The organism is Rhodococcus sp. P4_B6, from assembly GCF_056402215.1.
Genome location: NZ_JBFUHV010000038.1, coordinates 1 through 57,671 on the forward strand (window position 1 = coordinate 1; position 57,671 = coordinate 57,671).

The 57,671-nt window shown below is 67.8% G+C and carries 48 protein-coding genes and 1 pseudogene (1 of these 49 running past the window's edge); 21 read left to right on the forward strand and 28 right to left on the reverse strand.

Annotated features, from left to right (window positions below; all coding sequences use genetic code 11):
- Positions 1-143 precede the first annotated feature (143 nt).
- The 8 genes and pseudogenes from AC1DWT_RS19710 to AC1DWT_RS19745 form a co-directional block, all read right to left on the reverse strand.
- Positions 144-344, reverse strand: a pseudogene (locus AC1DWT_RS19710) (MmgE/PrpD family protein); the annotation flags it as partial.
- A 49-nt stretch (positions 345-393) separates the two neighbouring features.
- The gene (locus AC1DWT_RS19715) at positions 394-1,857 is read right to left on the reverse strand and encodes an aldehyde dehydrogenase family protein (protein WP_206013784.1); all 1,464 of its coding nucleotides are present in this window, start codon (positions 1,855-1,857) and stop codon (positions 394-396) included.
- Positions 1,858-1,962: 105 nt separating this feature from the next.
- Positions 1,963-2,727, reverse strand: coding sequence for an SDR family NAD(P)-dependent oxidoreductase (locus AC1DWT_RS19720; protein WP_206013785.1), 765 nt, complete (start codon positions 2,725-2,727; stop codon positions 1,963-1,965).
- Between the two features lie 312 nt (positions 2,728-3,039).
- Entirely contained in the window at positions 3,040-4,959 is a 1,920-nt protein-coding gene (locus AC1DWT_RS19725; protein ID WP_206013786.1) for a hydantoinase B/oxoprolinase family protein, read from the reverse strand.
- Between the two features lie 10 nt (positions 4,960-4,969).
- Entirely contained in the window at positions 4,970-7,036 is a 2,067-nt protein-coding gene (locus AC1DWT_RS19730) for a hydantoinase/oxoprolinase family protein (protein WP_072944476.1), read from the reverse strand.
- Positions 7,037-7,180: 144 nt separating this feature from the next.
- The gene (locus tag AC1DWT_RS19735; RefSeq protein WP_206013787.1) at positions 7,181-8,290 is read right to left on the reverse strand and encodes a LuxR C-terminal-related transcriptional regulator; all 1,110 of its coding nucleotides are present in this window, start codon (positions 8,288-8,290) and stop codon (positions 7,181-7,183) included.
- A 76-nt stretch (positions 8,291-8,366) separates the two neighbouring features.
- Entirely contained in the window at positions 8,367-9,728 is a 1,362-nt protein-coding gene (locus AC1DWT_RS19740) for an MFS transporter (RefSeq protein ID WP_072944472.1), read from the reverse strand.
- Between the two features lie 176 nt (positions 9,729-9,904).
- Positions 9,905-10,198 carry a TetR family transcriptional regulator gene (locus AC1DWT_RS19745; protein WP_241031366.1) on the reverse strand — a complete coding sequence of 98 codons (294 nt, stop codon included), beginning with the start codon at positions 10,196-10,198 and terminating at the stop codon, positions 9,905-9,907.
- Positions 10,199-10,501: 303 nt separating this feature from the next.
- Here AC1DWT_RS19745 and AC1DWT_RS19750 point away from each other — a divergent pair, with 303 nt between their 5' ends.
- The gene (locus AC1DWT_RS19750; protein WP_072944470.1) at positions 10,502-11,119 is read left to right on the forward strand and encodes a TetR/AcrR family transcriptional regulator; all 618 of its coding nucleotides are present in this window, start codon (positions 10,502-10,504) and stop codon (positions 11,117-11,119) included.
- A 95-nt stretch (positions 11,120-11,214) separates the two neighbouring features.
- On the opposite strand, the gene AC1DWT_RS19755 is transcribed toward AC1DWT_RS19750, so the two are convergent.
- Genes AC1DWT_RS19755 through AC1DWT_RS19785 form a run of 7 tightly spaced genes read right to left on the reverse strand, consistent with a single transcriptional unit; the run spans position 11,215 to position 18,861 of the window.
- A complete protein-coding gene (locus AC1DWT_RS19755) occupies positions 11,215-12,369 on the reverse strand; it encodes an acetyl-CoA C-acetyltransferase (protein ID WP_206013788.1) in 1,155 nt (384 codons plus the stop codon).
- 28 nt (positions 12,370-12,397) lie between these two features.
- Positions 12,398-13,156, reverse strand: coding sequence for a 3-hydroxyacyl-CoA dehydrogenase (locus AC1DWT_RS19760; protein ID WP_206013789.1), 759 nt, complete (start codon positions 13,154-13,156; stop codon positions 12,398-12,400).
- Between the two features lie 46 nt (positions 13,157-13,202).
- Positions 13,203-14,363 (reverse strand): acyl-CoA dehydrogenase family protein, encoded by a 1,161-nt coding sequence (locus AC1DWT_RS19765; protein ID WP_206013790.1) that lies wholly within the window; start codon positions 14,361-14,363, stop codon positions 13,203-13,205.
- A gap of 9 nt (positions 14,364-14,372) precedes the next feature.
- Positions 14,373-15,161, reverse strand: a complete 789-nt coding sequence (locus AC1DWT_RS19770; protein WP_072944463.1) for an enoyl-CoA hydratase/isomerase family protein — start codon at positions 15,159-15,161, stop codon at positions 14,373-14,375.
- The gene (locus AC1DWT_RS19775) at positions 15,158-16,825 is read right to left on the reverse strand and encodes a long-chain-fatty-acid--CoA ligase (protein WP_206013791.1); all 1,668 of its coding nucleotides are present in this window, start codon (positions 16,823-16,825) and stop codon (positions 15,158-15,160) included. Before AC1DWT_RS19775 ends, AC1DWT_RS19770 begins: the two co-directional genes overlap by 4 nt.
- Before the next feature lie 9 nt (positions 16,826-16,834).
- Positions 16,835-18,010, reverse strand: a complete 1,176-nt coding sequence (locus tag AC1DWT_RS19780; protein ID WP_206013792.1) for a thiolase family protein — start codon at positions 18,008-18,010, stop codon at positions 16,835-16,837.
- Positions 18,007-18,861, reverse strand: coding sequence for a CoA transferase (locus AC1DWT_RS19785; protein ID WP_206013793.1), 855 nt, complete (start codon positions 18,859-18,861; stop codon positions 18,007-18,009). Before AC1DWT_RS19785 ends, AC1DWT_RS19780 begins: the two co-directional genes overlap by 4 nt.
- Before the next feature lie 234 nt (positions 18,862-19,095).
- On the opposite strand from AC1DWT_RS19785, the gene AC1DWT_RS19790 reads away from it, so the two are divergent.
- The 3 genes from AC1DWT_RS19790 to AC1DWT_RS19800 are packed head-to-tail and all read left to right on the forward strand — an operon-like array spanning position 19,096 to position 23,344.
- On the forward strand, positions 19,096-19,878 hold the full coding sequence (locus tag AC1DWT_RS19790; RefSeq protein WP_095861775.1) for an SDR family NAD(P)-dependent oxidoreductase: 783 nt from the start codon (positions 19,096-19,098) through the stop codon (positions 19,876-19,878).
- The gene (locus AC1DWT_RS19795) at positions 19,875-20,744 is read left to right on the forward strand and encodes an alpha/beta fold hydrolase (RefSeq protein WP_206013794.1); all 870 of its coding nucleotides are present in this window, start codon (positions 19,875-19,877) and stop codon (positions 20,742-20,744) included. Before AC1DWT_RS19790 ends, AC1DWT_RS19795 begins: the two co-directional genes overlap by 4 nt.
- The gene (locus AC1DWT_RS19800; protein ID WP_206013795.1) at positions 20,744-23,344 is read left to right on the forward strand and encodes an AMP-binding protein; all 2,601 of its coding nucleotides are present in this window, start codon (positions 20,744-20,746) and stop codon (positions 23,342-23,344) included. The genes AC1DWT_RS19795 and AC1DWT_RS19800 overlap by 1 nt, the downstream gene beginning before the upstream one ends.
- 127 nt (positions 23,345-23,471) lie before the next feature.
- Here AC1DWT_RS19800 and AC1DWT_RS19805 read toward each other — a convergent pair whose 3' ends face one another.
- Positions 23,472-23,717, reverse strand: coding sequence for a sigma factor-like helix-turn-helix DNA-binding protein (locus AC1DWT_RS19805; RefSeq protein WP_206013796.1), 246 nt, complete (start codon positions 23,715-23,717; stop codon positions 23,472-23,474).
- A gap of 131 nt (positions 23,718-23,848) precedes the next feature.
- Here AC1DWT_RS19805 and AC1DWT_RS19810 point away from each other — a divergent pair, with 131 nt between their 5' ends.
- Entirely contained in the window at positions 23,849-24,616 is a 768-nt protein-coding gene (locus AC1DWT_RS19810; RefSeq protein WP_206013797.1) for a hypothetical protein, read from the forward strand.
- A gap of 117 nt (positions 24,617-24,733) precedes the next feature.
- Here AC1DWT_RS19810 and AC1DWT_RS19815 read toward each other — a convergent pair whose 3' ends face one another.
- From AC1DWT_RS19815 to hppD, 3 genes are all read right to left on the reverse strand, one after another.
- Positions 24,734-27,109 (reverse strand): FdhF/YdeP family oxidoreductase, encoded by a 2,376-nt coding sequence (locus tag AC1DWT_RS19815; protein ID WP_206013798.1) that lies wholly within the window; start codon positions 27,107-27,109, stop codon positions 24,734-24,736.
- A 14-nt stretch (positions 27,110-27,123) separates the two neighbouring features.
- Entirely contained in the window at positions 27,124-28,671 is a 1,548-nt protein-coding gene (locus AC1DWT_RS19820; protein WP_206013799.1) for an FAD-dependent oxidoreductase, read from the reverse strand.
- Between the two features lie 68 nt (positions 28,672-28,739).
- Positions 28,740-29,945, reverse strand: coding sequence for a 4-hydroxyphenylpyruvate dioxygenase (hppD, locus tag AC1DWT_RS19825; protein WP_477921895.1), 1,206 nt, complete (start codon positions 29,943-29,945; stop codon positions 28,740-28,742).
- A gap of 181 nt (positions 29,946-30,126) precedes the next feature.
- On the opposite strand from hppD, the gene AC1DWT_RS19830 reads away from it, so the two are divergent.
- The 4 genes from AC1DWT_RS19830 to AC1DWT_RS19845 all read left to right on the forward strand — a co-directional run bounded on the left by AC1DWT_RS19830 (position 30,127) and on the right by AC1DWT_RS19845 (position 34,831).
- On the forward strand, positions 30,127-30,654 hold the full coding sequence (locus tag AC1DWT_RS19830) for an Lrp/AsnC family transcriptional regulator (protein WP_072944431.1): 528 nt from the start codon (positions 30,127-30,129) through the stop codon (positions 30,652-30,654).
- Positions 30,655-30,861: 207 nt separating this feature from the next.
- Positions 30,862-32,088 carry a Glu/Leu/Phe/Val dehydrogenase dimerization domain-containing protein gene (locus AC1DWT_RS19835; protein ID WP_072944429.1) on the forward strand — a complete coding sequence of 409 codons (1,227 nt, stop codon included), beginning with the start codon at positions 30,862-30,864 and terminating at the stop codon, positions 32,086-32,088.
- Positions 32,089-32,104: 16 nt separating this feature from the next.
- Positions 32,105-33,526, forward strand: coding sequence for an amino acid permease (locus AC1DWT_RS19840; protein ID WP_206013801.1), 1,422 nt, complete (start codon positions 32,105-32,107; stop codon positions 33,524-33,526).
- Between the two features lie 135 nt (positions 33,527-33,661).
- Positions 33,662-34,831: an NADH:flavin oxidoreductase gene (locus AC1DWT_RS19845; protein ID WP_206013802.1), complete on the forward strand. Its 1,170-nt coding sequence runs from the start codon at positions 33,662-33,664 to the stop codon at positions 34,829-34,831.
- A 21-nt stretch (positions 34,832-34,852) separates the two neighbouring features.
- Here the strand turns inward: AC1DWT_RS19845 and AC1DWT_RS19850 are convergent, their stop codons facing one another.
- The gene (locus tag AC1DWT_RS19850; protein ID WP_072944423.1) at positions 34,853-36,394 is read right to left on the reverse strand and encodes an SLC13 family permease; all 1,542 of its coding nucleotides are present in this window, start codon (positions 36,392-36,394) and stop codon (positions 34,853-34,855) included.
- A gap of 1 nt (position 36,395) precedes the next feature.
- Positions 36,396-37,796, reverse strand: a complete 1,401-nt coding sequence (locus tag AC1DWT_RS19855) for a class-II fumarase/aspartase family protein (protein ID WP_241031367.1) — start codon at positions 37,794-37,796, stop codon at positions 36,396-36,398.
- 181 nt (positions 37,797-37,977) lie between these two features.
- Here AC1DWT_RS19855 and AC1DWT_RS19860 point away from each other — a divergent pair, with 181 nt between their 5' ends.
- A complete protein-coding gene (locus AC1DWT_RS19860; protein WP_206013803.1) occupies positions 37,978-39,000 on the forward strand; it encodes a LacI family DNA-binding transcriptional regulator in 1,023 nt (340 codons plus the stop codon).
- A gap of 10 nt (positions 39,001-39,010) precedes the next feature.
- Here AC1DWT_RS19860 and AC1DWT_RS19865 read toward each other — a convergent pair whose 3' ends face one another.
- Both AC1DWT_RS19865 and AC1DWT_RS19870 read right to left on the reverse strand, forming a co-directional pair.
- The gene (locus AC1DWT_RS19865; protein ID WP_072944419.1) at positions 39,011-39,499 is read right to left on the reverse strand and encodes an SRPBCC family protein; all 489 of its coding nucleotides are present in this window, start codon (positions 39,497-39,499) and stop codon (positions 39,011-39,013) included.
- Complete coding sequence (locus tag AC1DWT_RS19870) at positions 39,496-39,828, reverse strand: ArsR/SmtB family transcription factor (protein WP_477921897.1); 333 nt, start codon at positions 39,826-39,828, stop codon at positions 39,496-39,498. Before AC1DWT_RS19870 ends, AC1DWT_RS19865 begins: the two co-directional genes overlap by 4 nt.
- Positions 39,829-39,928: 100 nt before the next feature.
- Between AC1DWT_RS19870 and AC1DWT_RS19875 the strand changes: the two genes are divergently transcribed.
- The 7 genes from AC1DWT_RS19875 (at position 39,929) to AC1DWT_RS19905 (ending at position 48,454) form a co-directional block, all read left to right on the forward strand.
- Complete coding sequence (locus AC1DWT_RS19875) at positions 39,929-40,615, forward strand: TetR/AcrR family transcriptional regulator (RefSeq protein WP_072944418.1); 687 nt, start codon at positions 39,929-39,931, stop codon at positions 40,613-40,615.
- Positions 40,616-40,829: 214 nt separating this feature from the next.
- Entirely contained in the window at positions 40,830-42,161 is a 1,332-nt protein-coding gene (locus tag AC1DWT_RS19880; RefSeq protein ID WP_072944416.1) for an MFS transporter, read from the forward strand.
- Between the two features lie 48 nt (positions 42,162-42,209).
- Positions 42,210-43,301: a Gfo/Idh/MocA family protein gene (locus tag AC1DWT_RS19885; protein WP_206013804.1), complete on the forward strand. Its 1,092-nt coding sequence runs from the start codon at positions 42,210-42,212 to the stop codon at positions 43,299-43,301.
- A 43-nt stretch (positions 43,302-43,344) separates the two neighbouring features.
- Entirely contained in the window at positions 43,345-43,812 is a 468-nt protein-coding gene (gene aroQ / locus AC1DWT_RS19890; RefSeq protein WP_206013805.1) for a type II 3-dehydroquinate dehydratase, read from the forward strand.
- Entirely contained in the window at positions 43,809-44,618 is an 810-nt protein-coding gene (locus AC1DWT_RS19895; RefSeq protein ID WP_206013806.1) for a sugar phosphate isomerase/epimerase family protein, read from the forward strand. The genes aroQ and AC1DWT_RS19895 overlap by 4 nt, the downstream gene beginning before the upstream one ends.
- A gap of 149 nt (positions 44,619-44,767) precedes the next feature.
- A complete protein-coding gene (locus AC1DWT_RS19900; RefSeq protein WP_206013807.1) occupies positions 44,768-46,042 on the forward strand; it encodes a glycosyltransferase 87 family protein in 1,275 nt (424 codons plus the stop codon).
- A gap of 102 nt (positions 46,043-46,144) precedes the next feature.
- Positions 46,145-48,454, forward strand: a complete 2,310-nt coding sequence (locus AC1DWT_RS19905; protein WP_477921899.1) for a serine/threonine-protein kinase — start codon at positions 46,145-46,147, stop codon at positions 48,452-48,454.
- A 98-nt stretch (positions 48,455-48,552) separates the two neighbouring features.
- On the opposite strand, the gene AC1DWT_RS19910 is transcribed toward AC1DWT_RS19905, so the two are convergent.
- Positions 48,553-49,179 carry a TetR/AcrR family transcriptional regulator gene (locus AC1DWT_RS19910; protein ID WP_072944405.1) on the reverse strand — a complete coding sequence of 209 codons (627 nt, stop codon included), beginning with the start codon at positions 49,177-49,179 and terminating at the stop codon, positions 48,553-48,555.
- Positions 49,180-49,317: 138 nt separating this feature from the next.
- Here AC1DWT_RS19910 and AC1DWT_RS19915 point away from each other — a divergent pair, with 138 nt between their 5' ends.
- Positions 49,318-50,550, forward strand: a complete 1,233-nt coding sequence (locus tag AC1DWT_RS19915) for an oxygenase MpaB family protein (RefSeq protein ID WP_206013809.1) — start codon at positions 49,318-49,320, stop codon at positions 50,548-50,550.
- Here AC1DWT_RS19915 and AC1DWT_RS19920 read toward each other — a convergent pair.
- Together AC1DWT_RS19920 and AC1DWT_RS19925 are read right to left on the reverse strand one after the other, a co-directional pair.
- Positions 50,535-51,041, reverse strand: a complete 507-nt coding sequence (locus tag AC1DWT_RS19920) for a mycothiol transferase (protein ID WP_206013810.1) — start codon at positions 51,039-51,041, stop codon at positions 50,535-50,537. The two genes, AC1DWT_RS19915 and AC1DWT_RS19920, sit on opposite strands and share 16 nt — an antisense overlap.
- Positions 51,042-51,075: 34 nt before the next feature.
- Complete coding sequence (locus AC1DWT_RS19925) at positions 51,076-53,217, reverse strand: MMPL family transporter (RefSeq protein ID WP_206013811.1); 2,142 nt, start codon at positions 53,215-53,217, stop codon at positions 51,076-51,078.
- 99 nt (positions 53,218-53,316) lie between these two features.
- On the opposite strand from AC1DWT_RS19925, the gene AC1DWT_RS19930 reads away from it, so the two are divergent.
- Positions 53,317-53,757, forward strand: a complete 441-nt coding sequence (locus AC1DWT_RS19930) for a MarR family winged helix-turn-helix transcriptional regulator (RefSeq protein WP_072944399.1) — start codon at positions 53,317-53,319, stop codon at positions 53,755-53,757.
- A gap of 16 nt (positions 53,758-53,773) precedes the next feature.
- Here AC1DWT_RS19930 and AC1DWT_RS19935 read toward each other — a convergent pair whose 3' ends face one another.
- Together AC1DWT_RS19935 and AC1DWT_RS19940 are read right to left on the reverse strand one after the other, a co-directional pair.
- A complete protein-coding gene (locus AC1DWT_RS19935; RefSeq protein WP_072944397.1) occupies positions 53,774-54,577 on the reverse strand; it encodes a hypothetical protein in 804 nt (267 codons plus the stop codon).
- A gap of 89 nt (positions 54,578-54,666) precedes the next feature.
- Positions 54,667-55,191: a lipoprotein LpqH gene (locus AC1DWT_RS19940; protein WP_206013812.1), complete on the reverse strand. Its 525-nt coding sequence runs from the start codon at positions 55,189-55,191 to the stop codon at positions 54,667-54,669.
- A gap of 208 nt (positions 55,192-55,399) precedes the next feature.
- Between AC1DWT_RS19940 and AC1DWT_RS19945 the strand changes: the two genes are divergently transcribed.
- A complete protein-coding gene (locus tag AC1DWT_RS19945) occupies positions 55,400-56,725 on the forward strand; it encodes a hypothetical protein (RefSeq protein ID WP_072944394.1) in 1,326 nt (441 codons plus the stop codon).
- On the forward strand, positions 56,722-57,671 hold the 5' portion of the coding sequence (locus AC1DWT_RS19950; protein WP_206013813.1) for a hypothetical protein. The gene runs 85 nt beyond the window's last position; only the first 950 of its 1,035 coding nucleotides appear in the window; it begins with the start codon at positions 56,722-56,724; the stop codon falls past the right edge of the window. Before AC1DWT_RS19945 ends, AC1DWT_RS19950 begins: the two co-directional genes overlap by 4 nt.

Sequence of the window (57,671 nt, forward strand, 5' to 3'; positions counted from 1 at the left end):
CTGACCGATCTGCGGCACGTGGCGCAGTTGCTCAACGGTGCCGCCGTCGAGCAGTCGCTCGGCCTGACGGCGGTCACCCGCTGGCTCACCGAACGCATGAAGGATCCGACCTCGGGCGGGGTGGACCGCAGCCGACGGCTCGACAGCGACGCCGAACCGCCCGCACCACCGAGGAATTGGCCGTACTCGACACCGCGTTGCGCACCCGCGTCGCCGAGCGATGCCACCGCGCAGCCGAGGGTGTCCAGCAGAATCCGCTTGGACTCGGCAACCACGTCACCCGGGAGTGATCGCCCTTCGGCGCCCGCGGCGAAATCCGCGAGTTCTTCGACAATTGTCGGCATCAGATTCTTCCTCTTCTTGCTGTGATGGTGGGTGTGACGTTGGCTTCGGTTATACAGGCCACTGAATGTGCTTGACCTCGAAGAACTCCCGAAATCCCTCCTCTCCGCCCTCGCGGCCGATTCCGCTGTGCCCGGGTCCACCCCACGGGGCGTCTCCGCGCATGCCGCCACCGCCGTTGACGGTGACGGTGCCCGACCGCAGGCGGCGAGCGAACGCGAGAGCGTCGGGGGTGGGGCCCCACACGTTGGCGTTGAGCGCGTACTTGACATCGTTGGCCATGCGGAAGGCGTCGTCCAGGTCGGTGTAGGGCATCACCACCCCGACGGGAGCGAAGAGTTCCTCCTGCGCGATCTCCGCGTCGTTCGAGATACCGGTGACCAGAGTCGGTTCGAGAAAGAATCCGTCATCGAGGCCGGGCGGCCGGCCCCCACCGACAGGAATCTCGGCGCCCGCCTCCCGGGCGCGCGCCAGGAAGCCCTCCACATTTCCACGATGTTCGCCGGTGATCAGCGGTCCCAGGACAGTGTCGGGGTGATGGGGGTCGCCGACCGTGAGGCCACCGAGGAACTTGCCCGACCTCTCGACGTACTCGTCGAAATCGGCCTGAGGCACCAGGGTTCGTGTCGTCGCCCCGCACGCCTGGCCGCTGTTGCGGGTGAAGCGCAGCGCGGACGCGGGCACCGCCTTCTCGATGTCGGTGCCGGGCAGCACGATGTTGGGTGACTTGCCGCCGAGCTCGAGGACGACCTTCTTCAGCGTCGGGGCCGCCAAGGTGAGGATCTTGCTGCCGACCGCGGCGGAACCGGTGAACGTCACCAGGTCGACCTCCGGGGCACTGACCACCTGCGCAGTCACACTCGGCGAACCGAAGACCAGGTTGACCGCGCCCGGCGGAAATCCCGCCTCCTCGATCAACCGCATGATCGCGGCCGTCAGCAACACGGCCCGCGGCGAGGTCACCAGGACGGTCGAGCAGCCCGACGCCAGTGCGGGGCCGAGCTTGTACGCGCACATCATGACCGGGACGTTGTAGGCGACGACCGCGGCCACCACACCGGCCGGGTCCCGCACCAGCATGCTGCTCGAGACCACCGGGTCGTGATGCAGCGGAAGGGGCTGCTCGTACCCGTCCCGCGGCCCCCGCGCCGCCGCGTCGGCGAACCACCGGAAGAATCGGACGGGCAGATCGACGTGCAGGGCCGCGGCGCTGCTGATCGGTGTGCCGATCTCGGTGGCGGCGAGGTCGACGATCTTCTCCCGGTCCCGCTCGAGCAGATCCGCCAGCCGGTGCAGCAGGGCACCGCGCTCACCAGGCCCGAGACGGCTCCACTCGCCGTCGTCGAACGCCCGCCGGGCAGCGGACACCGCTGCGGCGACCTGCGCGGGGCTCGCCGCCGGTGTGACGGCCAGTTCCCGACCGGTCGTCGGGTTGATCGACCGGATCGCCTCCCCTTCGCCCGCGATCCGGCGGCCGTCGATGTGGCACTCGGCCTCGACAATCGGTGCGGTCATGACAATGAACCTCTGTCTCTCGATCGTGAACGGCGCCCCTCCCGCCTCGCGGCCGCGCAAAGACACCATACTCAATATATTATGTTTTTACGAGCCTTTCGGCCGCTATCCCGCCATGTAGCCGCCGTCGACGACGAACGAGCCGCCGGTTGCATAGCCGGCTCGATCGGACAGGAGCCAGCACGCCATCTCGGCGATATCGTCGGGTTGCGCGAGTGCGCCGAAGGGAATCCGGGACATGATGGTGGATCCGCTGCGGCGCTTGGCGTCCTTCATCAAATCGGTGTCGGTGTAACCCGGGCACACCGCGTTGATCCGGATGGTCGGCGCGTATTCGATTGCCGCAGTTTTGGTCAGGCCGATGACGCCGTGTTTCGCCGCCGCATACCCGGCTGTGGTTTTGAATCCGGTGAGACCCGCGAGCGATGCGGTATTCACGATGACGCCCCCACCCTGCGTCACCATCTGCTTCAACTGGGCGCGCATACAGAGCCACACGCCCTTGAGGTTTACCGCGATGGCCCGGTCGAATGCCTCCTCGTCCCAATCCGCGACGGATCGACCACCCTGACCGATCTGCCCGCCGCTCACGCCCGCATTGTTGAACGCGCCGTCAAGGCGGCCGTAGTGTTCCACCGCCGCGGCGACCATCGCATCCACCGACGATCCGACCGTGAGGTCGGCGGGAAGCGCGACCGCGTCACCGCCCGCCGCACGCACGAGGTCCGCCGTCGCCGCGACGCCTTCCTCGGACACATCGGTCGCCGCGACCCGGGCGCCTTCCTTCGCGGCCAGCAGGGATGTCGCGCGCCCGATGCCTCCCGCCGCGCCGGTAACGAGTACTACTTTCCCGTCGAGCAATCCTGACATTTCCGATCATCCTTCCGAGCAGACGTTGTGGTACCGATCTATCCGACGCGTGATGCCGGCCAGTCGCGGGCCGGCGAACGCCATGCGGGCCAGTTGTCCTCGGGCTCGGGACGCGTCACCGACACATGGTGAAAGCACTCTTGGCACTTCACGACCATGCGGGGCCCGAGGTGGTTGGCGACGGGATAGCGAGCGAGACTCGTTGCGCCGCATGACGGACATGCGCCGTCGACGGTCGTGCGTTCGACGTAGACCCGGTCGGTCTCGGGACGGGGGAACAGGAGCCGGTCGACTGCCATGGGGATGCCTTTCTCAGAGATTCCAGTTGCGGGGGGTGGCCACCGGCACGCTCCAGCGCCCCTGGTCGCGGTCGGCGGCCAGCTGCGCTCGTCGTGCCGATGTGGCGGCCTCGTCGACGTCACCGTTCACGATCACGACCCCGTGGGCGTCCGCCGCGAACTCAGGGCTGACAAGTCCGCTGCGGACGTCCTGCAGCACCTTCCCGGAGATACGGGCGAGGGGGTCACCCCAGCCGCCGCCACCGCCGATGACGAAGCGCAGCGCATCGCCGGCTTTCAGGACGAGTCCGGAGAACTTGCCGGTCCGGTAGCGCGCACCGCGCCCGAACTCACCGTTGTTCGGGTCCGGCCTGCCCTGGTCGTCGAACATGCCGAACAGCGGCTCGGCTCCACGCAGGTCGAGTGGGTCGCCATGTTCGGCAAGGTCGAAGTTCTCGATGTACCAGCCGTAGGCCGGCGAGCCGGCGCCACCTCCGTTCGAGCCGGGAGCGCCGCAGCGGACCCGGTCGGCGGTGATGGTGACCATCGTGTCGGACTCGGCGAAGATCGAGTAGACCGAGCCGAGACCGCCGCGGAATTCTCCGGCTCCGGCGGTGTCGATCACCATCTCGTGCTGGACGATGACCAGGGGGCTCTCGATCTCGACGTGTTCCTGCACCGACGTCCGGCAGTTTCCGATCGGAATCACGCAGAAGGAGACACCGTCGTCCTTCCACGTGCCGCCCCAGCCGCCACCGGCGAGCGCGAATGCACCCCACGGCGTGCCTTCGTGGCCCGGGCGGGTGTCGATGCCGCCGAGGCTGACGACGACGGCAGTGCCTGTGTCACAGGCGAATGCCTCGTCCATCGCCTGGCTCAGTGCCTGGGTGACGACGTTGATCCCCCGCGCGCCGATGTCGGCGTGGTTGGAGCAACTCGACGGCGGCAGAACCTGCACCACGCTGCCGGACGGCAGCAGAGTCTCGATCGGCCGCAGCGTGCCACTGTTGACCGGTGTCGACGGGTCGACCATCAGCTTGACCGCCTCGATGCAGCGCGAGGCCTCGCACCAGGCGGTGCCACAGTTGCCGAGGGGCTGCCGACCCGAACCGGAGAAGTCGATCTCCATGGAATCTCCGCGGACCTTCACCGTCACGTTGACCGGGATCGGTTCGTCGGTGACGCCGTCCTCGTCGAGGAAGTCCTCTGCGGTGTAGTCGCCGTCCGGAATACTCGCGATGCCGCGCCGCATGCTGGCCTCGGTGGCCTCGATAGCGAAGCGGCCGGCCGCGCGCACCTTCTCCAGGCCGCCGCGGGCGATCAGATCCTGTAACTGGCGCTCGCCGACGACCAGGCAGCCGTGCAGGGCCCGCAGGTCGCCGAGCACGAGCTGCGGCACCCGGTTGTTCTCCAGGATGAAGTTGAACAGCGGACGAACCGGAACGTCGTTCGCGTACAGCAACGTCGGCGGCAGCTTCAGCTGCTCCTCGAAGTGCGTCTGGGTGCCGTTGGAGAAGCCACCCGGGATCGCCCCGCCGAGGTCGACGAGGTGGGATGTCGAGTGCAGCAGGAACTCCACACGGCCGTCAACGAATACGGGCCGGAGCAGGTTGACGTCGGACTGGTGGATGGTGCCGCGCCACGGGTCGTTGACGAAGATGACGTCACCGGGCTGCATGCGGTCGATGTCCCAGTCGTCCATCACGAAGTTCGCGATGTGCGGGGCGGTGAACGCGTGCTGCATGCAGCCCTCCCACAACGCGACCGTTTCCCAGCCGTCGTCGGTGCGCATGTGAATCGCGCTGGTGCAGTCCAGGATGTCGCGGCAGACCGGGGAGAAGGCGCTGCGCATCAGCGAGTCCAGCATCTCCCGGGCGACCTCAGTGAGGCCGTAGCGGAGGATGTCGAGTTCGACGTCGACCGCGGGGCCGGGGTCAGGGGTGGTGATCGTCATGGTCTGCTCCTCAGCTCTGGGGCTCGATGATGAGATTCAGGTCGCCGTCCACGTAGGCCGTCCGGCCCGGAAGGACGAGGGTTGTCGCGAACTTCTCGGCGACGAGGGCGGGGCCCTGCACCCGCTCGAAGGGTTGGAGGCGCTCCCGAACGTAGATGGACACCTCGACCTGCTCGGTCGTGCCCGGCAAGGTGAGCTCCGTCGTGCGGAGGAACGCCTCCCCGTCGTCGGGGGTGAGGTCGGTCTTGTGCTGCTCGCGCGGGATGATCGCCGTCACCTCCACCGTCGAGATCACGACGGGGATCTCGGTGGCCGCGAAACCGTATGACTCCCGGTAGAAGTCGTGGAACTGCGGCACCAGATCGGCCACACTGCCGGCAGTGAGAGCGCCGGAGTGGATGGGCATGCGGTTGTCCCACGTCTGGCCGCGATACATCGCGAAAACGGCCCGCTCGAAGCGGATTCGATCCACGTCGGCGCCCTGGCTGTCGAGTTCGCGGCGGATGCGGTCCTGCAGCCCAACGAACGCGGCCTCGATCGCTTCGGCGCTCGCGGGTGCGAGCGGGCTCATGATCGACTGTGCCCGGGTGACCATCAGGTCGCTGCGGAGCAGCCCCATGGCCGAGAACTGGCCGGGGTTGCGAGGCACGATCACCTTGTCCAGACCCAGGATCTGCCCGACGCGGTCGGCGAGCATGGGGCCGGCCGACCCCGAGGGCTGCAGGGCGAACTCACGGACGTCGAGACCCCGGTAGACCGAGATCGTGCGGACCTTCGCGGCGATGTCCTCACACGCGACCTCGTAGGCGGCCGACGCGAGCTCGAGGGCCGACATGCCGAACTGCTCCCCGGTCTTCCGGAGCGCATCGAGCGATGCGTCGACGTCGAGCCGAATGGAACCGTTGGCGAACAGGTCCGGCTGGAGGACCCCGAGAGCCGCGCACGCATCGGTGAGCGTGGGCTCGACGCCCCCGCGCCGGTAACACACCGGACCGGGATTCGATCCGGCCGAAGCCGGACCGACCGCCACATTGCCGAGCGTGCTGGGCCGGATCAGGCTACCCGCACCCGAGCCGACGCTCTCCACGTCGACCAACGGCATGGTCAGGGTGAGACCGGTTTCCAACGTCCACAGATCGGTGAGCGGCGTCTTGCCGTGCACGATCGCCGCCACGTCCGTGCTCGTGCCACCGACGTCGATGGTGAGCAGGTTCGGCGAACTGCTCTCGTTGGCGAGCTTGACGCTGCCGCTCACACCACCGACCGGACCGGAGACCAGCTGGAACACCGGGGCCCGGCCGGCGTCGGCAAACGTCGCGACACCGCCGTTCATCATCATGATCCACAGCGTCCCAGCGTAATTGCGCTCGGACAGCTGGCTCATCAGTCGGTCGAGGTAGCCGACGACGGCCGGGCCCACGTACGCGTCGAGGGCGACGGTCGTGGTGCGCTCGTGCTCCTTGGTCACCGGGTAGAGCGCGGAGGTCTGAATATAGGCGTCCGGCAACTCTTCTGCGACGATCTCCGCCGCCCGCTGCTCGTGGTCGGGGTTGATGTAGGAGTTCATCAGGCACACCGCCACCGACTTCGCACCCTGGCTCGCGAGGGAACGTGCAGCGTCGCGAACGGCGTTCTCGTCCAACGGCAACAACTCAGACCCGTCGTACCGCAGTCGCTCGGGAACGCCGAATCGCGATTCACGCTGCACGATGGGCCGCTCCTGGTGCGGTCGCAGCCAAGTGGGATCGTAGAAACGGTCACCGAATTCGCGGTGCATACGACCGATGTCGAGCAGATCCCGGTGACCGCGCGTCGCGATCAGACCGGTGCGCTCGCCGGTGCGGCTGAGCAGGGCGTTGATGCCCACCGTGTGCCCGTGCACGATCTCGGCGACGTCCGGAACCTCGACACCGATCGCCTCGATGCTCAGCAGTACCCCCTCCTCCTGCTGAAGGGTCGACAGCACCTTGCCGTCTCGGGTCTCACCCGTCCTGCGGTTGAGCGCAATGATGTCGGTGAAGGTGCCACCGACATCGATGCCGACAATCCAGTCGGCTGCCCGCTCACTCTGCGTCATATCTCGGCCTCCGTGCTGTGTGCTTCAGTGACATGCGCAGTGCATCTGCGCCACGTTTGTGTTACACGTCACTCTTCCGCACGGAGGATGCGGGAACATCTGACGGAGGTCGTAGATCCGTACGACCTTCGGCCGACGTCAGCCTTACGTCGTAGTTCGCGTGACGTCGGAATTGCGCAACCAGATCGACACGGCCTCGGCCCGGTTGGCTGCGCCGAGTTTGCGAAGGATGCGGGTGATGTGGGTCTTGACGGTTCCCTCGGAGATGACCAGCCTGCGGGCGATCTTGCCGTTGGAGTCGCCCTCCGCCATGAGTCGCACGATCTGCACCTCGCGGCGGGTGAGGACGGAGTCGTCGTCGCGACCGAGCGCGACGGACTTCGCTACTGCTACCCCGGGGCCGGATGCCTTGGTCCAGCGTCCGAGTCCGTCCAGCTGGGTACGCACCGCCGAAAGCCCCTCGAGCACACTGACTCTCGCCAGGTTCTGGCTCATCCCTTCGGCGAACGTCGACAACAGTGCTTGATCGACACTGGTGAATTTGCGTTGCTGGTGATAGCAGTCGCCGTGCACCAGGCCGACGACGTCGCCGTCGACCATCAGCGGCGCAATGCCGTACGACGAGGATCTGGTGATCTCGGCCAGCGGGCGGTTGACGCGAAGGTTGTCCTGCACCTCGTGGACGAGCGTCGCTCGAGCACCGACCACGGTGTCGTTCTCGACGAGCATGCGGTCGAGAACGGGCGGATTCTCCCTGCCCACCGCCACGATCTCCTCCGCCCAGCGAGGGTCGCGGACGACGTGCATCGAATGCAACCGCCACGACCCGTCCACCGTCGACAGCAGCGCACGATCGAAGCCGAGGCTGCACACCGCCTCGGGAGCGCGGGCCAGCAGCGCGTCGACGGTCTGCGCGTCGCCGACCCGTGCCAACGCCGACTGAACCGTAGCCAGACTCTCCGCGTGGTCGGCCAGCCCCAGCTGCGCCACCGCAGCCTCCGCCTCGCGGATGCGACCGAGAATCGCCATCAAGGCCGTCAGAACATCGCACGACTGGTCGTGACGGCCGATCGCACACGTCATCTCCGCAGTCACCAAGTCCCACAGCCAGCCCAGCGCCTGACTGTGGGACTGTGCGCCGACCGGCTGCGGACCGCTCAGGTCGCGGTCGAGCAGCACACTCACGTCGTGGGTGATGTCGGCGATCGCATCGTGCAGCGCGACGGCATCCTGCCGGATAGACGAGTTGCGCATACTGCACTCCCATGAAGTCGCTGACCTACGCACCATGCTAGGCATCCTGCTGAGCCACGTCACGACCCGCGGCGGGCTAGCGGCGCTGCGGCTCCAGCGCCTCCGGGACCTCCGACGGCGCGGTCGCGTCGCGTGTCACCCGACGGGATTGGTCGAACAGCCCGCCGACGACCACCAGAACCGCGCACCCGATGATCAGTAGCGATACGCCCCACGTCGAGTGGCTGGGCGACATGGTCACCATCGTCAGCGCGAGGATCGGGGCCAGGCCCCCTGCTGCGGCGCCGCTGACCTCCCGGCCGGTGCCGATACCCGAGGCGCGGACCTCGGTGGGGAATTGCCGTGCCATGTACGGGCTCGCCGCCACCATGATCATCGGCGCCAGGACACCCGTGGTCACGACCATGACACCCCAGATGAGCGGGGAGCGGCCGGTGTCGAACAGCCAGAACGCCGGGAAGGCCATCAGGGCGACCCCGATCGCTGCGCCGATCATGACCTTGCGGGTGTCCACACGGTCGGACAGGCGCCCAATCAGCGGACACGCGATGATCGCCGCGATGCTCGCGAACGTCACCCCGAGGGCGCCGACATTCTTCGCCACACCCTGAAACTCCGTGAGGTAGGACAGTGAGAACGTCTTGAAGGTGTAGGAGAGGGCGGAGTACCCGCCGTACACGGCCGCGACCACGACCAGGCCCCGCCAGTTGCCGCGCACCAGGTCGCGCAGAACCTGGAAGCCCTTACGTTGCCGCGCCTCGGTCGCCACCTTCTCGAATTCCTCCGACTCGGGCATCGCGCGGCGAATCCAGTAACCCACGATCACGATCGCGAAGCTCGCGATGAACGGCACCCGCCATCCCCACGTGTAGAGGGCTTCGTCGTCGAGGCTGGTGACCGCGGCAACTGCGAGCGACGCCGCAAGCAGGCCGATCTGGGCGCCCATCACCGGATAGGCGCCGTACCGGCCCCTGGTCTTCTCGTCGGCATGCTCGTACGCCACCGTGATTGCGCTGCCCAGTTCGGCACTCGCACCGAAGCCCTGCAGGATCCGCAGAATGATCAGCAGCGCCGGCGCCGCCACGCCGATCGCGGCATACGACGGTACGAGTCCGATGAGCCCGGACGCGATTCCCATGATCAGCAGGCTGATCGACAGCACAGCCTTGCGCCCGATGCGGTCACCCAGGATTCCGAAGAGGATGCCCCCGAAGGGCCGGGCCAGGAATCCGACCGCGAACGTGGAAAACGCCGCGAGGGTGCTGGCCGACGAATTCGCCGACGGGAAGAACACCTTGCCGAAGACGAGCGCCGCCATCGACGCGTAGAGGTAGAAGTCGAACCACTCCAGCGAGGTTCCGATGATGACAGCAGCTCCGACCTTCTTCACGCTCTTGGGGGATTCCCGCCGAACGGATATCTCGCGTTTCTTCGCCACGCGTCAAGTCCTCTCTCGGGGCCAACTTGTCGCGTTAATCTATTATGCATAATCTTTAAAATCAAGTGACTGGGATCACGGGTGGTGAACGAAAGGGACGTGCGCCACCCCTCGATCGATACCCGGGGCGAGGGTCGCGGACCGCTGCCGCGTAACGCGCGAACAGTGGTGATTCGCTACGCCGATTCGACGCTCTCGCGCTCGGCAGCCGCCGGCACGGACTCGACGACCAGATCGTCGATCGCAGTGGCTTCGCGTGACAGGTCCGACCGGGCGAACGTCGCGAGGATCAAGCTCGACCATTCGACGCTCGGCCGGGTCGCGTGGTCGTAGACCGCCAGCAGCAATTCGTCCTTGTCGCGGAACAGCCGGTACGGAATCGTCGCATCGACCTTCAGTTCCACGCCGAGGCGACGCATCGTCAGCCCCGCGGCGCCGTCACGCTGAGCGAGTTCGAACGCAGCCTTCACACGACGAATTGGACAACGCCGCATTCGCCGCGGCCGAGGCCGTTGCCGCAGCGTTGGCCTGAACGGTCACTGCGTCTCACCGGCCGGGCCCATTCCGCCGTCAGCCGCCCGGACCGCCCGTTCGGCAGTGATGGGGGTACGCGTTCGACAAATTGCGTAGCTCGTCTTGCCGCAGTTCGACGCCGTGCGTGAACGCGCTGATCGATTCCAATCGAACACGAAGACCCGGGGTACCCGCCTCCCTCTCGGCCGTACTGGTTGTTGTTCATCTGTATAGTGGCGGTGAGAAGAGAAGAGGTGGGTATGGAGCCCTTGGTTGATCCACGTGCCAGCGATGCGGACCTGACGGCGAAGGCCCGCATTCGTAATGCGGCGCTCGATCTGTATTCCCGTGACGGGGAGGATCGGGTGTCGATGCGGGCGGTTGCCGCGGCCGCGGGGGTCACGGTGGGGCTGGTGCAGCACCATTTCAAGACCAAGGCGGGTATCCGAGATGCCGTCGAGCAGTTGGTCATCGACTATTTCGCGACCGCGATCGCGGGAGCCGCGAGCACGGGATCGCCGGCGGAGGTGGCGTCGGCACGCGACGAGGCGGTCGGCCGGATGCTGGAGGCGAATCCGACTGTCGTGAACTATATTCGGCGCGCACTACTCGATCCGGCCGGCCCGAGGGGTCGTCTCCTCGAGCGTCTGACCGACCTCACGTACGCGGAGATCACGAAGTTACGGGACTCCGGTGTCGCCTCGACGAAGAAACGCGACAGCGTGCAGGTGATCGAAGTTCTGGTGCGCCAGCTCGGGCAGCTGTTTCTCGCGCCGATGATCAACACGATGTGGGAGCAGTTGGCCGGCCCGGACGCGCCGGTGGAGGATCGGCCGGTTCTGGTGGTGGGGATGGAGGATCCCGATCCGGCTTCGTGACCTCGGCCGGGCCCGCCGGTCACGCGATTACGGCAGACATCAGTGCGGGTGCACCCTCGGGGTGCACCCGCACTGTCGTTCCGGCCGGGGGGACCTCAGCCGAGCCGTTCGATGATGGTGACGTTCGCCTGGCCGCCGCCCTCACACATGGCCTGGAGTCCGTACCGCCCGCCGGTGCATTCGAGTTCGTGCAGCAGGGTGGTCATCAGCCGGGTGCCGGTCGCTCCGATCGGGTGGCCGAGGGCGATCGCGCCGCCGTGGGGATTGAGCCGTTCGGGATCTGCTCCGATGTCGTGGAGCCAGGCCATCGCGACGGGCGCGAAGGCCTCGTTGACCTCGTAGGCGTCGATCTGGTCGATGGACAGGCCGCATCGGACCAGGGCCCGGCGGGTCGCCGGGATGGGGGCGGTGAGCATCATGATCGGATCCGCTCCCAGCACGCTCATGTGGTGCACGCGGGCGCGCGGTGTCAGGCCGAATCTGTTCACCGCCGACTCGGAGGCGATGAGCATGCCCGAGGCACCGTCGCTGATCTGGCTGGATACCGCGGCGGTCAGCCGGCCCTGCGGGGTCAGGGTGGGCAGTGCTGCCATCTTCGCCGCCGTAGTGTCCGGGCGTGGGCACTCGTCCACGGCCACGCCGTCGAAGGGTTCGATTTCGGCGTCGAAGTATCCCTGCTCGAGGGCGTGCACGGCCCGGCGGTGGCTTTCGAGGGCGTAGGCCTCCATCGCGGAGCGGTCGAAGTTCCATCGCCGGGCGATCAGTTCGGCGCCCCGGAACTGGGAGATCTCTTCGCCGCCGTACCGGGCGGTCCACGTCTTCGAACCCGAGTACGGATCGGTGGCACCGTACGGTTCGCCGGCCGTGACGGACGACATCAGCGGGATCTGACTCATGTTCTGGACGCCGCCGGCCACGACGATGTCCGCGGTCCCGCTCATCACGGCCTGCGCCGCGAAGTGCACCGCCTGCTGGGAGGACCCGCATTGCCGGTCCACGGTGACCCCGGGCACCGACTCCGGCAGTCCGGCCCCGAGCGCCGCGATCCTGGCGATGTCGCCGGACTGTGCCCCGATGGTGTCCAGGCACCCCAGGATCACATCGTCCACCATGGCTGGGTCGAAATCGTTGCGCCCGATCAGTGTTCGGATGACATGCGCCGCGAGGTCGACCGGGTGCGCGCCGGCGAGGCCACCCCCGCGTCGGCCGACCGGGGTCCGAACCGCGTCCACGATGTATGCCTGTGACACGTGCTGCTCCTTCGTTGCCCGGGCGTCGTTACCGCGGTGCCATGCGGATGGCGCCGTCGAGGCGGATGGTTTCGCCGTTGAGCATCGGGTTGGTGACGATCGCCTCGACGAGCTGGGCGTATTCGCTGGGATCCCCGAGTCGGCTGGGGTGCGGGACCTGGGCGCCGAGGGACTGCTGCGCCTTCTCCGGGAGGGTGGCGAGCAGCGGGGTCTTGAACAGGCCGGGGGCGATGGTGTTCACCCGGATCTGCAGTGACGCCAGATCGCGGGCGATGGGCAGGGTGGCCCCGACGACGCCGCCCTTCGATGCGGAGTAGGCGGCCTGCCCGATCTGCCCGTCGAACGCGGCGACCGAGGCGGTGTTCACGATGACTCCGCGTTCACCTGCGACAGGCTCGTTCTGCGCCATCGCGTGGGCGGCGAGGCGGATGACGTTGAAGGTTCCGGTGAGGTTGACCTTGATGACGCGCTCGAACGCGTCCAGTGGGAACGGCCCGTCCTTGCCGACGGTCTTGATGGCGTTGCCGATTCCGGCGCAGTTCACCACGATCCGCAGTCCGCGATCGATATTGGCCAGCGCGACGGCGTCGGTGACCGCGGCGTCGTCGGTGACGTCGGCGGGCACGAATTGCACGGACTCCCCCAGCGCGGTGAGATCCGCGGGGTCGGCGGACGGCAGGTCGAGCGCGATCACGCGGGCGCCGGACTTCGCCAGCGCGGTGACGGTGGCCAGACCGAGGCCGGATGCGCCGCCGGTGACGAGGGCGGTGGTGCCGGAAATGTTCATGGGTGTACTCCTGTGAAGTGATGCGGGGACGAACGAGATGGGTGAGTCAGAGGGTGCGGGCGATGAGGTCTTTCATGACCTCGTTGGTGCCGCCGTAGATCTTCTGCACGCGTGCCGCGGTGTACATCTGGGCGATCGGGTATTCCATCGTGTAGCCGTAGCCGCCGAAGATCTGCAGGCAGCGGTCGACGATCTCGCACTGCTTCTCCGATCCCCACAGCTTGGCCATCGATGCGGTCGCGGCGTCGAGGGTGCCGTCGATGGCCCGTTGGATGCAGTGGTCGATCAGTGTCTTGCCGGCCAGGACCTCCGTCTTGCATTCGGCCAGCACGAATTTGGTGTTCTGGTAGTCGAGGACCGACTTGCCGAACACGGAGCGGTCCTTGGCGTAGCGGATGGCCTCGGTGACGGCGGCTTCGGCCATGGCGACGCCGGTGATGCCGATGCTCAGCCGTTCCCGTGGGAGTTGCTGCATCAACTGGTAGAAGCCCTGGCCCTCGACGCCGCCGAGGAGGTTGCCGACGGGGACACGCATGTCGGTGAAGAACAGTTCGCGGGTGTCCTGTCCGTGCTGACCGATCTTCTGCAGGACGCGACCGCGTTCGAAGCCGGGCAGGCTTTCGGTTTCGGCGACGAGCAGCGAGATGCCCTTCGCTCCGAGGGAGGCGTCGGTCTTGGCGACGATGATCAGCAGATCGCAATGCGAGCCATTGGAGATGAACGTCTTCGACCCGTTGATCACGTAGTCCTCGCCGTTGCGGATGGCGGTGGTCCGCACCGACTGTAGATCCGATCCGGTGCCGGGTTCGGTCATCGCGATGGCGAGGACCAGCTCACCGGTGACCAGTTTCGGCAGCCACCGCGCCCGCTGCTCGTCGGTGCCGAACGCGGAGATGTAGTGGGCGGCGATCGTGGAGTGCACCCCGAACCCGAACGCGGAATCGTGGGCGAACGTCAACTCCTGCTGGACGACGGCCTCATGGCCGAAGTTGCCGCCGCCACCACCGAATTCCTCCGGAAGGTCGAGGCACAGCAGTCCCGCGGCACCGGCCTTGTTCCAGAAGTCACGGTCGACCTGGTGTTGCGCGGCCCACCGTTCCTGGTGGGGTGTGCATTCCTTGTGGAAGAACTCGGCGGCGTGCTTCCGCAGCACCTGCTGGTCGTCGTTCTCCCACGGGGAGCGGTAGTCGGGAAATAGTTCAGACATGACGGGCTTCTACTTTCCGGTGAAGGCGGGGGCGCGTTTGGCGAGGAACGCGGACTGCCCCTCGTGACAATCCGCAGACCGTACGGCGATGTGGAAGTTGCGTTTTTCGTGTTCGAGGCCCTGGCTCAGTGACGTCTCGAGTGCGCGCAGAGCGGCGTCCTTGGCCAGCGCCACCGCCAGCGGGGAATTCTTCGCGATCCGCTGTGCGAGAGCAACGGCGTGCGCCCGTGCCTCACCGTCCGGGACCGTCTCGGCGATCAGGCCCGCGGCGCAGGCTTGGTCTGCGGTGCGGAAGTCACCGGACAGCAACATCGCCATGGCCTTTGACTTTCCGACCGCACCGACCAGACGCTGGGTGCCCCCGGCGCCGGGGATCACTCCCAGCTTGACCTCGGGCACTGCGAATTTCGCGGATTCACCCGCGATGGCGATGTCGCAGGCGAGGGCCAGTTCGCACCCGCCGCCCAGCGCCAACCCCTCGATGGCGGCGATGACGGGTTTGGGGAAGGTCGCCAGGTCGGACCAGAACGTGCCCCCGAACTCCTCCCGCGCGCCGAGCAGCGCGGCGTCACGAAGAGTGTCGAAGCCGGTGATGTCGGCTCCGGCGCAGAACGTTCCGCCTGCCCCGGTGATGATCACCGCGCGAATGTCGTCGTCGTGCCGGAGGGCGCGCAATTCTGCGGCCATCGCGGCGAGCAGATCGTTGCTCATGCTGTTCTTCGAGCCGGGGCGGTTGATCTCGAGGATGGCGATGCCGCCCTGCCGGGTGGTGACGAGAATTGCCGGTGTTTCAGTCACAGGGTGTCCTTGTAGATGTCGGCGTGCGCGGCGCGCATCACCTTCTTGTCGAGCTTGCCAACGCTGGTTCGGGGCAGTCGGTCGCAGAAGACGACCGTGTCCGGCAGCTGCCACTTGGCGAACGACCCCGTGAGGAGGGCGTGGATCTCCTCGATCGGCAGGTCGTCGCCGTCTGTGGTGACGACCAGCGCCACGGGGCGTTCCTGCCAGCGCGGGTGGTGGACGCCGACCACGGCGGCTTCGGCGACTTTCGGGTGGGCGGTGATCGCGTTCTCCATGTCGATGGACGAGATCCATTCGCCGCCGCTCTTGATGACGTCTTTGATGCGGTCGGTCAGTTTCAGGTAGCCGTGCGCATCGATCTTGCCGACGTCTCCGCTGCGCCAGTACCCGTCCTGGAAGCGGTCGCCGTCGTCGTCGAGTTTGTGGTAGCGCTCGATGATCCAGGGTCCGCGGAGCAGGATCTCACCCTGCGCCTGTCCGTCGTGCGGCAGGTCGTTGCCGTCGGCGTCGACGATCCGGATGTCCACACCGTTGACCGGAAGACCCTGCGAGCGTTTGAGATCCCACTTCTGCTCGTCGGTCAGCGTGGTGCGCAGCGACGGCTTGATCGCACCGTTTGCGGTGACGAACGGCGTGGTCTCGGTGGCGCCGTAGCCGTGCAGGATGTCGGCGCCGGTCAGGTCGTGGAAACCGCGCATCATCGACAGTGGCGGCTCGGTGGCACCGGAGAGCAGTTTCGTCCGCCGGAAATCGGGTTTGACGTCCAGGGTCCTGATGTAGTCGAGCATCGGCTCGAAGATCGCCGGCGCGCCGTTGGCGACGGTGACCTCTTCGGCGATCATCTCGTCGACCAGCACCGAGGTGTCCTCGGCCATGTACCGGCCGGGAAGCACGATCTTCGCGGCGCTGTAGGTTCCGGTCTGCGGCAGCCCCCAGGACTGTCCGTGGAACATCGGGGTGATGAGCATGACGGCGTCGTCCGCGCTCATACTCAGCGCTGCCGCCTGACTCATGGTGTGCAGGTAGATGCCGCGGTGCGAGTAGTAGATCCCCTTGGGCCGCCCGGTGGTTCCGGTGGTGTAACACGCACTGTAGGTGGCGTGTTCGTCGATCATGGGCCAGTCGTACACCTCGCTCGCGTCGGCCATGAGGTCCTCGAAGTGGTGGACGTTCTCGAGCGTGGTGCTGATCTGCGACATCGGCTTGTCCGACATCAGCACCCAGCCCTTGACGTTCGGTGCGTGTGGGGCGAGGGCTTCGGCAACAGGGAGCAGTGACTCGTCGACGAAGATGAACCGTGCGTCACTGTGACCCACCACGTAGGCGAGGTCTTCGGGTGACAGCCGCAGGTTCATCTGCAGCATTGCCGCGGCGATACCCGGGATCGCCCAGTACAGCTCGTAGTGCCGCTTACTGTTCCAGTCCAGGATGCCGACCATGTCGGCCGGCCCGATCCCGAGCCACGTCAGGACGTTCGCCGCCCGCTGGACCCGCCGGTAGGCGTCGGCGTAGGTGTAGCGGTCCCAGCCGCCGTCCGCGGTGCGGAACACGATCTGCTGTTCGGGGTACGTGCGGGCCGAGTGCCGGATCAGGGTGGTGGTGTTCAACTGGTAGTGGTCGCCGTGCGTGGACGGTAGACCTTGGATGATCGCGCTCGTCATCACTGCTCCTCAGATCCGTTCGATGATGGTGGTGTTGGCGGTGCCGTTCGCCTCGCAGATGCTCTGCAGCCCAACCGATGCGCCGGAGCGCTCGAGCTCGCACAGCAGGTCGGTGAGCATCCGGGCGCCGGTTGATCCGAGGGGATGGCCGATGGCGACCGATCCGCCGTTGACGTTGAGCTTGTCGTCGGGGACCCCGAATTCCTGTGCGAACATCATCGGGACTCCGGCGAAGGCCTCGTTGACCTCGAAAAGGTCGATGTCGTCGACCCCGAGACCGGAGAACTCCAGAGCCTTGCGGGTGGCGTCGAGGACCGCGGTGAACTGGATGACCGGATCGGCGCCTGCCACCGACAGCGCGCGGAACCGTGCCCTGGGCGTCAGTCCGTGGCGTTCGGCGAACGCGCGGTCGGCGATCAGCAGGGCGGCGGCACCATCACTGAGCTGCGACGAGTTCGCGGCGGTGGTGCGCCCGTCGGCGGCGAACACCGTCTTCAACGATGCCATCTTGTCGCGGTCGAGGTGCTCGCGGATGCCCTCGTCACTCTCGACGAGCGTGCTGGCCGCATCGTCGGGATTTACCCGCATCGGTACCAACTGCTCGCGGAACTTCCCCGCCCGGGTCGCGGCGAGAGCGCGCCCATGGCTGCGGGCGCTGAAGGCGTCCAGGGCAGCCCGGCTCAGGTCGAATTTTTCGTTCATCAGCTCCGACGACGGGCCCTGCGCCACGAGGGCGCCGCCGTAACGGGCGAGTTCGCGCGGGCTGTAATGCGGTCCGAGCGGTGCCCCGGGCACCATCGCGGCCGGCATCGGCACCTGCGACATCGACTCGACACCGCAGGCGATCGCGAGATCGTAGGAGCCCGCGAGCACGCCCTGCGCGGCGAAGCTGACCGCCTGCTGACCCGAGCCGCACTGCCGGTCGACGGTCACCGCGGGCACCGACTCCGGAAATCCGGCGGCGAGCACGGCGTGCCGGCCGATGTTGCCCGCCTGTTGTTCCTGCTGCAGAACACAACCGGTGATCACGTCGTCGATCTGGGCGGGATCGATGCCGGTGCGCTCGACCAGCGCCCGCAGCGTCTGTCCGAGCAGGTCGACCGGGTGCCAGGCGCTCAACGCGCCGCCTCGCCGCCCGACCGGGGTGCGGACGGCGCCGACGATCACGGCTTCACGAACGGTCATGCTGGTACTCCTTGTCCAGGTTTCTGAATTCCGATGAGCGGTATGTCGACCCGCTCGGCGAGTTCTTCCCAGTCCTTGCTGGTCCGGGTGGCGAAGATGCGCTCGAGTTCGTCGCGTTCCCCCGCGACGCCCAGGGCGCCGAGGGTGCGGGACCAGAAATGCGGTTCGAGCGCCGCGAGGGCGATGTGCCCGTCGGAGGTGGCGTAGATGCCGTATCCGGGAACGGCGCCACCGAGCGGTGTCGACGAATGCCCCATCAGGCCGTGGCGCACCGCGGCGCCGGCATCGGCTGCCGCATCCGCGAGGATCACACGGTAGCTCTCGCCCCGACGGGGTTTCGACGATGCACCGAGAGCGAGGAGCGCTGCCGACACGGCACGTTCGGCGCCGAGCAGGTCGGCGACGGGAACGGTGGGCATGAGCGGCGGCTGCAGTGTGCCGTTCACCGCCTGGTAGGTCAGGTCGTGACCGGGCAGGTCCTCGAGTGCGCCGTCGTGGCCGACGATCTCCACGTGCGCGAGCCGTGGGTGCACCGACTGCAGTTCGGTGAGCCCGAGTCGGCGCAGCGCGGAGGGCCGCATGGCGGTCACCAGTAGGTCGGAGCCGGCCAACTCGGTATCCAGCCGTTCGCGCCCCGCCGGATCCTTCAGATCCACTGTGAGAACCTGCTGGCCCTGTGTGAGTTCGCGATACCACTGCGGGGACGCGCTGCGGAGCGGATCACCCTCGGGCGGTTCGATCTTGGTGACCGCCGCTCCCATCACCTGCAGGCGGGCGACGGCGAGTGGTCCCGGCAGATTCACGGCAAGTGTGAGGACCCGTACGCCCTCGAGCGATTTGGATTCGAGCATCAACATTCCCTTCGTTGCTATACAACTGTATCGGAAAATATCTGTTTGTAAATAGAACTGGTCAGCGGTATCGCATCGCGCCCTCGTCGCGGGAGCTCGGGGTGCGCCGTGCCTCAGGCTTTACATCTGAATGTTTTTCTATACAGTCGTATAGGATAATGAAGTGTCGTGATCATCGCCGTTCAGCGAACTTCGTTGCGCCAGACCACAATCATCACAACTTAGGAATCAGTCATGAGCTATGCCCGCACAGCAGGTCCTCGGCCCGTCCTGGCCGACAAGTTCGGCCTTCGGGACAAGGTTGTCGTGATCACCGGGGCGTCGTCGGGGCTCGGGGTCGCGTTCGCCGCGGCATGTGCCGAGGCCGGTGCGGACGTGGTGGTCGCCGCACGGCGCGCACCCCTTCTGGAGGACACCCTCGCCACGGTGACCGGCACCGGTCGCAGCGGCCTCGCCGTGGCCGCGGACGTCACGGACGCCGACGACTGTCACAAGGTGGTCGGTGCGGCCGTGGAGCGGTTCGGGCGCGTCGACGTGCTGGTCAACAATGCCGGCATCGAAGACCACGCCCCCGCGTCGCGGCTGTCGTTGGCCGAGTTCGAACGGGTCGTCGCGGTGAACCTCACGGCATGCTTCTCGATGGCTCAGGCCGTCGCCCCGGCGATGGCGCCTGGCTCGTCGATCGTGAACGTGGCCAGCGTCATGGCGCACACCACACTCGACGCCCCCACGACGGCGTACTCGGCGTCGAAGGCAGGGCTTCTCGGTCTCACCCGGTCACTCGCGCGACAGTGGTCGGGGCGCAAGGGAATTCGAGTCAACGCACTGCTCCCGGGGTTCTTCCCCTCGGAGATGACCGACGGCATGCCCACCGAACTCATCGGTCCCCGACTCGTCATGGGCCGCCTCGGTGACCCCGCCGAACTCGCCGCGGCGATGGTCTTCCTCGCCTCCGACGCCAGCAGCTACATGACCGGAAGCCAGCTCGTGGTGGACGGCGGGTTACTGCTCTCATGAGTTCCCCGATCAACGAGCGGCCGATCGTCGTCGCCGGCGTATCCACCCGAGTGCTCGAAGTCGACGGAGACGGGCCGCCGATCCTGCTGCTGCACGGCTTCACCGACTCGGCGGACTCGTGGCGCCCGCTCCTGCAGGAGTTCGCGAGCCGGGGCCGCCGCGCAGTGGCGGTCGATCTGCCCGGCAGCGGTCGCGCCGATCGGCTGGCCCGCCCGGCGTTGCCCCACCACGACGCGTTCGTCGACGGGTTCGTACGTGCCTACGCCGAACGCGGCGATGTGGTTGTGGTGGGAAACTCGCTCGGCGGCCTGCTCGCGCTGCGCGCGGCCGCCCGCAGCGAGGTGCCCCTCGGCGCCGTGGTCGGCATCGGGCCGGCAGGCCTGGCCTACGGCTGGCGACTGCGGTATCTCACGACGGTCCTGCGTTGCCTGGATCCGATGCTGCAGTTCGTCGACCGAGCACCCGTGCCCGCGGCGCTGATCCGCCGCGGGGCAGCGCGGTTCTATGCGCGCGGCCTCGCCGCAGGCCGCGCCGAGTCCGGGCTCGCGCTGCGGTACGCGGAGCACGTCCACGGCATGCGTGATGTGGGCAGATTGCGCAGCGATCTGCTCGCGCTGAGTCGGGAGAGCGATCACGACCCCCTGCGAACCGACCGGATCCGCCTACCGGTCCTACTGATCTGGGGCCGCGAAGACAAGCTGGCCGATCCGAACAGCGCGCCGGCCTTCCTGGCCACGGTGCCCACGGCAACACTCGAGACTCTCGACAACTGCGGCCACTGCCCGCAACTCGAGGAACCGGGCCGCATCGCCGACCTGATCCTGTCCACCCCCTGCAACCAACCGACACCGAAAGCAGACAGCTAATGGGCTCGACCCCGACCGCGAGCAACATCGATCGCGTCATCGCCACCATCGTCAACGGCATCGAGGTCGCCAGGTACGGCGGCCTCAAGACCGAGGAGGAGCCCGCACCGCACGACGTCGTGGCACACGAACCGGTGTACCGCCTGCGGCACTACTACCCGGACTCGCCGGCCGGGCTTCCGCCGGTCGTCCTCGTGCCACCGCTGTCGCAGGTTGCCGTCGTGTGGGACATTTCGCCGCAGACCAGTGCGGTCGCGATGCTGCGCGAGCAGGGCCTCGACCCGTGGGTGGTCGACTTCGGAGATCCGGCGGTCGAGCCGGGCGGCAACGAGCGCACGTTCGGTGACCACGTACTCGCCGTCGCCGACGCGGTGCAACGGGTCCGGCAGGCCACCGGTCGGGACGTGCATCTCGTCGGGTACTGCCAGGGCGGCATCTTCTGCTACACGGCGACCGCGTATCTCGGCAATGCCGGTGTGGCGAGCGTGATCGCGCTGGGCAGCCCGCTCACGACCCTCGACATCGACCGCGTCGTTCCACAGGACCTGTTCTGGGGCATCGTCGGGCTCGAGAGCAAGATCATCGGCAAGACCGGCCTTCCCCGATGGTTCGTCACACAGCTGTTCAACTGGTCGAGCCCACACCGCAACATCCGCAACGACATCGAGTTCCTGCTCGCCCTGCACGACCGCGAGTCGCTGCTGCCACGCGAACCGCAACGCAAATTCCTCAAAACCGGTGCGTGGATCAGCTGGTCCGGTCCCGCACTCGTCGAACTGCTCGAATTGCTCGCGGACAACCGCCTGGTCGAGGGCGGCGTCGTGATCGGTGACCGCACCGTCGGATTCGCAGACATCACCTGCCCGATCCTCACCTTCGTCGGGGAGGCCGACTTCCTGGCACCGCCGACGACGGTGCGCGCGGTCCGGCGGGCGGCACCCAACGCCGACATCCACGAATGCACCCTGCCGGTCGGACACTTCGGGCTGCCGGTCAGCTCGCATGCCAAGCAGAAAACCTGGCCCGGCATCGGTGCGTGGGTGCGCTGGACGAACGGCGAGGGTGACCTGCCGGACTTCATACAGGAACTCGAGTCGTCCTCCGACGTCGAGGCACCGGCCCCACGCGGAAGCATCGCCGGACTGACCTACGGCGCCGGTCTCGTCGCCGGAACCGGGTTCAACCTCCCCGCCGCCCTGTCGCGCGCCGGGAAGCACCTGGCCACCACGGTCGTCGAGCTGTCGAGGGAAGCGGCCGCTGCGGCGCCCCGCCTGGTGCGGCTCGAATCGATGGGTCCGCGCACCACGATCTCCTACGGTGCGCTGCTCGACGACCTGGCCCGCTCGCGCCCGGACAAGGTGGCCTTCCTGTTCGCCGATCGCGTGCACACCCACGCGGAAACCAAACAACGCATCGACAGCGTCGTCTGCGGGCTGGTGTCGGCGGGTGTCCGCAAGGGCGAGCGCGTCGGAGTGCTCATGCACACCCGCCCGAGCTCCCTCGTCGCGATCGCGGCCCTCAACCGCATCGGTGCGGTCACCGTGCTGCACCGCCCGGGGCACGACCTTGCCGAAGAGATACGGCTCGGGCACGTGACGAAGATCCTCGCCGACCCCGAGCACGCGGCGACCGCGGCAACGACCGCGCTGCCGGTGTTCGTTCTCGGCGCAGTCCACGAAGACCGCGACATTCCGTCCGGCGCAGTCGACCTCGAGCAGGTCGATCCCGACCGCGTGCGCCTGCCTGCCTGGTACCGGGCGAACCCGGGGTGCGCCGGCGACGTCGCGTTCGTCCTCTTCGGCGGCGCTGAGGAGCAGACCCGCGCCGATCTGATCACCAACGGCCGGTGGGCGACCTCCGCGTTGGCGGCCTCGACCGCGTGCGCGTTGACCCCGGGCGACACGATCTACTCCAGCAGCCCACTGCACCACCCGACCGGTCTGCTGCTGGCGACGGCCGCCGCAACCGCATCCGGTGCCCGCGTGGCACTGATCGACGAGTTCGACCCCGACACGTTCTGGTCCCAGGTACGCCGCAACCGGGCCACAGTGGTGACCTACACCCGCGACATGCTCGAACCGCTGGCCGACGCGCCGGAGCGAATCCGGAAGAACCATCCCATTCGGCTCTTCGTCGGCTCGGCGATGCCGGCCGACCTGTGGCGGCGGGTCAGCGACCGGTTCGGATCGGTCGGTGTCCTGGAGATGTACGCCTCGACGCGTTCGGACGCAATCCTCGGCAATGTCAGCGGTCGCAAGATCGGTTCGGTGGGCAAGCCGCTGCCGGGAACGCCACGGGTGTGCGTCGTCGAGATGGAGGACGGCCGGATCCGCACCGGCGAGGACGGCTACGCGGTGCCTGCTCGGCCGGGACAGGTCGGCCAACTGCTCGTCGACGCCTCGGGGAAGATCTTCGCCGGCAACGACATCGCGCTGCGCGGTGTGTTCGACCGGGATGACGAGTGGATGGCTACCGGCGACCTGTTTCGCGTCGACCGGGACGGTGACTTCTGGTTCGTGACCTCGATTCCCGGCGCCACCGAACAACCCGAAGCGTGCCTCCTCGAACTCCGGGCGGTCGAAACGGCGTCGGCACAGTGACCGCGCGATGGGGAACTGGCAGCGAAACACGTCCCAGGCTCGGCAAGTCCGGTAACCCGCCGACTCGACGCCGTGGCGGCAGCCGGACCTCTTCCCGCGGCAGCACCGCGGGATCTCGCAGCGTCGATCAGTACCGCCCGTTCGCCGGATTGTCGCCGTCGACCACCACCCTCGCCGCGAGTTGCCGCCGGAGGAGGTTGAGCGCCGCGTGCTGGAGGAGGAGTACGGCCTCGACGTTCGTCCCGAGGACGCGCGCCACCTCGACGGCCGGGAGGCGGTCCGCGAGCCGGAGTCGCAGCACGGTCCGGTGGTGGTCGGGGAGGGAATCCATCAGGATCGCGGCCCCGGCTGCCTCCTCGTCGTCGATGGTCACGACAGGCCTTTCTCTCGGATCGCACCACTGTCGCCGACCCGATGTCCCAGGTGGAAGGGACCGGCGTCCCGATCGTCCGGGATCCTGAGACACGGCTCCGACGGCCGGCCCGACGCTTTACGCTGAATGTCATGGCCGCTCTTCGTGCGGAGTGGATCAGAATCTGGCGCAACCCGGCAGACACGCTCGCGACCGTTGCGTTCAATGCCGTCCTGATGATCGGGGCCTGGTTCCTGCTGCCCCGGAGTTGGTTGTTCGAGTGGACCGGGCCGTCGGGTTTCGCGCTCGCCCTGGCGGGCTGGATGTACGCCGACGTCACCGCCACCAACGTGCTGGCGCCGGACAGTGAGCGGGTTCTCGCCGCACTCGACGACCGAGACGCGCTGGGTGCGATGCTCGGCGCCAAGGCGGTGGCGCTGTGGATGCTGATCGCCCCGATCTGCGCGACCATCGCGATCGTCGTGGGCTTCGCCGAGCAGGACTGGCTGTTCACTGCGGTGGTGGTGGTCGCGGTGGCGCTGTGCCCGTTCGGTGCGCTCGCCGGGTCGAGTCTGGTCGGGGTGTACTTCCCGTATCACCAGCGGCCGCTGCGCTGGCGATGGGAACAACGTGCCCGGTGGCGCACCGTCGTCGTCCGGTGGCTGATCCTGCTGGTGGTGCCGTACGGGGTGTTCCCTGCGTTCTCGGCGGCGATCGCCGTCGTCCCGGTCGTGCTGTGGCGCCTCGTGCGTCCGGCCGACGTGCACTCGCGGATGGGTACCGCGGACTTCGCGCTGTGCGTCGTCCTCGCCGTCGTCATCTCGGCGCTGATGTGGGCGGTGGCGCGTCGAATCGCCCTGTCACGCATACAACGCCACGCGCCGTTGGCCGTCTACCTGCGTGACCGAGACAGGGGCTGAGCCGGATCTGTCGCGGGTCCCTGCCTACGTGAGTGCCGATGCGTGCCGGGACACACTTTGCCACTCACCTGCGCAGGTGAGTGGGAAAGCGTGCCGGGGCACACTTTGCCACTCACGTCAGGAGAGGTGCTCGGGCTGGGGCTGCGACTTGTGGACCTGGTCCGATCCGACCGCGTCCTGGCTCGCCTCCGGTGGGCATTCGGCGCTGTACTTGCCGGCGTGTTCCAGGGAGACGACGACGGACTTCGACGTGGGACAGTTGCTGCCGGTCGCCGTGGAATCGAGCGGCACCAGCGGATTGGTCTCCGGATAGTAGGCGGCGGCCGACCCCCGGGGCGTGTCGTACTCGACGATCCGGAAGTCGTGGGCGCAGCGGACGCGGTCGTCACCGTCCCAATGCGTGAAGAGGTCCACCATGTCGCCGTCGTCGAACCCGAGGGCCGCGATGTCGTCGCGGTGCAGGAAGATCACGCGGCGCCCGCCCTCGATGCCGCGGTACCGATCGCTGAGCCCGTAGATCGTGGTGTTGAACTGGTCGTGGCTGCGGATCGTCTGCAGGATCACGTGCCGCGGGGGCACCTGCAGCACGTCGATCGGGGACACCGCGAATTCGGCGCGCCCCGAGTGGGTGGGGAACGTCCGGGAGTCGCGCGGCGGGTGCGGCAGAACGAAGCCGCCCGGCTTGCGGACGTTCACCTCGTACCCTTCGCATCCGGGCACCACCCGCGAGATGTGCAGGCGGATGTTCGCGTAGTCGTCCCGCATCTTCTTCCACTCGAGACCGTAGCGGTCGCCGATCGTGGCCTCGGCGATGCGGGTGACGATCCCCACCTCCGAATCGAGGTGCGGGCTGGCCGGTTTCAACGGACCCCGGGAGGCATGAACCGAGCACACCGAGTCCTCGACGGAAATGAACTGCGGCCCACCGGCCTGGACGTCCTGCTCGGTGCGCCCCCGCGTCGGCAGGATCAGGGCCGTGTCGCCGCACACGAGATGCGACCGGTTGATCTTCGTCGAGACGTGGACCGTCATCCGGGTCTTGCGCAGCGCGGCCGCGGTGACGTCGGTGTCCGGGGCGGCCTGGACGAAGTTGCCGCCGAGCCCGAGGAAAAAGTGGGCCTTGCCGTCGCGCATGGCCCGGATCGAATCGACGGTGTCGTAGCCGTTCTCGCGGGGCGGGTCGAAGTCGAACTCCTTCGCGAGCGCGTCCAGGAAATGCCGCGGCGGGCGCTCCCAGATCCCCATCGTGCGGTCGCCCTGCACGTTCGAGTGCCCGCGCACCGGCAGCAGCCCAGCGCCGGGCTTCCCGATGTTCCCCTGCGCGAGCGCGATATTGGTGACTTCCTTGATGATCGCCACCGAGTTGTGGTGCTGAGTGAGCCCCATCGCCCAGCAGAACACGGTGGCATCGGAATCCCGCAGCATCCGGGCCGCGTCGGTGATCTGTTCCCGCGACAGCCCGGTGTTCCGGGTGACGACGTCCCAGTCGAGGTCGGCGACGTGCTGCTTCCACAACTCGAATCCGATCGTGTACCGGTCGATGAATTCGTGGTCGAGGGCATCCCATTCGACGAGCAGTGAGCCGAACGCCTGGAGCAGGGCCAGGTCGCCGTTCAGCGCGATGGGCAGGTGCAGGTCGGACAGGTCGGTACCGTGCCCCACCATCCCTCGCGGGGTCTGCGGATTCTTGAAGTTGACCAGACCGGCCTCGCGGAGCGGGTTGATCGACAGGATCTTCGCGCCGTTCTGCTTGGCCTTCTCCAGTGCCGACAGCATCCGCGGATGGTTGGTTCCCGGGTTCTGCCCCTGCAAGACAATGAGTTTCGCCTGATACACGTCGTCCATCGTGACGCTGGCCTTGCCGATGCCGATCGACTCCTGCAGCGCGATGCTGGTCGATTCGTGGCACATGTTGGAACAGTCGGGCAGATTGTTCGTCCCGAACGCGCGGACGAACAGCTGGTACGCGAACGCGGCCTCGTTCGACGCCCGGCCGGACGTGTAGAAGATCGCCTCGTCCGGACTGTCCAAGGCGTTCAGCTGCTCGCCGATCAGCGTGAAGGCCTCGTCCCATTCGATGGGCTCGTAGTGCGTTCCGCCGGGCCGCTTCACCATCGGATGCGTGATCCGGCCCTGCTGCCCCAGCCAGTGCTCGCTGTGGCAGTCGAGTTCGGCGATACTGTGGCGGGCGAAGAATTCGGGGGTCGCCCGGACCCGCGTCGCCTCCTCCGCCACCGCCTTGGCGCCGTTCTCACAGAACTCCGCGGCGTGGCGGTGACCCGGGTCGGGGTCGGGCCAGGCGCAACTCATGCAGTCGAAGCCCTCGGCCTGGTTCAGCCGCAACAACGTCTCGGCGGTGCGGACCACACCCATCTGCTCGAGCGCGCGTTTCATCGACACCGCGACAGCGGTCGGCCCGGCCGCGTGGTCCTTCGGGTGCCCGACCTCGAGGTCGGCCTCGTCGTAGTCGAGTTCCTCGTCCTTGTGACGCATCGTTCAGCCTTTCGTCACGATCTCCCCACCAGGCAGCCGAGGTAGTCGATGACGTCGTCGGTCGCGGTGGCCGGGGCGGTGAGCGCGACGTAACCGTCGGGGCGCACCACCACCAGCGTGCCACCGTGTGCCCCGTAGGCGCTACGCGCGAAACCGCGGTCGTCGACGACGTCCACGCCGGGACCGCGGGAATCACCCACCACCACGTATTTCACGTCGTCGGGCGCGTCTTCGGCCAGGGTTTGCAGGGCGTGCCGGGGCCCGCCGTCGAACCCGAGAACCGTGAAGTGCGTCCCGCGGAAGACGTCGAACAGTCGCAGTGGGGAACCGTCCGGGCTCAGGCACGGCGCGTCGGGTGCGCGGTCACCCGCGCGGACGCCCGTCGTCACGTCCCCGTCCCGGGACAGCGAACTCCACGGGTAGCCCAGACCGAGTTGCTGGCCGTCCTCGGTCGCCGCGCCGGCGAACCCCGATGAGTCCTCGCGTCCGAGGTTGTCGGTCACCTTCTGCAGCCCCGCGCTGCTCACCCCGAGCGTCCAGCGGGCGAGCGGCAACCGCTCCTCCTGATACGTGTCGAGGAGCGACGGATCCGCGGACCCGGCCAGGACGAGCGCGAGTTTCCAGCCGAGGTTGTAGGCGTCCTGGATCCCGGTGTTCATCCCGAGCCCACCTGCGGGCGGATGAACGTGCGCGGCGTCGCCGGCGAGGAACACCCGGCCGTCTCGGAAGCGGTCCACCATGCGCACGCTCACATGCCACGTGGACAGCCACGTCGGTGCGGACAGTCGCACGCCGGGATCGCAGGCGATGTCGTCGAGCACTCGCTGGAAGTACTCCAGCGACGGTTCGGGCAGGTTCCCCTCCTCGTCGAAGTCCGCGAACGGCACTCCCTGGAACTGCCAGGAGTTGATCCCACGGAACGGGCACAGCGCGACGAATCCCTTCTCGGGGTGCGACCACTGGTGCCAGCGGTCGGGGGTCAGGCCGTCGACGGACACGTCGCCGAGGAGCATGCCCTCGATGCCGCCCGTCCCCTCGAACGACACCCCGAGCGCCTTGCGCACCGTGCTGCGTCCGCCGTCGCAGCCGACGAGGTAACGCGCCATGACGGTCCCGCCCCCGGCGAGCCGGACGGTCACCTTGTCGGTGGTCTGCTCGAAACCCACCACCTCGACGCCGCGCTCCACGTCGATACCGAACTCGGAGAGACGCTCTCGCAGAATCTGCTCGGTCCGCCACTGCGGGATCATCAACCCGCTCTCGTAGGGCCGGTCGGGTGTGGGGCTCAGGTCTGCGTGGGGGTCGCTGTCGCCCACCACCCGGCCGCGCACCGCGACCCGGTTGGGAAGGTGCCGGAACCCGGCCTCGACGACCTCGTCGACGATACCGAGATCGTCCATCACTTCCTGGCTGCGCGCGGTCAATCCCTTTCCGCGCGAACCCGCGAACGGCTCGGGAGACTTGTCGAGGATCCGCACTTCGACGCCACGCCGCGCCAGTTCCAGAGCAAGCGTGAGACCGGTCGGCCCGGCCCCGGCCACCACTGCCTCGGTAGGGCTCATGGCGTCATCGTATTCGCGGCGGCACCGATCCCGCGGGAAAGTCGCCGCACCCGCTCATCGGCTCTCGCTCAGAAGTTTCCGCGGGCGGCCTGTTCGCGTTCGATGGCCTCGAAGAGGGCCTTGAAGTTGCCGATACCGAAGCCGAGGGAGCCGTGGCGTTCGATGAGTTCGAAGAACACGGTGGGCCGGTCGACGAGGGGTTTGGTGAAGATCTGCAGCAGGTAGCCGTCCTCGTCGCGGTCGACGAGGATGCCGCGTTTCTGCAACTCCTCGATCGGGGCGCGGACGTTGCCGATCCGGGCCCGCAGTTCGGGRTCCTGGTAGTAGGAGTCCGGGGTGGCCAGGAACTCSACCCCCTCGGCGGTGAGCCGGTCCACCGCGGTGAGAATGTCATTGGTGGCCAGCGCCAGGTGCTGGGCGCCGGGGCCGCCGTAGAAGTCGAGGTACTCGTCGATCTGCGASCGTTTCTTSGCGAYGGCGGGCTCGTTGAGSGGGAACTTCACGCGGTGGTTGCCGTTGGAGACGACCTTCGACATCAGCGCGGAGTAGTCGGTGGCGATGTCCTCGCCGACGAATTCGGCCATGTTCGTGAAGCCCATGACCCGGTTGTAGAAGTCGACCCAGTGGTCCATCCTGCCGAGTTCGACGTTGCCGACGACGTGGTCGAGGGCCTGGAACAGSCGTTTGGGGGCGCCGTCCCGTCGGGTGTGCGACGASGTCCGGGCGAGGTAGCCGGGCAGGTAGGGGCCGGTGTAGTGGCTGCGGTCGACGAGGGTGTGGCGGGTGTCGCCGTAGGTGGCGATCGCGGCGATCCGGACGGTGCCGTGYTCGTCGGTSACRTYGTGGGGTTCGTCGAGGACGGTGGCGCCCTGGGCGCGGGCGTGGGCGATGCATTTGTCGACGTCGGGGACGGCGAGGGCGATGTCGACGACGCCGTCGCCGTGGGTCCGGTGGTGCTCGATCAGCGGGCTGYCSGGGTYSACGGCGCCGTTGATGACGAAGCGGACGGCGCCGGATTCGAGGACGAAGCTGTGGTGGTCGCGGTTGCCGGTGGTCGGTCCGGAGTAGGCGACGAGGGTCATCCCGAACGCGGACTGGAAGTAGTGGGCGGTCTGGGTGGCGTTGCCGACCACCCAKACGACGGCGTCCCAGCCGCTGACCGGGAACGGGTCGCGGGTGCCGTCGTATTCGACGAGCCCGACCAGCTGCTCGAGCTGGCTGAGGTCGAGACCTGCCAGGCGTTCCTTGTCGGTGAGAGTCTGCTCGATCGTCATCGCTGTCTTCCTGTTTCGGGGACGGAGGGCTTGGCCTGTTGTGTGGGTCACTACGAAAACCCAGACCGGCCACATAGGCAACCGAGCCAGCAGAAGCTAGCCGCGGTGCCACCTTCGGGCGCCTCGCGGAGGGTTTTCTTATACAGTCGGACTAGTTGAATTCGTTCGGAGAGGTCTGGCCATGAAGGACGCAGTGCAGTTGGACGAGCTCGACTTCGCCCTCCTCGACGCCATGCACGACGACCCGAAGGCCGGCGTGCTGGAACTGTCGCGCCGGATCAAGGTGGCGCGGGCCACCGTTCAGGCGCGGGTGCGCAAACTCGAGGAGTCCGGCGTGATCGCCGGGTACGAGCCGCGCCTCGACATCGCCGCCGCGGGGTTCGACGTGCAGGCGTTCGTCACGCTGGAGACGGCGCAGGGCGCACTCGACTCCGTGACGTCGGAACTGGAGTCGATCCCCGGGGTGCTCGAGGCCTTCGCGACCACCGGTTCCGGCGACATCCTGTGCCGCATCGCCGCCGGCTCCCACCTCGGGCTGCAGCAGACGCTGATCGATCTGAACAAGTCGAGCGTCGTCGCCCGGTCCACCAGCGTGATGGTGCTGTCGGTGATCGTCCCGTACCGGTCGATGCCTCTGCTGCGAACCCTCGACCGACCGCGTCCGGCGAAGGCCCCGGCCTACCGCACCGCGCCCGCAGACGCGGATTAGCAACGCGTTCCCCGCTTCTGCTGCACAAATTGAATAGAAAATCGACGAACCTCTTTCTCGGTGATGTTCATCGTGGCTATCTGCTGCGCAGCCGGTTGCGGCGCACGAGTGGTGCCCACCACAGTGATCGCCGTAACAGCGCGGGCACGGCCGGGAACACCGGCCGGATCGCCCCGAGCCCCGGCCGTCCAGAAACCGAGAGAAGCCATGAAGAATCTGCTCACCCGATTCGAAGAGAAGGCCCCCGAGATCGTCTTCGAGTGGCACGACACGGAGACCTCCGCCCGCGGATGGACGGTGATCAACTCGCTGCGCGGCGGTGCTGCCGGCGGCGGAACCCGGATGCGCCGCGGTCTCGATCGGCGCGAGGTGGAATCGCTCGCCAAGACCATGGAGGTCAAGTTCACCGTCTCGGGTCCGGCCATCGGCGGCGCGAAGTCGGGCATCGACTTCGACCCGACCGACCCGCGCAAGGACGAGGTGCTGCGCCGCTGGTTCAAGGCCGTGACCCCGCTGCTGAAGTCGTACTACGGCACCGGCGGCGACCTGAACGTCGACGAGATGGCCGAGGTCGTGCCGATCACCGAGAGCTACGGGCTGTGGCATCCGCAGGAGGGCGTCGTCAACGGGCACTTCGCGGCGACCGATCGTGAGCGGGTGCAGCGGGTCGGGCAGCTGCGCCTGGGCGTCGCGAAGGTCGTCGAGGATGCGCGGTTCACGCCCGACCCGCAGGCGAAGTACACGGTGTCGGATCTGATCACCGGGTGGGGCGTCGCCGAATCGGTGCGGCACTACTACCGGGTCTACGGCGGCGAACTGGCCGGCAAGCGCGTGATCATGCAGGGCTGGGGCAACGTCGGCGCCGCCGCCGCGTACTACCTGGCGCAGTCCGGTGCCCGGATCGTCGGAATCCTCGACCGCAACGGTGGATTGACGAACACCGACGGCTACGACTTCGAGCAGATCCGCGCGCTGTTCCTGGCCAAGGAGGGCAACGAACTGCGCGCAGCAGGCATGGTGCCGTTCGAGGAGATCAACTCGACGATCTGGAGTTCCGGCGCCGAGATCTTCCTCCCCTGCGCCGCGTCCCGTCTCGTGACCCGCGACCAGGTGGACCGGTTGATCGCGGGCGGCCTCGAGGTGGTGGCGAGCGGCGCCAACGTGCCGTTCGCGGACGACGAGATCTTCTACGGTCCCACCTACGAATACGCCGACAAGAGCGTCGCCGTCGTCCCCGACTTCATCGCCAACTGCGGCATGGCCCGGGCGTTCGCGCTGCTGATGGAGGGCGACATCGAGGTGTCGGACGAGGCGATCTTCGGCGACGTCTCCGCCACCGTGGCGACGGCGCTCGAGCGCTGCTTCGCGCGTTCGTCGCAGCCGACCGGAATCGCCGGTACCGCGTTCGAGATCGCACTCGATCAGCTCGTCTGACGGCACGGGAGACCCCATGAACACAGTTCACGACCCACCGGCCTCCACCACCCGCCTGCAGCAGGCGATGAAACCGCGGCAGCTGGTGATGATGAGTCTGGGCGGCGCGATCGGTGCCGGACTATTCGTCGGCTCCGGCGCGGGCATCGCCGTCGCCGGGCCCGCCGTGCTCGTCTCCTTCCTCATCGCCGGGTTTCTCGTCGTCCTCGTCATGCGGATGATGGGCGAGATGGTGGCCGCCGACCCCGACAGCGGTGCGTTCTCCGTCCACGCCGAGAAGGCGATGGGCCCGATCGCCGGCCGGACCATCGGCTGGCTCTACTGGGTGCAGGTCGTCATCGTGGTCGCCGCGGAAGCGACCGCGGCGGCGGCGATCACCGCCGCCTCCCTGCCCGCGGTGCCGCAATGGGTGGCCGCCCTGGCATACATGAGTGTGCTGACCGCCGTGAACCTGGCGGGTGTCTCCCGCTTCGGTGAGTTCGAATTCTGGTTCGCCGCACTGAAGATCGTGGCGATCGTCGCGTTCCTGGCGGTCGGCTCCGCGATGATCTTCGGCTGGATCCCGAGTTTCGACGCGCCCGGTCTGTCGAACCTCACCGGCCACGGCGGATTCGCCCCCACCGGAGTCACCGGCATCGCCGCGGGCCTGCTGATCGTGGTCTTCGCGTTCGGCGGCACCGAGGTGATGGCCATCGCGGCCGCCGAGACGTCGGAGCCCCGGCGCAACGTGAGCCGGGCGGTGCGGTCCATCGTGTGGCGGATCCTGGTGTTCTACGTCGGTTCCGTCCTGATCATGGTGACGGTGCTGCCGTGGACGGCGGGGGAACTCGCGACGGGTCCGTTCGTCGCGGTCCTGAACGCCGCACACGTGCCGGGCGCCGGCGCCGTCATGACCGTCGTCGTGGTCATCGCGCTGCTGTCGTCGCTGAACGCCATGCTGTTCAGCGGTTCCCGGATGATCTACTCGCTGTCCGAGCGCGGGGCGGCCGCGAAGGTGTTCGGCCGGGTGTCGGGCAACGGCGTCCCCCGCCTGGCGGTGCTGGCGTCGGTGGCGTTCGGTTTCGTCACCGTCGTCCTCAACTACCTGGCACCGGATCGTGTTCTCCCGCTGCTGCTCAACGCGGTCGGTTCGACAATCCTGGTGCTGTGGACGTTCGTCACTGTCTCGCAGATCGTGCTGCGGCGGCGCGCCGAGAAGTCGGGCCGGACGGATCTGCCGCTGAAGATGTGGGGCTTCCCGTATCTGTCGTACGTGGCACTCGCGCTGCTGGCCGCGGTCGCGGTGCTGGCGTTGTTCGACGACGCGGCACGCAACCAGCTGTTCGCGACGCTCACGTTCACGTGTGCGATCACACTCGCCTGCTGGGTGCTCGGGCGCAGGCAACGCGGCGCGATCACCGGCGAAGCGCCGGAGAAGCTGCCCGAGACCGTCGGTTGAGAGACCACCGCCGCACGCTCACGGACGTCGAGGGGTCGTCCGCGAGAGTGCGGTGGTGTCCCGCTCAGCGGACATGTCCCGCTCACCGAACATCCCCGCCGCCTACCGTCGACTGCACACGACGAAGGGGCGGGAATGACCACACCTCCAGACATTTTCGCCCCGGCCACGCTGGGCCCCATCACGTTACGCAACCGGATCATCAAATCGGCCACGTTCGAGGGCCGCACTCCCGACGCGCTGGTCACCGACGAATTGATCGAGTTCCATCGCCGCCCCGCCGCGGGTGGGGTCGGGATGTCGACGGTGGCCTACTGCGCCGTGGCACCGGAGGGCCGCACCGAACGCGGACAGTTGTGGATGCGCCCGGACGCCGTCCCCGGGCTGCGCCGACTCACCGATGCCATCCACGCCGAGGGTGCGGCCGCATCCGCCCAACTCGGGCACGCCGGACCCGTCGCCAACGAGAAGTCCACCGGACTGCCTGCGCTCGCACCGTCGCGGTCGTTCAATCCGCTGAGCATGCGGATGATCCGCAGCGCCACCACCGCCGACATCACCAGAATCACCGCCGCCCACGGCACCGCGGCGCGGCTCGCCGTCGAGTCCGGCTTCGACGCCGTCGAGATCCACTTCGGCCACAACTATTTCGCCAGTGCGTTCCTCAGCCCGAAACTGAACCGGCGCACCGATTCCTACGGTGGATCGCTCGAGAACCGGGCCCGGGTGGTGCGGGACGTCGCCCGCACCGTGCGCGACGCCGTCGGCGGCCGGGTTGCGATCCTCGCCAAGCTCAACATGGACGACGGCGTCCCCGGCGGGTTCTGGCTCGACGAGGCCATCCAGGTCGCCCGGCTTCTGGAGCACGACGGCAGCGTCGATGCCCTCGAACTCACCATGGGCAGTTCACTTCTCAATCCCATGTACCTGTTCAAGGGTGACGCGCCGGTCCGCGAGTTCGCCGCCGCCATGCCGCAGCCCGTCCGCCTCGGCGTGCAACTGGCAGGCAAGTCGCTGATCCACGCCTACCCGTACCGCGACCTGTTCATGCTCGAGCACGCCCGCCAGATCCGCGCGGCGGTGGCGTTGCCGCTCGTCCTGCTCGGCGGAGTCACCGACCGGGCGGGGATGGACACCGCGATGGCCGAGGGCTTCGAATTCGTCGCCATGGCCCGCGCGTTGCTGCGCGAACCCGATCTGGTGAACCGCATCCGCGCCGAGTCGCGCACCCAATCGTTGTGCATCCATTGCAACAAGTGCATGCCCACCATCTTCAGCGGAGCACGCTGCGTGCTCGTCGACTGATTCGCGGCACGGCCGGCCTGCTCACACGTGGAGCGCGAGGAGGGATCCGATGCCGACGACGGCGCCGAAGATCAGTGGGATGCAGATGATGTCGATGAAGATGCCGGTGCTGATCATCTTGATCATCGGCACGTAGCCCGATCCGTAGACGATGGCGTTCGGTGGCGTCGAGACCGGGAGCATGGCGCCGGCATTCGCGCCGAACACGCCGGCCATGGCCGGGATGATCGGGTCGACGCCGATGGCGAGGGCGATCGGGATGATGATCGGGACGACGATGCCGACGCTGGCCGTGTTGCTGGTGGTCTCGGAGATGACCAGACCCATGACGATCGCGATCAGGGCGAGAACCCAGGAACTCTGCACACCCGTGGCCCGGGCGATGGTGGTGCCGAGGGTTTCCGCGAGTCCGGTGGCGTTCATCATGGTGCCGATCGTCAGGCCGGCGCCGACGAGGAGAACTGTGCCCCAGTCGATCTTGGCGGCCTCCGACCAGGTGAGGGTGGATTCGCCGCTCCCGTTCCCGCGGGGCAGGAAGAACAGCAGACCGGCGGTGAGGACGACGACGGATCCCTCGTTGAGGTGATCGGTGAAGGCGGTGACGATCGGGCTCGTGACACCGAAGGTGGTGACGAGGGACGGCAACACCCAGAGGACGACGGTGACGAGGAAGATCACCAGGACGTTGCGTTCGCCGCGGTTCATCGGGCCGAGGTCTGCGTAGTGGGCGCGGAAGTAGTCCTGCCCGCCGCGGATGTGCTTCACCTCGGGCCGGTTGACGAGGATCAGCGCGACCCACATGACCGCGCCCATCACGAGGAGGTACGGGGCCGACATGGAGATCCAGTCGAACAGTTCGACCTTGTAGCCGGTCATCCGCTCGATGGTGCCGCGGCCGATGACGTTGGCGATTCCGGTGATCGGGGTGAGGACCGAACCGATACTCGCGCCGTAGGCAATGGACAGCATCAGCAGGCAAGAGAATTTGGTGCGGTTGGTCCTGATGCCCGGGTTCTGCTCCTGAATGAGATCGCCGATCGTCTTGACCACGCCGATGCCGATGGGAAGCAGCATCGCGGCGGTGGCGGACGACGACACGAACATCGAGAGGATGCAGGCGACGACACCGAACGCCGCCGCGGTGCGGTACGTGCTGTTGCCGATGCCCGGGAACGAGAGCACCTTGAGGGCGAACCGCCGGTCCAGCCCGTGCACCGTCATTGCGCGGGCCAGGATGAAGGCGCCGATCACCAGGAACACCGTCGCGGAGCCGAAGGACCCGTACACCTCCTGGGGTGTGCCGACGCCGAGGACGACGAGTAGGGCGATGCCGATCAGCGCGGTCACCGGGATGGGGACGGGTTCGGTGATCCACAGCAGGACCACGACGGTCAGAACCGCGAGCATGGCCTGCTGGGAATTCGGCATGTCGATCGGCAGCACCAGGATGCCGATGAGCAGGGGCAGCGCGGCGATCAGGCCGAGACGTCCGCGGATGAAGTCGAAGCGTTCCTCTCCTGCGAGTTTCGGTGGCTGCTCCGTCGCGGGGGCGAGTGTGCGCATGTCAGATCCTTGCCAGCTGCGGAATGGAGGGCAGGTCTTCGTCGACTGCGGCACCGCTGTGCCATCCGCGGACAGCGCTCGCGGCGATGTCCTTCGCCTCACCGAGGTAATCGTCGGCGGTGACGAGTTGCGCGGGCAGCAGTTCGGCGACACCGGCCTCCGCCGCGACCTCGCGCAGGGTGTCGGCGAGCACGCGATGCGAGGTTCGGGCGCGGGTCGCGGCCGTGTAGAGCAGGTCGTGGGCGCGTTCGCGGCCCAGGGCTTCGGCGAGCTGGATCATCTGCGCCTCGGCCATGACCAGCCCGCCGTCGAGGTCGAGGTTCGCGCGCATCCTGTCGGCGTCGACCCGCATGCCCGTGACGATGACGAGCGCTTCGGACAGGGCACTGCCGGCCAGGACCCCGAGTTGTGGGATCACCTGCCATTCGATCTGCCACTCGCCGGCGCTGCGTTCGTGGCCCGCCTCCTGGATGCGGCTCAGCGACGACAGCAGCGCCCCGGCGGTCTGGGACAGTCCGATGATGGCCTCCGACGAGATCGGGTTGACCTTCTGCGGCATCGTCGACGACGCACCGCGGTGGCTGTTGTAGGGCTCGAAGACCTCGCCGATCTCCGTGCGGGAGAGGTCGACGATGTTGCGGGCGAGCTTGGCGCACGTCGCCGCGACAGTGGCGCAGAGCCAGCCGTATTCGGCGATACCGTCGCGGTCGACATGCCACGGGATGTCGGTGTCGTGCAGGCCGAGCAGATCGGCGACGCGGGTCCGGACGTCCGCGGATTTCGCTCCGAGCGCCGCGGACGTGCCGCCCGCCCCGAACAGGGAGATCACGGCGATCCGCGGCACCGCCTGCTGGAGCCGTTCGCGGTGGCGGGTGAACTGACCCAGCAGCGTCGCGAGGGTGGCGCCGAACGTGGTCGGCACCGCCTGCTGGGCGTGGGTCCGGCCGGGCATCACGGTGCCGGCGTGGGCCTCGACCTGGACCGCGAGCGCATCGCCGAGTTCGCCGAGCTGCCAGTCGAGCGCGGCCAGCGACCGCGCGAGCTGCAGGGCGAGCCCGGTATCCATGATGTCCTGCGTGGTCGCACCGTAGTGGACGCGACCGTTCGGTCCGTCCGGCAGCGCCCCGGAGATCTGCCGCACCAGCCCGAGGATCGGGTACCCGACATTCTTCGACGTCTCCCACAGGGAGTCGCGGTCGATGTTGTCGATGCGAGCCGCTGCCGCGATCGCCGCGGCGTCGTCTGCCGAGATGACCGCGTGCTCACCCTGAGCGATGGCGAGGGCCCGCTCGGTGGCCAGCCAGCTCTCGATGCAGCTGTCGGCGGAAAAGATGTCGAGTTGCGCCTCGTCCCCTGCCAGGTGAGTGAGGAGGGAGAACGGGTTTCTTGACTGAATGGACACGAAGGGCCTTTCGCCTGACGTAGTGGATCACCCACATCCGCGACTGTGACTCACGCCATGTGGAATCGGTTCCACATCACTGTGGCGTAAGCCACTCGTTCTGTCAAGAGAGGTCGTTTCCCCGACGTCCGCCGTCGTCCTCGACGCCTTTACCTGCGGTTACGTTGGGTATGGTGGGCTTGTGCCCAAACTTCAGGACGTCGCCGCGCTGGCCAAGGTGGGGGTGGGTACCGCCTCACGCGCGATGAGCGGGCGCGGCTACGTGGACCCCGATACGCGCAAGAGAATCCTCGAGGCGGCCGACGCATTGGGCTACCGGCCGAACAAGGTCGCCCAAGCACTGCGGGAGAACAAGACGCGCGTCGTCGGATTGCTACTCCCCGACATCTCGAACGAGTTCTACACCGACAGCGCCGCCGTGCTGCAGTCCGTTCTGTTCGAGGCCGGATTCCAGCTCGTGGTCAGCGCGAGCGGCAACGATCCGGAATCCGAGGAACGCGGACTGCGCTCCCTGCTCGATCACCGCGTCGACGGAATCATCCACGTCCCCGTCGACACTCGGCGTACATTGCCGACCGGCGTGCCGATCGTGCAACTCAACCGTCACTCGGTCCCGCTACAGACCGACGCAGTCGTCAGCGACGACGAATTCGGCATCGAAGCGATCACCGACCTGGCCCTGCAGGCGGGACACACCGATCTCGCACTCGTCATCGGCGGGGCCGATCACAGCACCACCGCCGACCGCATGCGCGGGTTCCGCAACGCCGTCGACCGCGCGGGAATACCGGAGGCGCCCAAGGGAACTGCCGGGCGCCGCTTCCGCATCCTCGAGGGCGACTTCACCTCGGCATGGGGGCGGAACGCGATGCACGCGATCGCCGGCGACCTGCCTGACGTCGTCATCGCCGCCAGTAGCCGGATCGCGCTGGGCGTCCTGCACGCCTGCTCCGACCTCGGCCTGTCGGTGCCCAGCCACCTGTCCGTCGCCGCGCACGGAAACCCCGAATGGTACGAGGTGTTTCCGCCCGGAATCACGTCCTACGCCCCGCCCCTGGCCGAGATGGGGCAGGAGGCGGCGGTGCGGATCCTCGCCAAGATGAAGGCCGGCGCCGAGGACGGCGTCCCCATCACGACGAGACTGAGAGGAGAAGTCCACCACCGTCATTCGATCGGCGGCAGCCTCTCCGCGCCCACTTCGTGACGACTTCCGGTCACCAGCTCGTCTGCGCCAGCACCGCATCCAGCGCCGCGTAGCTCTCGTTCATGCCGCCCTCCATGCCGGACTGCAACATGCCGTCGCGCTCCTCGGGGGTGTGGAACTGACTGACGACAGACAGCTTGGTGCGCCCGTCACCGAGGTCGGTGTAGGTGTTGTTCTCGACGATGACGTGGCCCGGCATGCCGTCCCACTCGAACGTGTACACCAGGCGCTCCTCCGGGGTGATCTCCCTGAATCTGCCCTCGAAACCGTGGGTCTCGCCGTCCGAGTGTTCGACGAAGCGCCAGTGCCCGCCGCGTTCGAATTCCCAGCGTTCGACGTCGAGTTCGTTTCCGCGACCCCACCACTGGGCGAGGAGTTCCGGTCTCGTGAACGCGGCCCACACGCGTTCGCGGGGAGCGTTGAAGATGCGTTCGACGTGGATCTCCCGGTCCGTCGGCGTCGAGACGGTCGCGGTCGTGGAAGTCTGCGAAGTGCTCATGACGTGCCTTCCGTTCGATTGAGAAATTCGTCCAGACGGTCCAGGCGCCCTTCGAGCGACAGCTGGTAGTCGCGGATCCAGGCCACCTCACGCTCGAGGGCATTGGTCCCCAGCATGCAGTACCGCACCCGGCCAYGTTTCTCGGTCACGACCATCCCGGCCTCTTCGAGCAGTCGAACGTGCTTCTTGATGCCGGTGAGAGTCATCTCGAAGAGTTCGGCGAGGTCGCTGATCGAGCAGGCGCCGTCACCGAGCCGGCGGAGAATCCCACGTCGCGTGGGGTCTGCCAGTGCGGCGAACGTAGCGTCGAGAGCCGAATACTGAACCATCCAGTTCAGTGTTGCACCGACCCCCGCCCCGGTCAAGACCGGCGCCGAGGGACCCACGAGCGTTTCGGGCGCTCAGATAAGCTTGGGCCGTGGTCCACCGATGACAGCGTCGCCCGACGAACACGAAGAGGCGATCCGCGATCGCCCGCACAGTCGCGCCACGCCCGCGAGAGCGCGGCGCAATCCGGCACTCGTTCAGGCCGACATCCTCGAGGTCGCGACCGCGGAATTCGCCGAGAAGGGCCTGTCCGGCGCCAGCGTCAACGAGATCGCCGAGAAGACGCAGACCACCAAACGCATGATCTATTACTACTTCGGCGGCAAGGAAGGTCTGTACACCGCCGTCCTCGAGCGCAACTACAAACTCATCCGCGAACTCGAACACGAGGTGGACCTCGAACACGCCGAACCGGTCGATGCGCTGAGGTTGATCGCGCAGTTGACGTTCGACCACCACGACACGCATCGCGCCTACGTCCGCCTCGTCAGCGGAGAAAACATGATGAAAGGCAAGTACATTCGGCAGTCCGACGAGGTGGCCGGACTCGGCATGCCCGTGCTGGCGGTACTCGAGGACGTGCTGCGCCGCGGTCAGGAGGCCGGCGTGTTCCGCCGGGACGTCGAGGCCATCGACGTCCACATGCTCATCAACAGCGTGTCGCTGTTCCGCATCTCCAACCAGTACACGTTCGACGCGCTGTTCCAGCGCGATCTCGCCGCCGACGAGCTCAGGTCGCACCTGCGCACCGTCATCGGTGACGTCACGGTTCGCTACGTCTGCATCTGACGGCCCACAAGCTCCTCCACACACCCTTCGCGCCTGCTGAGAGCGGGTTTGTCGCGCCGTTTGTACCTACTGGACACTTTTTGGCCCGCGAGGTACAAAGCTATTGCGCCCGTCACATCCGGTGCGCTAGATTCAGGGCCTGCGCAGGACGAACTTCCGTTCGCCATACGAACGCCAGTCGGGCGGTGTCATGCACGCACAGAGGAGAGACCGAATGACGACGACTATCGATGCCACGGGCACCGGTCCTCGGACAGACCTGCAGAAGGTCAAACGAGCAGCCACCGCCGCATTTCTCGGCAGCATGCTCGAGTACTACGAGTTCTACATCTACGCCTCCGCAGCCGCCCTGGTCTTCGGCAAGGTCTTCTTCCCCTCGTCCAGCGCGGCCACCGGAACCCTGTTGTCGCTGGCAACGTTCGGCGTCGCGTACATCGCCCGGCCCATCGGAGCGGTCCTGCTGGGACATCTCGGAGACCGCGTCGGACGTAAGAAGATCATGCTGTTCACGCTCGGATTGATGGGCACGGCAACATTTCTCATCGGCTGCCTGCCCGAGTACAAGCACATCGGAATCTGGGCGCCGATCCTCCTCGTCTGCCTCCGCGTGTGTCAGGGAATCTCGGCAGCCGGCGAGCAGTCCGGAGCCAATTCACTGACCCTCGAGCACTCCCCGGAACACCGGCGGGCCTTCTTCACCAGCTGGACCCTCACCGGCACGCAGGCCGGCTTCATCCTTGCCACCCTGGTGTTCCTCTCCGTCGCCACCCTGCCCGAAGACCAGCTTCTCAGCTGGGGATGGCGGATCCCCTTCCTCGCCAGCGCCATCGTCGTCTTCGCCGCGTACATCGCGCGACGCAAGCTGGAGGAGCCGGAGGTCTTCACCGAGAATCGCGAGAACGGCGAACTCGAACGCTTTCCCGTCGCGACACTTCTGCGCACCCACTCGACCGATGTGCTGCGAGTGATTCTCTGCGCGTTCCAGTCGGTCGGCGGCACCATCTTCGCGGTCTTCGGACTCGCGTTCGCGACCAGCGCCGAGGTAGGCATCAGTCGCCCGACCATGCTCTGGGCGGCCGTCGTCGCCAACGTCGTCGCGTTGTTCATGCAGCCGTCGCTCGCCGTCCTCGCCGACCGCATCGGCCGCAAGCCGGTGTTCATCAGCGGCGTCGTCGGTCTCGCGCTGTCGATCTTCCTCTACTTCTGGGCGATCTCCACCGCGAACGTGGTACTCATCTTTGCCGGCGCGATCGTCTTCACCGGAATCTGCTACAGCGCACCGAATGCCATCTTCCCGTCGTTCTACGCGGAGATGTTCAACACGAAGGTGCGATTCTCCGGCATGGCGCTCGGCACCCAGATCGGTTTCGCCTTCGCCGGTTTCGCACCCACCATCGCATGGACCATCGTCGGCGACAGCCGAACGAACTGGATCCCGGTCGCGATCCTGGTGGCGGTCGCATGCCTGATCTCGGCAGCGGCGGCCTCCACCGCACGCGAGACCTACAAGACACCGCTCGCGCAGCTCGGCAAGCCCATCGCCTGACACGTCGCCACCAATCCTTCACACGTTTACGACGACAAGGAAGAACCCATGACCACCACACGCTTGAAAATCGGAATCGTCGGCTGCGGCAAGATCGCCATCAACCACGCCAAGGCTCTGCACGCCATGCCCGAGGTGGAACTGGTCGCCTGCAGTGACACCGACCAGGACAGAGCCAAATCCTTCGGTGCCGCACACGGAATAGCCCACGCCTACGACGACCTCGAGACTTTGCTCGGCAGTGGTCTCGACGCCGTCACCATCTGCACTCCGCACCCGACCCACGAAGCGATCGTCCTCGCGGCCGCCGAACACGGACTGCACGTACTGTGCGAGAAGCCGATCGCAATCACGCTCGACGAAGCCGACCGCATGGTCGAGGCGACGGCCACCGCGGGGGTGAAGTTCGGCGTACTGTTCCAGCGCCGATTCTGGCCTGCCGCTCAGCGCATCCGAGCCGCCATCGATGCCGGCGCGCTCGGCGGCGAACCCATCGTCGCCACCTGCACCGTGCGACTCGGCCGCGACCGCGAGTACTACACCTCCGACCCGTGGCGCGGCCGCTGGGACACCGACGGTGGAGGTGTGCTGATGACTCAGGCCATTCACTACATCGACCTGCTGCAGTGGTTCATGGGCGACGCCGTCGAGGTGAGTGGACATATCGACACCCTGGTGCACGGCGACTACATCGAGGTGGAGGACACGGTCGCAGCCACCGTGAAGTTCTCGTCCGGCGGACTCGCCACCATCACCGCCGGCACGACTTTCACACCCGGTCTGGGCACCCAGATCGTGGTCGGTGGACGCAACGGGCGCACCGTGAGCCTGACGGAATTTCCCGAGGGGATGCCGGCGGTCAACGACATCTGGACAGTCGAGGGCGAGGAGGAGTACCTGCAGATGCACTCGACGGACATCGAATCGGATCCGCCGCTCTCGCAGATCCATGTCGGTCTCGCGCCGTTCCATCAGATGCAGATCGAGGACTTCGTCCACGCCATCGTCGAGGACCGCGCGCCCGCGGTCTCCGGACGCGACGCGCGTCGCGCGCTCGAGATCGTCCTCGCCATCTATGAATCCTCCCGGACCGGGCAACCCGTCTCACTCACCTCGGGCGCCCTCGCCGGACTGCAGTAACTGCACCGCAACCTTTTTCACTCCGTCAGGCGAGGACGACACGATGCATTCACCGACCTTCCTGGTCGTCAACGGACCGAACCTCAACATGCTCGGGACGAGGCAGCCCGAACATTACGGTCACCACACCCTCGACGACGTCCGCATAATGTGCGAGCGGACCGCCGAACCACTGAACGTCGAATTGACGTTCTTCCAGTCGAATCACGAAGGCGCGGTGATCGACCGCATCCATCAGGCCCGGGGATCCGCACACGCCATCGTGATCAACCCCGGCGCGTGGACCCATACGTCCGTGGCCCTTCGCGACGCGTTGGTGGTCCCGGAGATCCCGATCGTCGAGGTGCACATCAGCAACATTCACGCCCGCGAGGAGTTCCGTCATCGCTCCTTCGTCTCGCCGATCGCGAGTGCCGTCATCGCCGGTGCCGGGATCTCCGGGTACAAGTTCGCGATCCAGCATCTCGCGGCCGTGCTGGCCCCGGCAGAAGGGTACGCGATCCGGCCATGACCGACAGACCACTGCTGTCACTCTCGCCGCTCACTGCCGTCGACGCCTCACCACCGGACCTGGTGGCCGCGGCCGCCGACGCCGGCTTCGACTGTGTGGGAATCCGGGCGAGAGCGGCCGCCACCGACACTCAATGGCCGATGCTCGACAACGGCCCGATGGTACGGGAGACGCGCCGCCGCGCCGACGATCTGGGCATCGAGATCCTGGACGTCGAGGTCCTGCGGATCACCGGCACAGACGACGTGGAGGCCGCTCTGCGGGTACTCGACGCGGCGTCGACGCTGCGTGCGAGCTATGTGCTGGTGAACGGCAACGACCCGGAGCCCACCCGGCAGGCCGATACCTTCGCACACCTGTGCCGTGAGGCGGAGCAACGAGGTGTGTCGCTGGCGTTGGAGTTCATGGCGTTCAGCCGGATCCGGACCCTCGGCGACGCCACCGCCGTTCTGACGCACGCTGCCAGTCCCGCCGCGGTGCTCGTCGTGGACGCGCTGCACCTGGCTCGGACCGGCAGCACAGTCGACGAGGTCCGGGCTGTTCCCGACCGCTGGCTGTCGTACGCTCAGCTGTGCGACGCCCCGAGCGCGGCGCCGGCCGATCACGCCGGACTGATCACCGAAGCGCGCACCGACCGGCTGCTGCCCGGCGAGGGTGAACTCCCGTTGCACGACTTGGTCGGTGCCCTTCCCGCCGGCACCGTCTTCTCCGTGGAGGCCCCGGTCCTCGCTCACACTGGGTGGGCGGTCGGCGACCGCGCCGAGTATGCGTACCGGGCCCTGCGCGACACGGTGTCCGCGGCGTAGGCCCGGCCGGCGACGGCGCCCGCGGCATCTCGGCGCCGGTACGGATCGGTAACGAATCCGGACGACCCGCCTGTCGCCGCCCTGGGCATCTCGCGGGCGCCGTTAGCGTCAGAGCCGTCGGCACACGTCCGCACACCCAGGGGGCGCAGATGGAAACACGCGTCTTTCCTCGCCGCCCGGCGATCGTGGTGGCGCTCGCGGTGTGCGCGACGTTGGCCGTCGTCGCGGTGCTCGGCACCGTCGACCCGTGGACGCCGAAGATCGGACTGTTCACCGGCGGCGCCGATCTGCACGTCTACCGCGACGGTGGCTGGCGGGTTCTGCACGGCCTGCCGCTGTACAGCGGACCCGTCGCGCTGGGGTTGCTCTACACCTACACGCCGTTCTCCGCGATCGTGTTCGTGCCGCTCGAACGCATACCCTGCGCGTACGTCGACAACCTGTGGATGGCGTTCAACCTGGGTGTGCTGGCGGGCTGCATCCTCCTGTGCTGGCGCATCCTCGGGTACCGGATCACCCCGCACCTGCTGCTGGTCACCGCGCTGACGACGGTGACCTGCACCTTCGTCGAACCGGTGCGGACGACGCTGTTCTACGGCCAGGTCAATCTGGTGCTGATGCTGTGGGTGCTCTGGGACTTCTCCCGGCCGGAGCGCAGCGTGCTGCGCGGGGTGGGTATCGGGCTGGGCGCGGCCGTCAAACTGACCCCCGGCTTCTTCGTCGTCCAGCTCCTCGCCCTGCGCCAGTGGCGGGCGGCCGCGGCCGCGACGTCCGTCTTCGCGGGCACGGTGGCGTTCGCCTGGGTGATCGTGCCCGACGACTCCCGCCGGTACTGGACCAGCACGTTCTTCGACTCCACCCGCATCGCCGACGACGCGCACCCGTCCAACCAATCGTTGCGGGGAACACTGACCCGGCTCACGGACGGGCAGGCACCGCCGTGGCTGTGGCTGATCCTCGCGGGAGCCGTCGCCGTCGTCGGCCTCGTCGTGTCGGTGCGCCTGTACGAACGCGGCGAACGGTTGCTGTCGGTGGTGCTCGGCGGGCTCACCGCCGCCGTGGTGTCGCCGTTTTCGTGGAGCCATCACTGGGTGTGGCTGGTGCCGCTGATGGTCTACCTGATGCACCGCGCGGTCTCGGACACCGGACGGTGGTGGTTCGCGTTCGCCGCACTGTTCGCGTCGACGGCGGCGTGGCCGTACTGGTGGAGCCCGGACTTCGCCGTCGTCGGACTGTTCCTGTTTCCACCGTCGTGGCCGGTCGCGTTCGGGCTGCAGAACATCTACGTGCTCGTGTACGTCCCGGTCCTCGTCTCGGCGATCCGGATGGTCACCCGGCGCACCCGGCATCGGCCGATCCTCACCTTGGTCGTGACGTACCCGCCGGCACCGGAACCGTCGGAGATGTCGCTGCGAAGCGCGTGACGGCACCGCCTTTCCGCGCCCCTCGACGCACCGTCCGGAATACCCTGGCAAGTGCACGCACCGTGCACCGCCTGGACTCTGCACCCCCGGAATCGAACTGCCATGACCGAGCGCCCGCCGAGTGATTCGACGGTCGCGACTGGGCCGCCCACCGAACTGGGCGAGGAAACTCAGCTGCCGCCGTCGACGACGTCGGGCGCCGAACCGGTGTTCGTCGTCGACAGTGGCGTCGAACGCCTCGTCGCGGATTGGGAGTCGTCGGGTTCGCCGGCCGAACTCACCGAGTACCTGCCCGATACCGCTGCGATCCGGCGGGCGGCGCTGATCGAGTTGATCAAGGTGGACCTCGAGTATCGGTGGCTGCGGTCGGGCTGCCCGAAACGCATCCCGGAGTACTGCCTCGAATTCCCGGAGTTGCTGGCCGAACCGTTGCCGCCGGAACTCGTCTACCTGGAGTACCGGGTCCGCAGTCGGAGCGGCGCCRACGTCGATCCCGAGGAGTACGTCGCCGAGTACCCGCAGCAGGCGGACCGGTTCGAGACCCTGCTCGAAGACGACCTGCGCATGGACCGGCGCTCGGCGAGCGCGGCACTCGGCCCGGACGACGACTTCGACGTCGGCGGGCGCCTCGACGATTTCGATCTGATGATGGAGCTGGGCCACGGCGCGTTCGCGCGGGTGTTCCTCGCCCGGCAGCGGTCGATGCAGCGGTGGGTGGCGCTGAAGATCTCCCGCAACATCGGCAACGAGCCGCAGACCCTCGCGCAGCTCGACCACCCGTACATCGTCCGCGTCTACGACCAGCGGGTGCTGGAGGATCGCCGCCTGCGGGTGCTGTTCATGGAGTACGTCCCCGGTGGCACGCTCCTCGACGTGGTGCGGCTGGTCCGCAAGACCCCACCCGAGCAACGCTCCGGACAGTTGCTGCTCGATTCGGTGGACCGCGTCCTCGAGGCGCGGGGCGAGATCCGGCCCGAGTACTCGAGTGTGCGGGACGAGATCGCCGCGCTGTCGTGGCCGGAAACCGTCGCCTGGATCGGTCTGCGGCTCGCCGACGCACTCGACTACGCGCGGGCGCACGGCGTCCTGCACCGCGACATCAAACCCGCGAACGTGCTGCTGGGCCTGGAGGGCATCCCGAAGCTGGCCGATTTCAACGTCAGTTCGAGCGACAGCGTCGAGAATCGCGGCGCCGGCGGATTCATCGGCGGCTCCGTCGCCTACATGTCGCCCGAACAGTTGGAGGTGATCGACCCGGACATCCGCCGGACCGCCTCCGACCTCGACACCCGCAGCGACATCTTCGCGCTGGGGGTCATGCTGTGGGAACTGCTGACCGGGGCGCGGCCGTTCCCGGACGACGACGGGACCGCGTCGCCGCCGTCGCCGCAGGTACTTCTCGAGTCACGTCGCCGGGGCGTCGACCCGGAGCGGTCCGCGCTCCCCGAGGACTGTCCGGCCGCGATGCGGCGGATCCTGGTGAAATCCCTCGCGCCCGACCGGGACGACCGGTGGTCGAGTGGCCGGAAGCTGACGCGTCAGTTCGCGCTCTGCCTCGACCCGCACGCCCGCGATCTCGTCGACCCGGCGCCGGGAAGCGTCCGGTCGAGGATGTGGCGGTGGGCGCTGCCCATCGTGCTCGCCGCGGTCGGCATCCCGAATCTGCTGGCTGCGGGATACAACTACTACTACAACAAGGTGCTCATCATCGCGACGCTGCCCGCCGAGGCGCAGCAGGATCTGGAGTTCGTCCACCTGGTGATCGGCGGAATCGCGTTTCCGCTGGGCGCGGTTCTCATCGTCTACTGGTGTCGGCTGTCGCTGACGGTGCCGCGTGGTCTCCGCAACGGCCGAACCTACAGTTCCGAGGTGCTGGAGAAGGCACGGGCCACGACGCTGGCGCTCGGACATCGGGCGGTGGTGGTCAGCTTCGGGCTGTGGGTCGTCGCCGGGGTCGCCTACCCGATCGCCCTGGAACTCACGGCCGGCGGCATCCCGCTGCGCGCGTACACGCAACTCCTCGCGTCCCTCGCCGTGTGCGGGGCGGTCGCCCTCGCCTACCCGTTCTTCATCCTCACCTTCTACGCGGTGCGGTGCCTCTGCCCGATCCTGCTGTCGCACGGCGAGTTGCGCGGAAGCGACGGCCGCAACATCCGGGCCCTCGGCCGGGGCATGCCGCGGTACCTCGCCGTCGCCGCGGCCGTCCCGCTGATCGGGGTCGCCGGGCTCAGCTTCGTCGGCGGGAGCACTGGCGATGCCGTGAACGCGACGGTCCGCGCGCTGTGCCTGGGCGGGATCTTCGCCTTCATCGCCGTGTACCAGCTGTTCCGAAGGATCGAGAGCGATCTGCGCGCACTCGCGCGGGTCGTGTCGCTGGAGGTGCCGGGATCTCCGACCCATCGGCGTCGGTAGGAGCGGCCGGGTGGAAAGAGAAGGCCCCTGGTGCTGCCGGGTCGGGGTCCGACAGCACCATGGGCTCAACAAGTATTTCTCCCGAAGCCCCCTCCGCGTTACACCCCGTGTGTCGCGGTCCCGGCGAGGCCGCCCATCGTCATGTCGTAGAGGGCCGTGGCCAGCTGGTTTCGCCGGTCGCGCAGGTCCCGGCGAAGGTACTCGAGGCCCACCTCCCGATAGCTGACGGTGAGCACCAGGAGCAGCGCGTCGAGGTCGACACCCGGGCCGATCGCGGACGGATTCAACGTCACATACGTACGCAACAGGTCGCGGCATCGTTCCTCGATCCGGACCGAACGGTGAGCCGCCAGCGACAGGTGCGGGGCATCGTTGAGCAGCGAACCGAGGACGTCGCGGTACTCGTCCAGGACGGCGAGGAATTGGGTCTGCAGGGCGGCGTCCTTCAGGAACGTGCCCTCCGCGACCGACTGCTCGAGCTGCGCCCCGAACGCTGCCGTGGTTTCCTCCATGATCCGGTCCATCAGGACGTCGATGATCTCGTCCTTGTTCGCGAAGTACTGATACACCGATCCCTTCGAGATGCCCGCCGCTTCCGCGATCGCATTCGTGCTGCAGCCGGTGTACCCCTTCGCCCGCAAAACCTGACCAGTTGCCGACAGGATGCGTGCGACCGTCGCCTGCGAACGCTGCTGGGAGGGGTCTTTCCGCTGTCCAGTGCCCATTCGCGCAGCCTTCCCGTCTGTCACACAATGCGACTTGTACCCGTCCGATTCGGTGGAGTGAACTGTAACTCACAGCAACTCGAGCGGGGCTGAGGCACCAGGAAGCCCCTCTCGACGACCGAATCGAGTACCTCGAAAATGACAGAAACCCAGTCTCGGGAATCCGCCCCCGGCTTCTCCGAAGTCACGCCGCCGCGACGCTTCGACATGGACTCCGAGTGGGGTCGCCGCTCGATGCGGACGCTGTCGCGGTTCGTGCACGGCGATCCGACGCCCACCGCGGCGGAGCGGGAACTCCACGCCCGGGCGGTCGTCAGCCAGGACGAGATCGGTGCCGCGCTGGCGCGGGCGGTGCTCGTCGACAAGACCGTGACGATGGCCCAGTTCTCCCGGGCACTCTCCGACGGCATCGGCAGCGTGCCCGACCCCGCGCCGGCACTGGTCGCCTTCTTCGACGCGGTGGACCACCGGCCGTCGTGGGTCGACGACCGTCGCCTCGACCGCGGGGCCGCGGTCTGCCTGCGCAGCGGGATGACCGGACTCGACCTCCTCGCGACCGGTTCGCTGATGAACGGCTACCGCAGCGCCGCCACCTCCCGCCAACTCGTGGCCACCGGCAGGCTCGTCGGGGACGGCGCCGGTCAGCGGGTCGCCGAGACGGTGCGGTGGTGGTACGAGTGCGTCCTCCCGGGTGGCCTGGAGCGTGACCGCCGCGGCTGGCAACTGTCGGTCCACGTCCGGTTGATGCACGCGTTCGTCAATCTGACGCTGCTGCAGGACGAGGACTGGGACGTGTCCGACTGGGGCATGCCGATCAACCAGTCGGATCAGGCGGGGACGCTCGCGCTCTTCTCGACGACGTTCCTCGTCGGCCTCCGCTCGCTGGGGGTGTGGGTCTCCGCCGACGAGGGCGCGGACGTCATGCACCTGTGGCGGTACATCGGATGGCTGATGGGCATCGACGACCAGTGGCTGGTCGACGACGAGAACACCGGACGCCGCACCATATGCCAGATCGGGATGTTCGCTCCCGGACCCGACGACAACTCCCGGGTGCTGGCCGACTCACTGCAGAAGTCGTGGGCCGGCTTCCACTACCCGCACGCGGAGGCCCTGCGACGCCGACTCAACCGCCAGCGCCTGCTCAGCATCCAGCGGATGTTCTCCGGCAAGAGGGGCATGCGGGAACTCGGACTGCCGGTCGTGCCTGCCTGGTTCGTTCCGCTGGCACTCGCAGGGAACGGGACGATGCACGGTGCGGCGCGGGTGAGTCCGGCCATCCGGGACCGCGTCGGCCGCCGCTCCCGGCGGCGAGTGGAGGCGTGGCTCGCCGCGAACGAGACGCCGTCGACGGCTCAGCGACGCTCGTAGATACCGCGCACGTACGCCGCCTGCCCGGCGTGCTGAAGATCGTCGGAGACGACGCTGACCAAGCGGACCCCGAGAGTGACCGGCGGATCCCAATTCTCGTCGACGATCCGGTCGAGGTCGTCCGTGCCGATCGTCTGGACGTAATCGACGGTGCGGTCGTGGACGGCGTCGTGGTACTCGCGCAGCAGTTCGGCCCCGGTGCGCACCTTCGCCACCTCGTCCGAAGACTGCCCGTAACCGATGTCGGTGACCCGGAACGGGAGGTCGAAGCGCTCCACCCACCCGCCGGACGTCCACACCTGCTCGGTCCCCGCGACTCCGGCGACGTGATCGTCCTGCACCCGCGTGAGATGCCAGATCAGCCAGGCGATGGTGTTCGCGTCCGAGTCCACACGGAACGTGAGGGCGTCGGCCGGCAGATCGGCCAGCGTCGAATGCACGGCCTCCTGAATGCGATCGAAGGCGTCGGTCAACAGCGCGCTATGGTCCACGATCTTCCTTTCGTCGTGTTCACATCACGTTCCACTATGACCCCAGGCGGACCCGTTCGGCATGCCTCTGGACGTTCTCGTCCGGCTCCGGCGCCGACGCAAGCGTGCTCGGCCACCAGATCTTCTGCCCGATGTCGACGGTGAGGGCGGGCACCAGGAGCGACCGCACGAGGAGCGCGTCGAGGAGCACACCGAACGCGACGATGAAAGCGATCTGCGCGAGAAAGATCAGCGGAATGACGGCGAGCGCCGAGAAGGTCGCCGCCAGAACCACTCCCGCCGACGTGATCACGCCGCCGGTGACGGTCAGACCGCGCAGAGCTCCACGCCGGGTGCCGATGCGCCGGGCCTCTTCCCGGACCCGGGTCATGAGGAAGATGTTGTAGTCGATTCCGAGGGCGACTAGGAACACGAACGCGAACAGCGGGACGACGGGATCGGCGCCCGGGAATCCGAAGACGTGCTCGAAGACGAGGGACGAGATACCCAGTGTCGCAGCGAAGGACAGCACGACCGTCCCCATCAGCAGCAGCGGCGCGAGCAGTGAACGCAGCAGCAGGCACAGGATCGCGAACACCACGAGGATCACGACGGGGATGATCAGGGTGCGGTCCCGGGTCGACGTCGTCTTGGTATCGAAGTCCGTGGCGGTGGCGCCGCCGACGAGGGCGTCGGCACCGCCGATCGGGTGGACGGCGTCACGCAGGCGGACGATGGTGTCCTCGGCTGCGGCCGAATCGGCCGGATCGGTCAGGGTCGCTTCGATCGCCACGCGGCCGTCCACCACCAGTGGGTCCTGCGTGCCGGGTGCGGTCAGCACGGTGAGGTCGCCGACGCCGTCGACCCGGCCGGCGTCGAGTACCGCATCGAGTGCGCCCTCGTTCGCGATGATCACCGCCGGCGAACCGGAACCGGCGTCGAAGTGGTCGCCGAGGATCTGCTGGCCCGCAACGGAGTCGACCTCGAGCAGGAACGTCTCGGACTCCGCGACGCCGCTCGCCTTGAACTGAGGAAGCAGGAGCGCGAAGAGCACCAGCACCAAGCTGGACGCCACCCAGAATCGGCGCGGATGTGCGCCGATCCGCGCGGCGAGCGCGGCCCAGAACTTGTGGTCGGCGGCCTCGTCCTTCTCGGCATGATGCGCGTCGAAGGCGGGCCTGCTCGGCCAGTACGCCGCGCGGCCGAGGAGCACGAGCACCGCGGGGAGATACGTCATGGAGGCGACGAACGATGCCGCGATGCCGATGGCGGCGACCGGTCCGAGACCGCGGTTGGAGTTGAGATCGGACAGCAGCAGGCAGAGCACGCCGGCGATGACGGTGCCCGCGGAGGCGGCGACCGGTTCGAGTGTCGCCCGCCAGGCGGTCCGCATGGCGCGGTACTTGTCCTGCTCGATTCGCAGTTCCTCGCGGTAGCGGGACACGAGTAGCAGGGCGTAGTCGGTGGCGGCGCCGAACACCAGGATGAACAGGATCCCCTGGCTCTGACCGTTCAGCGCGATCACGCCGGCGTCGGCGAGCAGATAGACGAGCAGACTCGACAGTCCCAGCGCGAAGACGGCGGACGTGATCACCGCGAACGGGAGGATCGGGCTGCGGTAGACGACGATGAGGATGAGGATCACGACGACACCCGCCACCAGGAGCAGCAGTCCGTCGATTCCCGCGAACGCCGACGACAGATCCGCCACCTGACCGGCGGGCCCGGTGACGAGGACGGTGAGACCGTCCGGTGCGGCACCGAGCGCGTCCCGGAGTTCGGTGACACTGTCGCCGACCTCCCCTGTGCTGTCGATGGGCACGAACATCTCCAGCGCCCGACCGTCAGCGGACGGGATCGGCGGCGACACCTCCTCACCGAATCCCTCCGAACCGGCGAAGGCGGCCGCGGTGCCCGAGAGGAATTCGGTGTCGGCGGCGGTGATCCCCGACGTCCGTTCGGCGACGACGATCGCGGGCACGAACCGGGTGTCGGTGAAGCCCTTCTGCAGGGCGGACACCTCGGTGGCCTCGGCCGACGCGGGCAGGAACGACGTGCTGTCGTTCTGCTGAACCGTGGACAATTTGCCGGCGAACGGCCCACCGAACCCGCCGACGGCGAGCCAGACGATCACCAGCACGGCTGGCAGAATCCACCGCAGGCGACGAACCGGGCGTGGGCGGGCAGTTGTGGTCACGTGCTCTCCAATGCTGGACGGTTCGACGACCGGATGTCCGGATTGCGACGATCCTATTTTGTTCAGCCTGCTGAGCAAATTGCAAATGGAGGCGAAGAAATGACGAGCGACGGCATGGATCAGTGGCCCACCGGACGGCTGTTGTCCACGGCTGCGCGCCTGGTCGAGCACTCGTGGGAGGACATTCTCCGGTCGCAGAACATGACCCACGCGGGACTGATCTGCCTGCACACGATCGCCGGCCGGCCGGCCTCGCAACGCGACATCGCGAAGGCCTCGCGGGTGACGGATCAGACCATCAGCCGCACCATCGACCGCCTCGAGCGGGGCGGGTACGTCACCCGGGAGACCGATCCGAACGACGAGCGCCGCAAACGGGTCGCGATCACCGAGCCGGGACGCGCGATCTACCAGCACCTGCTGACCCTGGAGAAGGAGGACGCGGCCCTCACCGCCGCCGTCGGCGACGTGGGGCCGCTGCGCGAACAGCTCCTCCATCTCGTCCGGTCGCTGGGACTTCCGCCCCGGGACGAGGACTGATCCTGCCGCGGGCCCGTCACACATTCGCAGGCAGGGCGATGACGACCTCCTGCTCGTTCCCCGGCAGATAGTGAACCGTCACCACCCTGCCGACCTGGACGTGCCCGACGGTGCGCGGCGGCATGAACTTCTCGACGCGGGTGGTGAACGTCGTGCCGTCGGGCCGGGTGACCGCCAGCCCGAGTTCCACCTTCGAATTCCCGTTGCGGATCTCCCCGGGCACACTGAGCGACTGCACCACCGCCTGCGCGGGAATGCCGCGAGCCGCGATGTCGAGCTTGGCCGGGGTGGTGACACCCTGCCGAATCATGGATCGGTTCAACGCGTCCTGCGCCGACGTCACGTCACCCGAGCGGTCGATCTCGACCTTGTCGGTGCGGCCCGCAAGGTAGCGGACGGGGAGCACGACACCCGGACGGAGAAGCGCCAACTCGGTCAGCGGCACGATCATCCTGGCGTGCGACTCGAACATCTTGCCGTCGTCGCCCTCCACGGCGAGGTCGATCCGCACTTCCGGTTGGTCGTTGAGAGTCATGCCCGTCTGCTGCACCGACCGCACCGTTCCGATCCCGACGGCTCCGTTGCGGAACGCGGCACTGTTGCGCCCCGTGAACGCCGCCAGCACGCTGTCGCCGGTGACGGCGAAACACACCACGACCACGCTGACCGCGACGATCGGCCAGATCATCTGCGGGCCGACCCACGACAGCGCGTCGATTCCGTAGTTCGTCCGGCCCCGATCGCCGAGGCCGTACCAGAGGTAGTAGCCGACCGAGCCGACGAGAAACACCAGGGCGGCGGTACGCACGATCTTCTTCACGAGGTGTCCTTTCCGTGCCTGAACTGGGGGGAGGTGGGACGCGCGCGAACTCGAGGTGGCTCCGCGCGCGTCCCGGGGTGGGCCGGGGCTCAGCCGCCCACGACGGTCGAGCATGCGAACGTGATGTCGAACTTCGCCGAACTCGGCGCGGTCGGGTTGCTCATGTCGGGCGCCCCGACGCCCTCGCCGGTGACCGTGTAGGTGTCGCCGTCCTTGACGACCTTCGCGGAGCCGCCCGGCATGCCCTGCCCGAAGCCGAGTGCGTACGGGAGGCCGTTCGACCCGCCCTTGCTGCCGGCGATCCCGACCGCCTGCACGGTGTCGGTGCCGGTGATCGTCGCGGAGACCGCCAGGTCGCCGTACGTCGCGTTGCCGGTGTCCGCCAGCGCCAGGGCCAGGGTGTCGCCCTGCTTGGCGCAGGTCGCGTCGAAGTTCGCGTCCAGCGCCTTGCCGTCGACCGCGGCCGCCGACGCACCCGCCGGGGCCTGCTCGGAGCTTCCGCCGCCGGAGTTGTCGCCGGTGTCGCTGCAGCCCGAGACGAGCAGGGCGACGGCGGCCGCCGCGACGATGCCTGCGGTGTAGACGCGCTTCTGAGTCCGAACGATCTTGTTCATGATCCGTCCTTCACGTTTCGTGAGGGGCGCTCGGCGCCCGTCGTCGATTCCTTCGGCTCGCGGACTGGAGCCGATGTGAGAAAGGTAAGAACTTCTCGCGCCCTACCGATCCCAGATTTCTCGCTGCGTCGGCGGGCCGCGCCTGCGGTAACCTGCTCGAATGCGGACGGGACCGAGGGGCTCAGCGGCTGCTCGGCGACCGCGGGCGATGGTCCTCGACGAGGTGTGGCGCGAACTGGAAGGCGTCGAACCGCTCAGCGGGCCCGACGGCGGACCCCTGAGCCGCACGGTGAAACTGATCCTCGATCCGCTGGTCATCCGCCCGGTACAGAACCCGCTGTGCGCCGGTCCGATCGTCACCGCCGACGCGGCGCAGCTGCTCGCCACCCGGGTGCACGCCTCCGCCGACGTACTGCGGGCCACCGCGGCCTGGTTCACGCTGCTCAAACGGGTCCGCCGGGCGCTGCGCATCACGGACGGCAACCCGCAGGACCTGTACTTCCAGCGGTGTTTCGAACTCGCGACCGGTTCGGGTGCACCCGACCCGCTCCGCGACGGGTCCGTCGCCGAGGCCACGCTGCGCGACGTGCACGAGGTCGCCGCCGGCCGCACCACACAGGCGTTGAAGGCCCACGTCACCGACCCGGCGCGGGCGCGGGAACTGAGCGCCCTCATCGACCTCGCGTGGGGGCGGCGACCGCTGTCGGGCGCCGCGACGGGCGACCACGCCGACGCTGTGGCCGCGGTCCTCGACGCCTGTCCCGGCGCGCGTCTCGAGGAGGACGGTGACGACGGACGGCACGCCCTCGACGAGCTGATCGCCGGCCACGCGGGGACTCACCACGGGATTGCGTTGTGGACGATCGAGGTCTCGGCTCACCGGTTCGGCCTGACGGTGCATCCCGTCCCCGGACCGCCACACCTCGGAACCTCGGCGTCCACCTCGGCGCTCGGGCTCCCCTTCGACCGCTCCGTCCACGAACGCGTCTTCACGGTGCTCCGCGCGTCGACCGACCGTGCGGAGCTACCGCCGATACACGAACTGGTGACCACCGAGATCGCCCGAAGTTGCTCGCCCTGGGCACTTCTCGACGAATCGTTGCGGGTCGCGGCGACGACGGGTGCCGCACTCGCGACCGGTCTCCGCCCGATCGGGACGGCACCCGCTCCCACGACCACGGACACGACCGCCGTCCGGGTGATCAACGGTCGCTGGCAACGCGAGGCGTACGTCCTGCAGGCGCGCCGCCTCACCGTGAACGCCGACGCGGCGACGCTGTCCGACACGAATCCGCTGGCGGCCATCGCCGCCGAACTCCGCGAGCCGTGGCGGCCCTACCTCCGCCGCCTGTGGGTCCGCCTGCACGGCCGCGACGTCCGAGAGTTCTCCGTCCACGAACCAGGCGAACTGTGGGATCTCCTGGACGGTGTGGCTCGGTCGGTCATCCTCGACCACCGGATGCGGGTCAAGCAGGCGCTCAGCGCAATTCCGCTCGCGGATGCGGCGGATGCTCCCGAATCGAGGGCGAGTTGACCACCGGCACCGTGCGGATCGACCGCGTCGCCGACGGGGTCTGGATCATCGCCCCAGAGAACGCACCGAGCGTCCTCGACGACGCAGCGGGCATCGACGTGACGGTGCTGGAGGTGCTCGGCGGGCACCTGTCGTGGAGTGTGTTCGCCGAACACACCGTCCCGGTCGCGGTGATCGACGACGTCGACTCGGCGCAGAACTGGGTGTGGGCGGTGTTCGGCGAGGAGGTGGCACTCGCCGTGGCCGAGGGCGAGACCGGGAGCGAGGTCACGGTCGAACCGGCCCGGCCGCGGGTGGCCGTCGGCGCCCGACGCCTCGCGTTCGCGCACTGGGCGGCGCGGTGGTGGCCGACGTCGACGGTCGACGCCATCCCGGCGCTCGACGCGGGGCTGTTGAACCGCGAGATCGCGACACTCGTCGAGGACTGCGATCTGCTCGTCGACGGGGACGACGCGCTCGCGCCGGAAGGACCCACGCTCTCCGACCGTCCCGGGCGGGCCGACGACTACGCGCTCGCCGCAGGCGCCGCGACCGCGACGCGGCCGGGCACCCTCGTGCTGACGCGAGGCATCACGGGATCCGACTGGCGCCGGTACCCTCCCGGTCTCGTCGACTGTTCCGAAGGCGCGGTGTCGTGGGAGGTGGTGCGCACCTCCGGGAACACCGCCGTGCGCGTCAGTATCGTTGCGGCACCGTATGTCTCCGAACCCGTGCCGGATCATGTCCGCCCCCGCGCCCTGATCGGCACCGCCTCCTGCGCCGTCGACGTCGCGCTGCGACTGTCGGGAGACGTCTGGTTCGGCGAGTCGGCCGCACCACCCGGTGCGGAAGCGGGAGTGTCTGTGGTCGTGTATCTGCCCGGGTTCGGCGTGAACGGTGTCGCGGACGTCGGCGGTCCGGACGTCCGGGAGCGGGTTCGGGCCCTGGCCCGTCTGCGGCTGCGGCG

Excerpts from the sequence above, each read along its gene's own strand:
- AC1DWT_RS19750 (WP_072944470.1), top strand. The coding sequence starts at position 10,502 with ATGGAGCCCTTGGTTGATCCACGTGCCAGCGATGCGGACCTGACGGCG.
- AC1DWT_RS19780 (WP_206013792.1), bottom strand. The coding sequence starts at position 18,010 with ATGACCGTTCGTGAAGCCGTGATCGTCGGCGCCGTCCGCACCCCGGTC.
- AC1DWT_RS19810 (WP_206013797.1), top strand. The coding sequence starts at position 23,849 with ATGGCCGCTCTTCGTGCGGAGTGGATCAGAATCTGGCGCAACCCGGCA.
- AC1DWT_RS19730 (WP_072944476.1), bottom strand. The coding sequence starts at position 7,036 with ATGACGCAGAGTGAGCGGGCAGCCGACTGGATTGTCGGCATCGATGTC.
- AC1DWT_RS19760 (WP_206013789.1), bottom strand. The coding sequence starts at position 13,156 with ATGAACATTTCCGGCACCACCGCCCTCGTCACCGGCGGCGCATCCGGC.
- AC1DWT_RS19850 (WP_072944423.1), bottom strand. The coding sequence starts at position 36,394 with ATGCGCACACTCGCCCCCGCGACGGAGCAGCCACCGAAACTCGCAGGA.
- AC1DWT_RS19865 (WP_072944419.1), bottom strand. The coding sequence starts at position 39,499 with ATGAGCACTTCGCAGACTTCCACGACCGCGACCGTCTCGACGCCGACG.
- AC1DWT_RS19910 (WP_072944405.1), bottom strand. The coding sequence starts at position 49,179 with ATGGGCACTGGACAGCGGAAAGACCCCTCCCAGCAGCGTTCGCAGGCG.
- AC1DWT_RS19800 (WP_206013795.1), top strand. The coding sequence starts at position 20,744 with ATGGGCTCGACCCCGACCGCGAGCAACATCGATCGCGTCATCGCCACC.
- AC1DWT_RS19875 (WP_072944418.1), top strand. The coding sequence starts at position 39,929 with ATGACAGCGTCGCCCGACGAACACGAAGAGGCGATCCGCGATCGCCCG.
- AC1DWT_RS19830 (WP_072944431.1), top strand. The coding sequence starts at position 30,127 with ATGAAGGACGCAGTGCAGTTGGACGAGCTCGACTTCGCCCTCCTCGAC.
- AC1DWT_RS19885 (WP_206013804.1), top strand. The coding sequence starts at position 42,210 with ATGACCACCACACGCTTGAAAATCGGAATCGTCGGCTGCGGCAAGATC.
- AC1DWT_RS19900 (WP_206013807.1), top strand. The coding sequence starts at position 44,768 with ATGGAAACACGCGTCTTTCCTCGCCGCCCGGCGATCGTGGTGGCGCTC.
- AC1DWT_RS19835 (WP_072944429.1), top strand. The coding sequence starts at position 30,862 with ATGAAGAATCTGCTCACCCGATTCGAAGAGAAGGCCCCCGAGATCGTC.
- AC1DWT_RS19715 (WP_206013784.1), bottom strand. The coding sequence starts at position 1,857 with ATGACCGCACCGATTGTCGAGGCCGAGTGCCACATCGACGGCCGCCGG.
- AC1DWT_RS19785 (WP_206013793.1), bottom strand. The coding sequence starts at position 18,861 with ATGCTCGAATCCAAATCGCTCGAGGGCGTACGGGTCCTCACACTTGCC.
- AC1DWT_RS19790 (WP_095861775.1), top strand. The coding sequence starts at position 19,096 with ATGAGCTATGCCCGCACAGCAGGTCCTCGGCCCGTCCTGGCCGACAAG.
- AC1DWT_RS19820 (WP_206013799.1), bottom strand. The coding sequence starts at position 28,671 with ATGAGCCCTACCGAGGCAGTGGTGGCCGGGGCCGGGCCGACCGGTCTC.
- AC1DWT_RS19945 (WP_072944394.1), top strand. The coding sequence starts at position 55,400 with ATGGTCCTCGACGAGGTGTGGCGCGAACTGGAAGGCGTCGAACCGCTC.
- AC1DWT_RS19930 (WP_072944399.1), top strand. The coding sequence starts at position 53,317 with ATGACGAGCGACGGCATGGATCAGTGGCCCACCGGACGGCTGTTGTCC.
- AC1DWT_RS19940 (WP_206013812.1), bottom strand. The coding sequence starts at position 55,191 with ATGAACAAGATCGTTCGGACTCAGAAGCGCGTCTACACCGCAGGCATC.
- AC1DWT_RS19795 (WP_206013794.1), top strand. The coding sequence starts at position 19,875 with ATGAGTTCCCCGATCAACGAGCGGCCGATCGTCGTCGCCGGCGTATCC.
- AC1DWT_RS19735 (WP_206013787.1), bottom strand. The coding sequence starts at position 8,290 with ATGCGCAACTCGTCTATCCGGCAGGATGCCGTCGCGCTGCACGATGCG.
- AC1DWT_RS19845 (WP_206013802.1), top strand. The coding sequence starts at position 33,662 with ATGACCACACCTCCAGACATTTTCGCCCCGGCCACGCTGGGCCCCATC.
- AC1DWT_RS19815 (WP_206013798.1), bottom strand. The coding sequence starts at position 27,109 with ATGCGTCACAAGGACGAGGAACTCGACTACGACGAGGCCGACCTCGAG.
- AC1DWT_RS19720 (WP_206013785.1), bottom strand. The coding sequence starts at position 2,727 with ATGTCAGGATTGCTCGACGGGAAAGTAGTACTCGTTACCGGCGCGGCG.
- AC1DWT_RS19915 (WP_206013809.1), top strand. The coding sequence starts at position 49,318 with ATGACAGAAACCCAGTCTCGGGAATCCGCCCCCGGCTTCTCCGAAGTC.
- AC1DWT_RS19725 (WP_206013786.1), bottom strand. The coding sequence starts at position 4,959 with ATGACGATCACCACCCCTGACCCCGGCCCCGCGGTCGACGTCGAACTC.
- AC1DWT_RS19775 (WP_206013791.1), bottom strand. The coding sequence starts at position 16,825 with ATGACGAGCGCGATCATCCAAGGTCTACCGTCCACGCACGGCGACCAC.
- AC1DWT_RS19895 (WP_206013806.1), top strand. The coding sequence starts at position 43,809 with ATGACCGACAGACCACTGCTGTCACTCTCGCCGCTCACTGCCGTCGAC.
- AC1DWT_RS19880 (WP_072944416.1), top strand. The coding sequence starts at position 40,830 with ATGACGACGACTATCGATGCCACGGGCACCGGTCCTCGGACAGACCTG.
- aroQ (WP_206013805.1), top strand. The coding sequence starts at position 43,345 with ATGCATTCACCGACCTTCCTGGTCGTCAACGGACCGAACCTCAACATG.
- AC1DWT_RS19765 (WP_206013790.1), bottom strand. The coding sequence starts at position 14,363 with ATGTCTGAACTATTTCCCGACTACCGCTCCCCGTGGGAGAACGACGAC.
- AC1DWT_RS19840 (WP_206013801.1), top strand. The coding sequence starts at position 32,105 with ATGAACACAGTTCACGACCCACCGGCCTCCACCACCCGCCTGCAGCAG.